Below are 48,008 nucleotides of genomic sequence, written 5' to 3'. Positions count from 1 at the left end.
TGATGGTCGAACGGCCCGGGCAGGCGACGGAGACGATCCGCGTGTTCGGCCGCGTCGACGAGGAGGCGTCCGTGCGACGTTTCACCGCACAGGCCGGCCGCGCCGCGTTCCGCGCGGCCAGCGGCGAGATGACCGAACTGCGCCGGGCCGACGCGCCGCCCGGCGCCGACGTGGCGCATGGCGTGATGGAGCGGCTGCACCTGGCAACCTATGGCGGCTGGCCCCTGCGCTGGATGTACTTCCTGTTCGGCCTGGCGGGCACGGTGATGATCGCCACCGGGGCGGTGTTGTATGCCGTGAAGCGGCGCGCCCGGCACGATGGCGCGTTCGGCGCGGCCACGCCGGTCTTCCAGCGCGTGGTCGAGTCGCTCAATGTCGCGGCCATCGCGGGCGGCGCGGTGGCCTGTATCGCCTATTTCCACGGCAACCGCCTGATCCCGGCGGATTGGCCCGCGCGCGGGCAGTGGGAGATCCGGGTGTTCTTCCTGGCCTGGCTGGCGACCTTGCTGCACGCGTTGCTCCGGCCGCCGTCGCGCGCGTGGCGCGAGCAGTTCGGCATGGCGGCGCTGTTGTGCCTGTCGCTGCCGCTCGTCAATGGCTTGACCACCGGGCAGTCGATTCATACCTATGTCAGGGCGGGCGACGTGATCGCCGCCTCGGTGGAGGGCGTCGTGCTGCTCGCCGGCTTGCTGTTCCTGTGGCTGGCCGGCAAGGCGGGGCGAGCACGCTGGTCGCCGCCGCTGGCGGGCCGCACGCCACCCGCGCCGCCCGGTTATCGCTGGCGCGTCCTGGCGCGTGTCGCGGTGGCCGTGGTGGGCGGCTATGCGCTGGCCACCCTGGCCGCGACCGCCATGGCGCAATGGCTGTCATCGGCGGGTGGGGTCGGCCGGCCGGTGGCCGTCGTGGCGGGCACCTTGTGCGCCTTCCTGTTCTATGGGGTGGCGGTGATGTGGGTGTTCGCCGTGCGGCGGGCGTGGCTGTATCTGCTGGGGACGGTGGGGGTGCTGGCGGCGTTGGTGTGGGCGGGAGGGGGATGACATTACTGGGATGGAATGCGGCCGCCGTCGATTCTGTCATCATGTCGAACACTCAAAAAAAGCGGAGACACGCATGACCGAATTGCGCCGAGCCCGAATGGTTCCGGAGTTGTTGGTGGCTGACCTGTCGCGAAGCCTGGCTTTCTGGATGGACCTGTGCGGTTTCCAGATTGCCTATCGACGCGAGGCGGAGGGCTTTGCATACCTGGACCTGGACGGCGCCCAGTTCATGCTGGAGGAAGTGCGTGGCGATGACAACTGGATCACGGGCGCGCTGGAGGCGCCGCGAGGACGCGGCATCAATTTCGAGATCAAGGTGGCTTGCATCGATCCTTTGCTGGAGCGGTTGGCGGCCGCCCGCTGGCCGTTGTACCGCGAACCCGAAGCGCGCTGGTATCGCAGCGATGCCATCGAAGTGGGGGTACGCCAGTTCCTGGTGCAGGACCCCGATGGCTATCTGCTGCGCTTTTCGGCCTGGGTCGGCGACCGACCGGCAGGAAATTGACGATGCGCGCCGTGTTCCTGGCGCTGGCCGTATTGTTTGCGACGACGGTCCATGCGGCGAACTACCCCTGTTCCGGCAAGAAAGGCGGCGTGGAACGTTGCGTCGGGGAGCGGTTTCTCTGCCGTGATGGTTCGATCAGCGCATCGAAACGTGTCTGCACGGCGCCGGACGGCGGCGCCCAATCCCTGGTGTCGCCGCCACCCGCGACCGGTTCGGCCGGTACGTGCCACTGCCGCGACGGCCAATACTGCACGGGGCCGCGAGGCGGCACCTTCTGCTATACCGATAGCGGAAAAAAGTCATATCCGAGGAAGTGACGGCCCGCCGTCACGCGGCTTATCGCTTCAGATGCTTCCAGACCTTCGCCAGGATGCCCTGCAAGGCCGTCCGGTCCGCTTCATCCAGGCAATCCACCAGCGACGCGCACATCGTCCAGAACGCCGGTAGCGCGCGGGCCAGCAGGTCGCGGCCGGCGTCGGTCAGGGTCAGCGAGATGCTGCGCCGGTCGTCGTGGTTGAGCGCCCGCGTCAGCAGCTCGCGTTTCTCCAGCCAGTCCAACAGGCCCGTGACCGTCGAACGCGTGACGCCGAAGTAGTCGGCGATGTATGACGGCGTCACCGCGCGGCCGTCGATCAGGCCGCGCTCGGCCAGGCCGAAGATCATCAGCACGTCCAGCTTGCTTTCCGATACGCCGAACGGCGCCAGCGCTGCGTTGGCGCGGTGCTCCACGTCGTCGGCCAGCCACAGCATCAACAGGCCCAGGCCGGCGGCGCCGGTGTCGGTGCCACGCGCGGCGGTCTGCGCCATCAAGGCCAGGTGGGGGCGGGCGGCGGCGGCCGCGCCGTCGCGCATGGCCTGGGCCTGGCGTGTCGTCGCGCTGTCGGGCGCGGCCTGCGGAGGGGGCGGGACGCCAGCCTTGGCCGAGGCGCGGGGCGCGGCGCCGGCGGGTTTTCGGGCGGGTTGGGGCTTGGCGGTCGGGGCGGCGGGCTTGCGGGCGGGCATGGGCAATCGGCGGGCGGTCGTGTTCGAGGGCGGCGTGGATGGCATGGATTATACGTTTCTCAAATAATACGATTTGCATATAGTACGTCTAACGTACTATATTCGCCGCATCGGCGTTCACGCCATTTCCGCGACCCCGGGGCCTTGCCCGGCAGGCCGCGTTGATCTTCAAGAGGAGACTGCCATGCCCGTCAAAGTGCTCGAACTTCACCACGTCGGATTCGGCGTGAATCATGCCCAGGCCGACGCCATGCTCGATTTCTATCGCGATGTCCTGAGCCTGCCGCAGGATCCGGCGCGCTGGAAGATCCCCGGCATCTACGGGTCGTGGATCAACCTGCCCAACGGCACGCAATTGCACATCCTCGGCAGTGAAGGTCCGTCGCGCTACGCCAAGGGGCCGGGCCAGGACCCGGTGTCGAACCACATCGCGCTGGCGGTCGAAGATGTACTGGCCGCCGAACAGGAACTGATCGCCCGCGGCATTGCCTACTTCACGCTCGACAACGTCGCCTCGCCCAGCCTCAAGCAACTGTTCCTGCACGATCCGGCCGGCAATCTGGTCGAGCTGCACCAGTCCAATGCCCGCCGGGCCGGCATCGACAAGCCGGAGCAGGATCCGGCGCGCGCGGGCAACGAATAAACCTTCTGGATCCGCCTACCCATGTACTTCGACATGCAAGCGCTCAGCGGCGAGCAGCGCAGCAAACTCATGCATTCCACCGTGCTGCCCCGGCCCATCGCCTGGGTCAGTTCGCGCGATGCGCGCGGCGCGCTCAATGTCGCGCCGTTTTCCTTTTTCAATGTGATGTCCGGCGATCCGCCGATCCTGTGCTTCTGCGTCGGCTCGCGCGACGGCCGCCTCAAGGACACCGCGCGCAATATCGCCGCGCGCGGCGAATTCGTGGTCAACCTGGTGTCGGCGGCGCAGGCGCGGCGCATGAACGTGACCGCCATCGACTTCGATGCCAGCATCGACGAGGCGATGGAGGCCGGGCTGCTGCTGGCGCCCGGCCGCAACGTGGAAGTGCCTCGGATCCAGGACAGTCCCGCCTCGATGGAGTGCCGCGTACGCCAGCTGGTCGACATCGATGCGCGCCGCACGCTGGTCATCGGCGACATTGTCGGCATGCACCTGATCGATGCGGCGGTGACCGATGCCGAGCGCATGTTCATCGACCCCTTGCCGATGCAGCTGATCGGCCGGCTGCACAATCCGGGCTGGTATTGCGAGGTGAGCCGCGCGTTCCAGATGGCCACGCCGTCGGTGGCGCAGTGGCGCCAGATGCAGCAGGAGGGCGTGGCGCAGCAGTACCTGGAGGAACCGCCGCCGCCGGTCGACGCGCGTTGACCAGGGTCCTGGCCGCGCCCGGCGTTCCTGCGTACACTGGCGCCATGCTACGCATCGACCATCTCACCAAACGCTACGGCGACCACTCCGTCTTCGAGGGCCTGACGCACACGTTCGCGCCCGGCTGCGTGGCGCTGTGCGAAGAGGAAAGCACCGGCAAATCCAGCCTGCTCGGCATCATCGCGGGCGTGCTCGCGCCGGATGGCGGCGAGGTCTGGATCGACGGCCATTCGCTGGCCCGGTCGCCGCAGCAGGCCAAGGGCCGGCTGGCCTATGTGCCCGACAACTGCCTGGCGCTGCCGGAGCAGACCGGGCGCGGGCTGCTCGAGCAGGTCGCGGCGGAAAAGCGGGTGGTGGTCGACGACGCGATCCTCGACCTGGCCGCCCGGTTGGGGCTGGAGCCGCACCTGGACAAGCGCTTCGAGCAGATGTCCACCGGCACGCGCCGCAAGGTCTACCTGACCGCGGCGGCCCTGGGCGACCCGGCGGTGGTCATCGCCGACGGTCCCAGCAATGGGCTCGACACGCCGGCGCGGCGTGCGTTGGCCGAGTTGTTCAAGGCCTGGGGCAGGGACCGGGTGGTGCTGTTCGCCAGCCACGATCCCGAGCTGGTGCAGGCCTGCGGGGCGGCGGTGGTGGACGTCGCCGCGTTGCGCTAGCGTCCCGCCCGCCGCGCGGGATCCCCGCCAGCGACCTACTTGCCGCCGGTGACGTCGACGAACGTCCCGGTGACGTACGAGGCCTCGGCGCCCGCCAGCCACAGGATGGCGCGCGCCACTTCCTCGGGCTGGCCGCCGCGGCCCATGGGCACGGTGTCCTTGATGCGGTCCACCCGTCCCGGTTCGCCGCCGCTGGCGTGCATCTCGGTGTAGATGTGGCCCGGGCGCACGCCGTTCACGCGGATGCCCTCGCGCGCCACTTCCTTGGAAAAGCCGATCGTGAAGCTCTCCAGCGCGCCCTTGGAGGCGGCGTAGTCCACGTATTCATTGGGACTGCCGAGCCGCGCCGCGCCCGATGACACGCTGATGATGGCGCCGCCCCGGCCGTTGTGGAGTCGGGACATGCGCCGGGCCGCCTGCTGGGCGCAGAGCATGGGGCCGATGGCGTTGACCGCGAAGATCCGCTGCATGCGCTCGAACGTCAGGTCCTCCACGCGCGATTGCCGCGCAATGATCGCGGCGTTGTTGACCAGCACGTCGAGGCGGCCGAATTCGCCGTCGATGGCAGCGAACAGCCGGACCACCTGGTTGGGATCCGCGCTGTCGGCGCATACGGCCAGGGCGCGGCGCCCCTGGGCCCGCACATCGGCCGCCACGGCCTGGGCCGCCGCCTCGTTCGAGACGTAGCTGATCGCCACGTCATAGCCCTGTGCCGCCGCCAGCCGCGCGGTCGCGGCGCCGACGCCGCGGCTGCCGCCGGTGATCAGGATGACGGGGGCCTGGGATTCGGTGGACATGGGGGGGCTCCTGCTGCGAAGTTCGTGATCGGGGAAGTCGGGCGCGCCTGCGCCGCGTGGCTCACTATACTGCGCGTGGGGCCGCTGCCACGCCGGCCGGCGCCGGAATTCCCGGACGCGCTGGCGGGTCAAGGCGACGCGGCGCTTGCGATGCCGATACACTGCCAACGCCTCTGCATGGCGCGTTATCGGCGGCGGTCGCGCGCGACGCGCGCCGCCCGCGCCCGGTCTTCTAGGAGTGGATTCATGGCACGCATCTTCATTACCGGTTCAGTCGACGGCCTGGGCCTGGCGGCCGCGCGCGCACTGTTGGCCGACGGCCACATGGTGGTCGTGCATGGCCGCAATCGCGAGCGCCTGGGCGCCGCGCGGGAATTGCTGTCGCAAGGGGCGTTGGCGGTGGTGGGCGATCTGGCCGACCTGGCGCAGACGCGGGACCTGGCGGACCAGCTCAACGCCCTGGGCCGGATGGACGCGGTCATCCACAATGCCGGGGTCTTCACCGGCCCCGCCATCCTGCCGGTCAATGTCATCGCGCCGTATGTGCTGACCGCGTTGATGCAGCGCCCGCGGCGCCTGGTCTACCTGAGCAGCGAAATGCATGACGACGGCCGGCCCGACCTGACGGGCATGGCGTGGGACGGCAGCCGCGAGAGCGGCTCGTATTCGGACAGCAAGCTGTTCGTGACGGCGCTGGCGGCGGCGGTGGCGCGGTTGTGGCCGGACGTGGCCAGCCACGCGGTGGACCCCGGCTGGGTGCCCACCAAGATGGGCGGGCCGGATGCGCCGGGCGATCTCAGCCTGGGACACGTCACGCAGGCCTGGCTGGCGACGGGCGACGATTCCGCCATCGGCCAGAGCGGCGGATACTGGCATCACCAGGCGCGCCTCGACCCCCATCCGGCGGTGCGCGATGAGGCCTTCCAGGCGCGGTTGCTCGCCGCATTGCGCCAGGCGACGGGGATTGCGCTGGCATAGCGCCGGTTACGCGTCGGTCGACGCCGCATCGAGCGCGGCGCTTTTCTGGTTGATCGCGGCCTCCAGGGCCCGCACCCAGTCCGTGCGGCCGGCGCCCTGTTCGAGCACGCGGTAGCCGATCATCGCCGCGAACAGCACCATGGCGTCGGTGTCGTCGCCCTGCGCGGCGGGCGCCTGGCCGATGAACTGTTCATACAGCCTGCCCGCGCCCGCGGCGTAGGCCTGCGCCACGGCGGCGGCCGCCTCGTCCCCGTCCGCATGCGGCGCGAAGGCCAGCAAGGGGCAGCGATGCGCCGCGCGCCGGTTGCCGAGATAGCGCGGCACCAGCGCGGCCACGGGGTTCTCGTTGCGCTTGCCGGCGGCCTCGAAGGCCTTGTCCCAAGCGGCCGACGCCTGCGCGAAGACGGCCGAGACGGCCTGCGCCGCCAGGTCTTCCTTGGACGTGAAATGCCGGTAGAAGCCGCCGACGGTCATGCCGCAGTCGCGCATGATGTCGGCGACCGACACGCCGTCAATGCCCTGCGCGCGGAACAGCCGCGCGGCGCTGGCCAGGATGCGCGCCCGGTTTTCGTCCGCCTGTTCCCGCGATACGCGTCCCATGGCGCTCAGCGGCGGCGGAAGCTGACCACCTTGCTGGTCAGCTTCTGCACTTCCTCGCCGTGCTGGTTGTAGGTGATGCTCTCGACCACGACGATGCCGCGGTCCGGCTTGCTGCGCGAAGGGGTGATGCCGAGGATCGTGCTTTTCACCTGCAGCGTGTCGCCCGGCCGCGTCGGGCGCGCCCAGGCCAGTTCGGCGCCCGCGCCGATGACGCCGTCGGCCAGCGGCATGCTGTCGACCAGCAGGCGCATCGTGATGGCGGCGGTGTGCCAGCCGCTCGCGGCCAGTCCCTGGAACAGCGAGTCGCGCGCCGCGGTCTCGTCCAGGTGGAAGGGCTGGGGGTCGAACTCGGTGGCGAAGCGGCGCACCTGGTCGAGGTCGAGCCGATGCGTGGCGCTGGTGTAGGTGTCGCCAACCGCGAGGTCGTCCAGATACAGTCGGTCGGGGGATGAGGCGGGCGCCATGGGCAATCTCCTGCGGGCAAAGGGACGGGGGTGCTGCAAAATAGATTATTGATGTAATCTAATTGGCGCGCAAGCCGCGCCCGGCCATTGCCGGACCCGACGCGGCTGCCGTCCCCGTCCCACGCCACGCAAGGAATGACGCCATGCCTTTGGTCCGCATCGATATCCGCAAGCACGCCGACCCCCTGTTCGCCAGGAAGATCGGCGAGGTGGTCTACCGCGCCATGCGGACCACCATCGGCGTGCCCGACAAGGACAATTTCCAGATCCTCAACGAACATGACGGCGGCCATTTCGTCTACGATCCTTCGTACCTGGACATCGCGCGCACCGACGGGCTGGTCTATCTCCAGATCACCCTCAACGAGGGGCGCACGCTGGACCAGAAGAAGGCGCTTTACCTGGCCATCGCCGACGGGCTGCACGCCGAGCTGGCGATCCGCCGCGAAGACGTCTTCATCAGCCTGGTCGAGGTCAAGAAGGAAAACTGGTCCTTCGGCAATGGCCTGGCCCAGTATGCCAACTGAGGGCGGCCGCCGGCCGGTCGCCGCTATTCCAGCCCCATGACATCAGACGACTGGATCCAGGTCAGGCGCGACCCCGCGACGGGCATCGAGGTGGTGCATGCGCATTTTCGCGGGCATGCCTACGACCCGCATGACCACGACGAGATGCTGGTCGGCGTCACGCTGCAAGGCGTGCAGCAGTTCCAGTGCGCGCGGCGCACCGTCACCAGCACGGTGGGTCACGCCATGCTGATCGAACCCGGCGCCGTGCATGACGGCCATGCCGGCACCGAGCAGGGGTTCACCTATTCGATGCTCTATCTGCCGCTGTCCTGGGTCGACGGCGCCCTGGCGCGGCGCGAGGGCAAGCCCGCGCGCCAGGCGTTCTCGATGTTCCGGACCTCGTTGTCGCGCGATCCGGCGCTGATCCACGCCATCGTCGGGACGCTGCACAGCTTCGCGCCGGGCGGCCTGCAATTGGCGCGCGACGAGGCGCTGGACCGGCTCATCGCGCAGCTGGCCGCCGACGGCGAGCGCCTGCTCATGCCGGCCCCGCGGCCCGCGCCGGTGAAGCTGCGGCGGGCGCAGGCGTTCATCGAGGCGCACATGGCCGCCGACATCAGCATGGACCAGGTCGCCCACGACTCGGGCATGGACCGCTATGCCCTGGCGCGCCAGTTCCGCCGCGAACTGGGCCTGGCGCCGCACGCCTACCTGGTGAGCCTGCGCCTGCGGCGCGCGCGCGAGCTGCTGGCGCGCGGCATCTCGCCGGCGGACGTGGCCGCGCAGGTCGGGTTCGCCGACCAGAGCCACCTGGGGCGCTGGTTCAAGCGCGCCTATCGCATCACCCCCGCGAAGTACCTGCGCAGCGCACAAACGTTCTAGATCCGCGCGCGCCGTCGGGCCAGGATGGGCGTTTTGTCCTGAATGGGAGTTTCGACGTGTTTGATACCAAAGTGGCGATCATCGTGCGCAATGATCTGGCGACCTGGCAGCGCCTGAATGTGGTCGCTTTCCTGTCCACCGGCCTGGCCAGCGCCGCGCCCGAGATGCTGGGGGAACCCTATGTCGACGCGGCGGGGCATCGCTATGCCGGCATGTCGGTGCAGCCGATTCTGGTGTTCGAGGGGGACCGGGCCGGCCTGCAGGCGGCGCACCGGATCGCGCGCGACCGCGAGCTGACGCTGGCGCCGTTCGTCCATGCCATGTTCGCCACCGGCCACGACGAGGCCAACCGCGCGGTGTTCCGCGCCGAGCCGGCCGACGATCTGGACCTGGTCGGCATCGCCCTGCGCGGTCCGAAGAAGGCGGTGGACAAGGCGGTCAAGGGGCTGTCGCTGCATCCTTGATGCTGTCGCTGTCGCCGCCCTTGTCGGGCGCGGGACGCGCCGGTGCGCCGTCCCGGTAGGCCACCGAGACCATGGCGCCCACGACGAACGTCATCACGATGAAGAGCGTCAGATAGGCCACGATCCAATACGGTCCGCCGTCCACGGCGTAGCCCAGGTACTCGTACAGCGCGCTGTGGGCCAGGCCGCCCGCGCTCACCAGGATGCCCAGGGCCAGCATCAGCGGCCAGCGCGGGTAGGGCATGGCGGCGCGCACGCCGCGCAAGCCGGTTGCGCCGGTCACGGCGGCGCGCGGCAGGGCGGGCGCCAGCAGCGCCAGCCCGTACAGGATCGGCAGCCAGAGCACCAGCACCACGGGCACCAGCACCGCGAAGAACAGGCCCGAGGCCGGGCCGTTCATCAGCGCGAACAACACGTAGGGCAGGTCGCCGGTGGCGCGCGCCAGCGCCGTCACGACCACCGCCAGCAGGCCCAGCATCACCAGGTGCCAGGCTTGCGCCGTACTGCCGCCGGCCTCGATCCGCGTATCGTCCGCGCGCGCGATGACCCGGTGCCAGGCGAACGTCATGCGCGAGAACGCAATCAGGTTGACCAGCGCGAACAGCAGGAACAGCCCGCCCTTGAGCCAGTACAGCGACGCGGCCAGGATGGCGAACGGCAGCGATAATAGGAACACCGCCAGCGACCACGGCGCGGCGGCCAGCATCGCGCGGCCATGGCGCCGGATGGCGCCCGCCGTCGCGTTGAAGAATGAAAGCGCTCCGCGTGCGTTCGACAAGTCGTTCCTCTGTGTGCAATCGACAGGGCCTTGTTTATACCGCAGCCGAGCCGCCCGGAGGTCATCGTTTGCAAGCCTTTACCAAAAGAGAGGAGACCCGATGGAAGTGACCTTGAGCGGCAGGATGGGGGGACCCGAGGCCGGCATCGCATGCCTGCCCGCCATCGTCGCGTATCGCCAGCGGCTGAAGGCCGCGCTGGCGCCGCTGGCCGTGGACGGCCTGGCCGTGCTGGACATCACGCTGCACGTGGGCGGCAGCATCACCGATTTCGCGGCGCAGGGTTTCACGGCGCAGGCGCGCTATCTGCGCAAGCCGGAAAAGCTGACCGTCGCCATTTACGTGTCGCGGCGCGATGCCGAGGCGGAGCGAGAACCCGATGTGGCGGCATGGCTGCTGCGCGGTCTCGAATCGATGCCGCGCTCGGCCAGCGTGGCGGCATTGGACCTGGATGCCGTGCTCGACGCCTTGCGCGCCGCGGGCTGAGCGGCTTGGCCGGGGCGGGCGGCGGTCGCCTTGCCGCCTCGGGTATAGTCAGCTCCACGCCCACTTTTGCAGGCCTTGCCCGATGTCCTCGACACCCGCCCGCCATCTCCGTTGCGCGCCGGCTGCGCTGATCCTCGCCATGCTGTCGCTGGCCGCGTTCAATGCCGGCGCCACCCCGCGCACCGTCTACCAGGGCACCCTGCAAGGGGCCGGTGAAGTGGTGCTGGAACTGGACGACGCGGCCGGCGCCAACGGGGTCGTGAGCGGGCGCTACTTCTATCCCAGGAGCGGCGTCGACATTCCCCTGCGCGGCACGGGCGACGTCCTGTACGAGCCCAAGCCGCACCCGGCGCGGCCGCCCGCCTCGGACAAGGCCACGATCGACGCGGCCGACCGCGCGGCCAGCTGGCAAGGCACGCGTGACGCCAAGGGTTATCACGGACAATGGACCGACACGCGCACCGGCAAGCAGCGCCGCTTCGATCTGCGGCCGGTTGCGCATTACGACACCGAGCAGCTCGAACGCGACCGCGCCCGCGCGCGGGCCGAGCAGGTCGACCTGGGCGATGTCGACCTGAAGGCCGGCATCGACGCCAAGCGCGCGCCCTACGAAACGCTGAAGCTGGCGGGCCACGCCAAGCCGGTGGGCAAGGAAATCGGCGCGGGCGCGGTGGCCTACCGCATGTGGGTGGACCCGCGCACCCAGTTCGCGTATCCGCGGTTGAGCCGCCATCCCGATCCGCAGGTCATGCGGCGCGTCAACGATCTGCTGGAACAACGCCACTGGCGCAAGAGCCTGGGCGCGCTGGAGTGCATGGCGTTTGCCTACACCAGCCAGAGCGAGGCCGGCGGCACGCTGGGCGGGTTCGACGACGAGAACATCAACGTCACCTGGCTGTCGCGCGCGCTGATGACCGTGACGGAGGCGGGCAGCCTGGATTGCGGCGGCGCCCATCCGGCCAATCATTTCGAGCCGTACACCTTCGACCTGTTGCGCGGCGAGTACCTGGACTGGAACCGGGTGTTCGACGCCTACGTGCCGGGCAAGCGCAGCGTCGGCCGCGAACCGAGCGCGGCATTGCTGGGGCTGGTGGACCAGGTGGTCAAGGCCGGCCCGCCCGAAAGCCAGGCCGACCAGCGCCCCAACCTGGAAGACTGCGCCGATCTGTGGCCGCAGTACCTGGCCCTGGGCGCCGTGACGCCGGGCGCGCTGAGCCTGTCGGTGTCCGGCGTGGGCCATGCCTCGGGCGCCTGCCTGGGCACCCACGGCAGCGTGCCGTTCAAGGCGCTGCAACCCTATTTGAAACCGGGTGGGCAGGCGTATCTGGTGACTGACTGATGCGCGAAGCGTGAAAAGGTCGCCCTGAGCATTCAACGGACCGTGGCATGAAGCAGGGCGGCGCCGTGCCAGGCGCCGGCCAGGCACACCAGCAGGGCGGCGCCGGCGGCGGCCATCAGGGCCAGGCGATCCGGCGAGCGGGTGCAATCATCCGGCGCGCAACGCAGCCGGGTGCGGATTCGGGCATATAGCCAGCCGGCCAGGACGATCACGAACAGGCCCGCGCCGATGCCGGCGGGCTCATCGTGCAGGGCGCCGCCGCGCATCAACAGGAAGCTGTTCATCACCAGGCCCAGGCAGGTGCGCCGCCAGGCTAGCAGGGTCCGCTCGGGCTGCAGGCCCGGATCGCGGGGATAACTCATCGGCTGGCGGCGCCAGGTCGGCAGGGCATGAGCATCAGACCCGTTCCAACATCAGCCAGCACACCCCGGCGCCGATGGCGAGCATGGCCAGGCACAGCAGCGCCAGCGCCGGGCTGTGTGGCAGGGCGCTGGCGTGGCGCATGGCGATTTCGTTGCCGCGCCAACGCAGATAGGCGCTGGCGCAGGCCAGCACCGCCAGCAGGCACAGGCCCAGCGCGAGCCCCGTGCGCACGATCGGGCTGCCCGCCATGCCGGGCTGGTCGAGCAGCAGGCCGGCCGCCAGCAACGCCAGCGCCGAGCGGATCCAGGCCAGGAAAGTGCGCTCGTTGGCCAGGGAATAACGGTAGTCGGGGTCGCTGCCGTGGTCACGCCAGTGGGGACGTTGCATGGGTTTCGAGGCTCGAAAAGAGGGGTGATCGGTCGGGCTAGGGTTAGTCCTAGTGAGTCCCGGGATTGAATTTAAGAACTATATAGGACTATAGTTTTGACACGGCGCGGCGTCAACGCGGCGGATCTCGAAAAACAAGGGGCGAGACATGGCAACAGCAGCACCAGCGCAGGTGAATGTACGAGGGTGGGTCGTGACAGTGCTTCTGGCCCTGTTCATGGTCATCAATTTCATGGACAAGGCGATTCTCGGCATCGTGGCCGTGCCGCTGATGCAGGAACTGAGCATCGAGCCGGCGCAGTTCGGCATGATCGCCAGCAGCTTCTTCCTGTTCTTTTCGGTGTCGGCGATCGGCTTCGGCTTCCTCGCCAACCGGGTGTCGTCCAAGATCGTGCTGGTGGTGCTGGCCGGCATCTGGGGCGTGTCGCAAATGCCGCTGGCCTTCTTCGCCTCGGTGCCGCTGCTGTACTTCTCGCGCATTCTGCTTGGCATCGGCGAGGGGCCGGCGTATCCGCTGGCGCTGCACTCCTGTTACTCCTGGTTCGCCGACGACCAGCGCAACGTGCCATCGTCGGTGATCTTCCAGGGCGTGACGGTCGGGCTGCTGATCTCCGGGCCTGTGCTCACCTACATCATGCTCAACCACAGCTGGCACGCGGCGTTCCTGCTGCTGGGCGTCCTGAGCATCGTCTGGATGGTGCTGTGGCTGCTGTTCGGCGGCGACGGGCAGGTCCGCAACGCCGGCGCCAGCGCCGATGCATCGCAGGCGCGCGTGCCGTACTGGGTGCTGCTGACGGACCGCACCTTCCTGGCCAACATGCTGCTGTACTGGACCACGTACTGGATCTTCTCGGTGATGTTCACCTGGATCCCGGCCTACATGAGCAAGGCGCTGGGCTACTCCACGCAGGAAACCGGCTGGATGTTCATGATCTTCACCGGCATCAACATTCCGCTGGTGCTGGTCGGGTCGTGGCTGTCGCAGCGCATGCTCAAGCGCGGCATCGCGTCGATCTACGCCCGCGGCTGGCTCAGCTGTGCGTTCGTGCTGCTGGGCGGTGCCTGCATCCTGCTGTCCCTGTATGTGGCCGAACACCCCACGCTGCGCGTGTTGCTGCTGGCGCTGGGCTGCAACTTGCCGCAACTGACCTTCGTGCTGAGTTCGGCGATCGTCGCCGAGATCTCCTTCGATTCGCAGCGCTCGGCCGCGATGTCGATCAGCAGCGCGCTGGCGACTACCGGCGGCCTGGTGGCGCCGGCCTTGATGGGCCGTTTCATCGGTAGCGGCAACACCGTCGCGGCCGGCTATGAACAGGGCTTCCTGGTGTCCGCGGTGCTGGCCATCGGCGTGAGCGTCATTGGCGTGCTGTTCATCAATCCGCAGGCCAGCCGACGGCGCATGCAGGCACGAATGATCGCCGCGCCCGGCGCCGTCGCCGGGGCCGTGCCGGGTGGCGCGCAGCGGCTGTCATGACGGATCTTCTTCCCTTTCCCAGAACCACGATGAGTCACGAGCCATGAAGCAAACGAAACACGAGCCCGCCGCGGCGACCGCGAGCCAGGACGCGGCGGCCTATCCCCCCGCGCTCGCCCTGTACGTGGGCGGACAGTGGCGCGGTGCGCAGGGGCGGGAAACGCTGGCGGTGCGCAATCCCGCCAACGGCGCCGAACTGGGCAGGTTGCCGGTGGCCACGGACGAGGACATCGACGACGCGCTGCGCCACGCCGACGGCGCGTTCGCCACCTGGTCGCGCACCAGCGCCTGGGAGCGGGCGGCGATCCTGATGCGCGCCGCGCAACTGATCGACGAGCGGCGCGGCGAGCTGGCGGTGGTCCTGACGCTGGAGAACGGCAAGCCGCTGGCCGATGCGGACGGCGAGCTGAGCCGGGTGATCGAGGGCATCGTCTACTGCGCGGAGGAATGCAAACGCGCTTACGGCCGGCAATTGCCGCCCCGCTCGGCGCTGCTGACGCAGACCACCGTCAAGCGTCCGATCGGGCCGGTGGCGGCCTTCGTGCCGTGGAATTTCCCGGCGTTCCTGGCCGCCCGCAAAGTGGCGGCGGCGCTGGCGGCGGGCTGCACCGTGGTGCTCAAGGCGCCCGAGGAAACCCCCGCCATCGGCATGCTGCTGGTGCGGGCCTTCCTGGACGCGGGCGTGCCGTCCGGCGCGATCGGCCTGCTGTATGGCAAGCCGGCGCAGATTTCCGAGCGCCTGATCGCCTCGCCCGTGATCCGCAAGGTCTCGTTCACCGGTTCGGTGCCGGTGGGGCGGTTGCTGGCCACGCTGGCCTCGCGCCATCTGAAGCCGTGCACCATGGAATTGGGCGGCCACGCGCCGGTGATCGTCTGCGACGACGTCGACGTGGCCCGCACCGCGCAGGCGTGCGTTGCCTTCAAGTACCGCAACAGCGGCCAGGTATGCCTGTCGCCCAGCCGCTTCTTCGTGCAGGACAGTCTCTACGAGGCCTTTGTCGCGCACTTCGTGGAGTACGCCAGCCAGCTCCCGGTGGGCGACGGCCTGGCGGACGGGGTGCGCATGGGGCCGTTGAACAACGAGCGGCGCCTGGCCGCGGCGACCGAACTGGTCGACGACGCGCGGCGGCGCGGCGCCCAGGTCAGGCTGGGTGGCGCGCGCGGGGCGGGCGCGGGCTATTTCTTCCCGCCGACGGTGCTGACCGACGTGCCCGCGAGCGCCCGCATCCTGCGCGAGGAACCGTTCTGTCCGGTGGCTCCGATCCTGTCCTTCGGCGACCTGGACGCGGCCATCGCGCGCGCCAATGCCGTCGAGTATGGGCTGGCGGCCTACCTGTTCACCAATGACCTGCAACGCGCCGCCACCTTCGCCGAGGACATCGACGCTGCGTGGATCGGCATCAACAACTTCACGCCCTCGCTGGCCGACGCGCCGGTTGGTGGCGTCAAGGACAGCGGGCTGGGCTACGAAGGTGGGCCGGAAGGCCTGGATGCGTATCAGCAGATCCGCTTCATCAGCCAATCGAATCTGCGTGTTTGACCCATTCCAATCATCAGGAGACAAGACATGACGCAAGCCACGAGTTCCGTGCCCGCGACCCGCAGCGAACATCCGTTGCGGTTCTCCGGCTACCAGCAACGCAACCGCCCCGGCCCGGACCTGGAACTGACCAGCAGCAACCCCGGCACGCCGATGGGCGAGTACATGCGCCGCCACTGGCAGCCGGTGTGCCTGTCGCAGGAGTTGACGGACGTGCCCAAGGCCATCCGCATCATGGGCGAGGACCTGGTGGCGTTCCGCGACAAGAGCGGCGACGTCGGCGTCATGCATCGCCAATGCGCCCACCGCGGCGCCTCGCTGGAGTTCGGCATCATCGCCGAGCACGGCATCCGTTGCTGTTATCACGGGTGGCACTACGGCGTGGACGGCACGCTGCTGGACGCGCCCTGCGAACCGGACGCCACGCGCCTGAAGGAAACCGTGTGCCAGGGCGCCTATCCCGCGTTCGAGCGTGATGGGCTGGTCTTCGCCTACATGGGCCCGGGCCAGGCGCCGCCGTTCCCGCAATTCGATACCTACAGCCTGCCCGCCGATACCCGGCTGGTGCCGTTCTCGAACATCTACCCGTGCAACTGGCTGCAGGTCTACGAGAACATCATGGACCACATGCATACCGCCGTGTTGCACAACCACATGGTGGTCGAAGGCGTGGACGCCGCGACCTCGGCGGGCGTGTCGCTGGAAGGCTTCGGCGACATGCCGGTCATGCAATGGGAAGCGACGCGCGACGGCAACGGCTGCGTGTTCATCGCCTCGCGCCGTCTGCCCGGCGACAAGATCTGGGTGCGCATCACCGAAATGGTGTTCCCCAACTACCTGCAGATCGGCTCGTTGCTGCCCACCGCCGCGCGCGAACGCCATGGCACCGCCGGCTGCACCCGCTGGAGCGTGCCGGTCGACGACGAGAACATGATCATCTTCGGCTATCGCCACTTCAACAGCACCGTCGACCCGGACGGTCTGGGCAACGAAGCGGACTGCGGCGTCGACAAGATCGACTTCCTGGAAGGGCAGACCGGCAACCGCAGCTACGACGAGGGGCAGCGCGCGCCGGGTGACTGGGAGGCCATCGTCAGCCAGGGCCGGATCGCCGCGCACGGCGCCGAGCATCCGGGCGTCTCGGACGTGGGCGTGTACATGTGCCGCAAGCTGCTGCGCAACGCCGTGCAGGACAAGACCGCGCCCTACGCGCTCTACCAGCAGTTGCAGGAGCAGGGCCGGACGCTGCCGATCTATGCCCAAGATTCGGTGCTGGACATTCCCGAACTGGCCGACAAGCAGGCGGACCGCAAGCAGTTGGCGGCCGCCGGCAAGCAGGTGCTGGAGATCATGCGGTCGGCCGACGCGCTGCCGGCGGACCAGCGCGATGCGCACGTGCGCGCCCGGCTCGACGGCATCGACCGCGCGGGCCAGGCGGCCACGGCCGGCTGAGGGATGCGGAGAGAACCATGCTGAAGTTGCGAGTCAGTGCGATCCGGTATGAGGCGCAAGGCATCTATGCCTTCGACCTGGTTGATCCGGGCGGCGCGCCGCTGCCCGCGTTCGAGGCCGGCGCGCACCTGGATATCCGTACCCCGGGCGGCGTCAACCGCCGCTATTCCCTGTGCAACGTGCCGGGCAGCACTGACCGCTATTGCATCGCCGTGCTGCGCGTGCCGGACAGCCGCGGCGGTTCGCGCGCCATGCACGAACAGGTGCGGCCCGGCGACCTGCTGGAGGTGGCTGGCGTGCACAACTACTTCCCGCTGCGCGAGGACGCCGGCCATTCGCTGCTGCTGGCCGGCGGCATCGGCATCACGCCGTTGCTGGCGATGGCCGAACGGCTGCACGCGCTGGGCCGGCCGTACACGCTGCACTACTGCACCCAGTCGCCCGAGCGCACCGCCTTCGCCGGCTATCTGGCCGGCGACAAGTGGCGCGGCCGTGTCTTCCTGCACCACGATGGCGGCAACCCCGCCAACGGCCTGGATCTCGGCCAACTGCTGGCGCAGTGGCCGGACGATGGCCAACTGTATTTCTGCGGCCCGCCCGGTTTCATGCGCGCGGTGCAGGCCGCCAGCGCCCATTGGCCGGCGGGAGCGGTGCATTCGGAGCATTTCGGCGCCGACCTGGCGCCGGCGCCGCCGCCCGCGGCGGACAGCGAGCCGGCCAGCCTGACGCTGCGCCACAGCGACCGGTCGGTGCCGGTGGCGCCGGGGCAGACCATCCTGCAGGCCCTGCGCGACGCCGGGGTGGCCTGCAATTCATCCTGCGAGGCCGGACTGTGCGGTGAATGCAGGCTGCACTACCTGTCGGGCCTGATCGAACACAACGACTACCTGTTGAGCGACGAAGAACGCGCCGACAGCGTACTGATCTGCTGCGCGCGTGTCCGCGAGGGCGCCGTGGTACTGGACATCTGAGGGGAAGGGAACGTGGAGACCAGGGAGTTTGACTACATCGTCGTGGGCGCGGGCTCGGCCGGGTGCGCCGTGGCCGCCAGGCTGGCGCAGGACCGCAAGACCACGGTGCTGCTGCTGGAGGCAGGTCCGCGGGACCGCAACATGTGGATCCACATCCCCATCGGCTACGGCAAGACCATGTTCAACCCGCAACTGAACTGGCAATTCGAATCCGAGCCCGAACCCAATCTCGACAACCGCAGGATCTACATCCCGCGCGGCCGCACCCTGGGCGGGTCCAGCTCGATCAACGGCCTGGTCTACATCCGTGGCCAGAAAGAGGATTTCGAGCGGTGGCGGGCGCAAGGCAACGTCGGCTGGGGCTGGGACGATATCTTGCCGTACTTCAAGCGCTCCGAGGCCAACGAGCGCGGCGCCGACGCCTGCCATGGCGGCGATGGTCCGCTGGCGGTGTCCGATATCCGCGGCCGCCACCCGCTGATCGAGGCCATCATCGGCGGCGCCAACGAACTGGGCGTGCCGCGCACCGACGATTTCAACGGCGCGCGGCAGGAAGGCGCCGGCTATTTCCAGCTGACCACCCGCAATGGCCTGCGCTGCTCGGCCGCCAAGGCCTACCTGCGCTCGGGCATCGCCGGCGACAATCTGTGCGTGCAATCCGATGCGCACGCCACCGGCCTGATCCTGGAGGGCCGCCGCGCCGCGGGGGTGTCGTACCTGCGCGCGGGCCAGGCCTGCCAGGCCCGCGCCCGGCGCGAGGTGGTGCTGAGCGCCGGCGCGATTCAGTCGCCGCAATTGCTGATGTTGTCAGGCATCGGCGACGCCGACGCGTTGCGGGCGCTGGGCATCGCGCCGGTGCACCATCTGCCCGAAGTCGGCCGCAACCTGCAGGATCACCTGCAGTCGCGGCTGATGTACCGCTGCACCCGGCCGATCACCACCAACGACGCCCTGCGCACCTGGTGGGGCACGGCCCGCATCGGCCTGCAATGGATCCTGCGCCGCGCCGGGCCGGTGGCGGCCGGCATCCAGCTGGGCGGCATGTTCGCGCGCACCAACGACGCCGAGCAGACCCCCAACGTGCAATTCCACTTCGGCACCATCAGCGCCGACATGACGGCCGGCCGGCCGCATGATTTCTCCGGTTTCACCCTGTCGGTCTGCCAGTTGCGGCCAACCAGCCGCGGCCGGCTCGACCTGGCCTCGCCCGATCCGCTGGCCGCGCCCCGGGCGCGCTTTAACTACCTGGACACCGAGTTCGACCGGCGCACCATGGTCGAAGGGGTGCGGATGGCGCGTCAACTGGTGCGGACCCGTTCGCTGTCACCGTACGTTGCCGATGAATACCGGCCCGGCTTCAACGTCGAGTCGGACGACGACGTCCTGCGTTTCATCCGTGGGTACGCCACCACCATCTTCCACCCCGTCGGCACCTGCCGCATGGGGGCCGACGCCGATGCCGTGGTCGATACCCGGCTGCGGGTCCGCGGGGTGGACCGGCTGCGCGTGGTCGACGCCTCGATCATGCCCCTGCTGCTTTCCGGCAATACCAACGCTGGTAGCATCGTGATCGGCGAGAAAGGCGCCGACATGATCATGCAAGACAGGGAGAAAATCTCATGAGTACCTTGGAACGTCGTCTGGAAATCTTCGAGACGCTGCATGCACCCGATCCGACCCGCCGGCCCAAGTACCAGCGGCTGGTCGAGGTGCTGGTCGACGCGGTTCGGCGCGGCATCTGGCAGCCGGGCGACCAGTTGCCGGCCGAGGAGGAACTGGCGCAGCTCACGCCGTTCAGCCTGGGCACCGTGCAGCGGGCGTTGCGCGACCTGGTGGAGCAGGGCCTGGTGGTGCGCATGCACGGCCTGGGCAGCTTCATCGCGGAGGCGCCTCGCCAGATCGAGGATCCCTGGCATTGCCGCTTCCTGGACGACGATGGCGCCGTGCTGCCGATCTTTTCGCAAGCGGTCCTGCGCACGCCCGTGACCGGCGCGGGGCCCTGGAACGAATACCTGGGAACCGAGGCCAATGTCATGCGGCTTGACCGCATCATCATCATCAACGACGAGTTCCGCATCTCCAGCCGGTTCTACGCCGACCGGCAATTGCTCAAGCGCCTGTGGGACATGCCCATGGACAAGCTCAACGGCGCCAATTTCAAGAAAGTCATCATCCAGCAATTCAAGTTGCCGATCACCAACATCACCCATCTGGTGAAGCTGGTCGATTTCGACACCGAGTCCTGCGAGCGCATCGGCGTGCCGCATCCCTACCGCGGCATCTACATGCAGGCCGTGGCGCGGTCTGGACGCGGGCAGTGCGTGTACTACCAGGAATTCTTCCTGGGCCCGACCTCGCGCGATCTCGCGTTTCCCGATTCGAATTTATCAAGCGGCTGACATCAGCCATTCAACCTAGTAGAGCCATGACCGTGAAACCGAAGAACCTGTTGATCATCATGTCCGACGAACACTCGCCCAAGGCCTTGGGCTGCTATGGCAGCGAGATCGTCAAGACACCCCATCTCGATGCCCTGGCCGCGCGCGGCACGCTGTTCCGCTCGGCCTATTGCGCCAGCCCGGTGTGCATTCCCGCCCGGGCTTCGTTCGCGGTGGGCAAGTACATTCATCAGATCGGCTATTGGGACAACGCCGACGCCTACGATGGCGCGGTGCCCAGCTGGCATCATCGGTTGCGCGAACGCGATCATGACGTGGTTTCGATTGGCAAGCTCCATTTCCGCCAGCCCGGCGAGGACCACGGGTTTTCGGAAGAGATCATCCCCATGCACATCATCGAGGGCAAGGGCGATCTGATGGGCCTGGTCCGCAGCGAACTGCCGGTGCGCAAGGGCGCCTACAAAATGGCCCACTTCGCGGGGCCCGGCGAGAGTTCCTACACCTTCTACGACCGTGAGATCACGGCCCGCGCCCAGGTCTGGCTGCGCGAGGCGGCGCGACGCGAATCGGACAAGCCGTGGGTGCTGTTCGTGTCGCTGGTGGCGCCGCACTTCCCGCTGACTGCGCCGCCTGAACACTATTACCGCTATTTCAACCAGAACCTGCCGCTGCCCAAGCTGTACGACCGGCGCGAGCGGCCGGACCACCCCTATCTGGTCGACTATCGCAACAGCTTCAACTACGACGACTATTTCGAGGGCGACGCGGTCAAGCGCGCCGTCGCCGGCTACTACGGTCTGTGCTCGTTCCTGGACGAGAACATCGGCAAGATCCTCAACGCGCTGGAGGACGCCGGCCTGGCCGATGACACCCGCGTGATGTACACCTCCGACCACGGCGACAACCTGGGCGCGCGCGGTCTGTGGGGCAAGTCGACCATGTTCGAGGAAACCGCGGGCGTGCCGCTGATCATGGCGGGCGACGACATTCCGCGCGGGCGGGTGGTCGACGTGCCGGTCACGCATATCGACGCCTATCCTACGGTGCTGGACGCCGTCGGCAACACCGAGCCGGCCTTGCGCGAAGGCTATCCCGGCCATTCGCTGTTCGACATCGTCCGCGGCGAGACGCCGCGGCGCAACGTGCTGGTGGAATATCACGGCATGGGTTCGACCACGGGCGCCTTCATGATCCGCCACGGCAAGTACAAGTACATCGAATACGCCGGCTATCCCGCGCAGTTGTTCGATCTGGAAGCCGACCCCGAGGAACTCCAGGACCTGGCCGCCGATCCGCGCCACGCCGATACCGTGCAGGCCTGCCGCCAGCAGCTGTATCTGATCTGTGACCCGCAGGCGGTCGATCGCCAGGCCAAGGCGCGCCAGCAGACGCTGCTGCGCGAGAACGGCGGCCGCGAAGCGGTGATCGCCCGCGGCGATCTCGGCTTCACGCCAGTGCCGGGTTCGGCCTTGGCGTTCGACTGACGCGGCACGGCAGTCGCGCCCGCGCGGGCATCGCGGCGGGCGCCCAGGGCCGGTGCGAGGCCCCTTTCAGTGTGGGCGGGCCCCGGCCTTCTCTTCCTTCGATTCCATTTGGGACGGCATATGCTCTTCGGGCCGATGTTGTGGTTCACCCTGGGCGGCGCGGCCGTCGCGGGCTTCGTGCAGGGGCTGTCGGGTTTCGCGTTCAGCATGGTGTCGATGGCTATCTGGGCCTGGGTGCTGGAGCCGAGCCTGGCCGCTGTGTTGACGGTGTTCGGCGCGCTCGTCGGCCAGGTGACCGGGGTTTTATCGGTGCGCCAGGCGTTTCCGTGGAAACTGTTGCTGCCGTTTCTGGCGGGCGGGGCGCTGGGCGTGCCGCTTGGCCTTGCCCTGCTGCCCCTGCTGGATCCCGCCGTCTTCAAACTGCTGCTGGGAATCGTGCTGGTCGCCTGGTGTTCGTTCATGTTGCTGTCGCGCCGCAAGATCGAACTGGACAGCGGTGGTCGCCTGGGAGAGGGCATCGCCGGCCTGTGCGGCGGGGTATTGGGCAGCCTGGCGGGCCTCACGGGACTCGCGCCCGCCTTGTGGTGCACCCTGCGCCACTATCCCCGCGAAATGCAGCGCAATCTGATCCAGGGATTCAACCTGCTGATCCTGTCGTTCACGATGACGTGCTACGTCGTCTCGTCGACCGTGTCGCTGGCCATACTGCCCTGGTTCGGGGCGTTGCTGCCCGTCGTCATGGTGTCGACCTGGCTGGGCGCGCGCCTGTACGCCCGCCTGTGCGACGAAACGTTCCGCCGCGTCGTCCTGATGTTGTTGACGCTATCCGGCGCGGCCTTGCTGGTCTCGTCAGCCCGCGCCTTCCTGTGACGCAGGCCGGTGACGGTCTGACTTGGAGATATCATGCTTCGAACTGCCATTCTCGTTTCCTGTTTTGCGCTCTTCGGCGCGGGCGCCCAGGCCAATCCCTGGCCGCAACGCCCCGTCACGTTGATCGTGCCGTATCCCGCCGGCGGAGGGGTCGATACCGCCGCCCGCATCTACAGTGCCGCCATTTCCAGGATCCTGGGACGGCAGGTCGTCGTGGAAAACCGCGCGGGCGCTTCGGGCGCGATCGGCGCCCAGGCCGTTGTGCGTGCCGCGCCAGACGGCTACACGTTTCTGCTGTCGTCGCCGGCGGAAGTCCTGGTTACACCCATCGCCGGAAAGCCCTTGCCCTATGATCCGGAAAAGGACTTGACGCCAATCGCGTTCGTGGGCGACACGCCTTTGGGAATCGTGGCGCATCCCGAGCGCGGTCCGAAGTCGCTAGGTGAATTGGTTGCCAGTTCACAAAAGCAAGGTGTCAAATTCAACTATGGCACGCCGGGCAGTGGCAGTACGATGCATTTCGCCGGCGCCGCGATGCAAGCGATTGCCGGCGTGAATTGGCAACACGTGCCGTACAAGGGCGCCGCGCCAGCGGTCAACGACGTTCTCGGAGGCCAGATCGACTTCGTCATTACGGGCTTGCCCCCGCTGGTAGCGCACATCAAGACCGGCAAACTGACCCTGCTGGCGGTTACATCCGCGAATCGTTCGCCGCTGTTCGCTGACGTGCCCGCCATCTCGGAGCTGCCGTCGATGGCTGGTTACCAATTCACCAACTGGCTCGGGCTCTTCGGCCCCGCTCAATTGCCTCCCGGGATCGGAAGAAAAATGAGCGCCGCATTCGAAAGCGCGGTCCAGGACGAAGCGGTCCGTCAACGATTGCAGGAAGCCGGCTGGCGTGCCGTCGTGCTGGAGCAGGACGCATTTGTTCAGTTCCTGGCGCAAGAGCGCTCTCGCTACCAAACGGTGCGCGACAAGGCCGGGATGATCATTGAATGACCGCGCGTGCCGCTTGCGTCGTCACCGATGGCGCGATGGCCATGATTTCCCGTTCCCACAGTTTCTTTCCAAGGACCTGCATGAATCCTGATAACCAGCGCCTGCTCGACGAATTGCGCGGCATCGTCGGCACGGCCCATGTCCTGACCGACCCGCAGCATACCCAACGGTTCCGTACAGGATTCCGCTTCGGCTTCGGATCGGCGATCGCGGTTGCGCGGCCGGGCAGCCTTCTGGAGCAATGGCGATTGGTCCAGGCATGCGTGGCGCACGGCAAGATCGTGATCATGCAGGCGGCCAATACCGGCTTGACCGGAGGGTCGACGCCGGACGGCGATGACTACGATCGGGAGATCGTGATCATCAGCACGTTGCGCATGAAGAAAATACAGCTGATCCGTGACGGGCATCAGGTGATCTGCTTTCCCGGCGCCACCTTGGACCAGCTGGAGAAAGCGCTCAAACCGCTGGGACGTGAACCGCACTCCGTCATCGGGTCTTCATGCATTGGCGCTTCGGTATTCGGAGGGATCTGCAATAACTCCGGTGGATCATTGGTGCAGCGCGGCCCCGCCTTTACCGAGATGGCCGTGTTTGCGCAGTTGGGGCAGGACGGCAAACTATCCCTGGTCAACCACCTGGGCATCTCATTGGGAGAATCCCCCGAGGAGATCCTGCGGCGTCTGGATGACGGCACCTACCGTCCTGACGACATCGGCGATGGCGGACGCGGGTCGGATCAGGATTATGCGCGGCACGTCCGCGACGTCGACGCGGACTCGCCCGCGCGGTTCAACGCGGACCCGAAACGGCTGTACGAGGCTTCCGGGAGCGCCGGCAAGCTGATTCTCTTCGCCGTGCGCCTGGACACGTTTCCGGCGGAAACGCAGACCGACGTTTTCTACATCGGGACGAATGATCCGGCGGAACTGACGGATATTCGACGATACCTTCTGACGGCCTTGCCGGAGCTGCCCATCGCGGGGGAGTACATGCACAGGGATGCGTTCGATATCGCCGACGTCTACGGCAAGGACACTTTCCTGGCTATCCGCAGACTGGGCACCGCAAGGCTTCCCGCCTTTTTCGCGTTGAAAGCGCGCGTGGACAATTTCTGCGCGAGATTCCCGTTCTTCCCCAGGAACATGAGCGACCGGCTGTTGCAGTTCTTCAGCGAACGCTGTGGCGATCATCTGCCCGCTCGCCTGCGCGACTTTCGCGCCCGGTATGAACACTATCTGATGATCAAGGTGTCGAGAAAGCTGAAGGAGCCGCTTCAGGCTTTCCTGGATTCCTATTTCAACCAGGCCACGGGCGCCTGCTTCCTGTGCTCCCCGGAAGAAGGCGCATCCGCCTTCCTGCTGCGATTCGCGGCGGCCGGCGCCGCCGTGCGCTACCGCGCCATGCATCCGGATGCGGTGGAGGATATCGTCGCGCTGGATATCGCCCTGAAGCGCAATGACCGGGACTGGCTGGAGGTTCTGCCCGAGGACATGGAGACCGCCATGGTGGCCAAGCTCTATTACGGACACTTTCTTTGCCATGTCTTCCATCAGGACTACATCGTGAGAAAGGGCGTGGATTGCCTGGCGCTGGAGCACCGCATGTGGAAGCTGCTGGACGCCCGTGGCGCGCAGTATCCGGCCGAACACAACGTTGGACATCTGTATCGCGCCGGCCCCGAGCTTCGGAATTTCTACCGCGCCCTGGATCCTTGCAATCAGTTCAACCCAGGGGTCGGGCAGCTATCAAAGCGCAAGAACTGGATGTGAGGCGGCGAAGTCCCTCGTCGGATCGCTGCCGCGTTCTGCCACGACCCGTGGCGCGTCAATCCTCCTTCAACAACGCCAACACGTTCTGCGCCAACTGATTGGCTTGCGTCAAGGCGACCTTGCTGGCTTGCTGCAGGATCTGCTGGCGCGTCAGGTTGGAGGTTTCGACGGCGTAGTCCGCGTCCTCGATGCGGCTGCGGGCCTGGCCGAGGATATCGGCGGTGTGGTTGAGGTTGGTGATGACCGAGCCCAGGCGGTGCTGCATCGCGCCCAGCTCGCCGCGCAGGCTGTCGACCTGGCCCAGGGCGTGGGTCACCCGCTTCATGGGCACGACCTTGAGGTTCACGGTGGGCGGCGCGTGTTTCGGCTTGAAGGACACCTCGCCGGTGGACGAAATGCTGATGTCGTAGAAATTGCCATCGCTGCCGCTGATGACGTATTCGCCGTTGGCGTTGCCGGTGGCGTCGGTCAGGTAGTGCACCTTGCTGTGCTGGTCGAACAGGGGCCGGCCATCGTCGGCGGCGGGCACCGGCGCGAGGCTCTGGAGAAAATCGAACAGTCGGATGGGCGTGTCTTTCTTGACGGCGTCGGCGGCAGGCGGGGGGCCGGGGGGAGGCGCGACCACGGGCGGCGTGGGCGTGGGGGCCGGCACGGCAGGGGGGGCGACCGGAACCGGAAAGGTGCGGCCGACCAGCGTGGGCACGCCGCTGCGGGTGATCGCCGCCGCTTCCGCGGCGCTCAGGGTGGTTCTGTCCAGGCGCGGCAGGACGCTGATGTCGATGTCAACGACGCCTCCCACGGGCGCGGGCAAGGTGGGAATGCGGTACTCGTTGCGGGCGAGACCGCCGTGGACCTCCTGGACGAGGTATTGCGTCGTGCCGTTGAACTGGTAACTCAGGAGATAGGCGTCGAATATCGTGAGGACGGTGGCGCCATTCCTGATGCTCAGGACGGCGGTGGTGGTGGGGGGCGCTATCGCGGGCGGCGGCGCGACCGCCGGTGGCGGGGCGATCGGCGCGGGCTCGGACTGGGTGTCGATCACCGTCCTGTCGACGGCGCTGCCCAGACGCGGATCATGCACCACGTCGATCTGGTCCAGGTTCAGGGTTTTCGTGTTGACGAGCCGGGTGTTGAGTGTGAGCGTGTCGCCATCGTGGGCGCCGACCTGGATGGACAGATCGGCGTCCTGGGCCAGCACGTCGAGGCTGTTGAAGCGGGTCTGGTGCGAAATCCGCTCGATTTCGCCGAGATGCTGGTCGATCTCGGCCTGGATGGATTCCAGGTCGCCGATCGAGTTGGTGGAATTCTGCGCCTGCACGGCGAGTTCGCGGATGCGTTGCAGGCTGTGGCCCATCTCGCCCAGCGCGCCCTCGATGGTCTGCGCCAGCGAGATGCCGTCATTGGCGTTGCGCGCCGCCTGGTGCTGCCCGCGGATCTGGGCGGTGAAATGGCTGGCGATGGATTCACCGGCGGCATCGTCCGCGGCGTGGTTGATGCGCAGGCCGGACGACAGCCGCTCCGTGGCCACGGCCAGCGCGGATTCCGACTTGCCCAGGTTGGTGCGCGCCCGTAACGACAGGGACTGGTTTCTGATCGAGGGCATGAGGTTCTCCAATGCGAGGTTGCCAGCCGGCCAGTGCCGCGGCTGTCAGCGGGATGCGGGCTGTCGTGCTGCGGGAATGGCGCGGGTTGTTTCGAGCCGTCGTGGACGGCGTGGCGCGTGACGAATCAGCGCGCCGAACGATGCGGGGGCGATGATGGCACGCGGCCCACACTGGGTGGGCCGGTTTGCGCCGAGTGGGCACGGCTTTGTTTATCCGAAGAGGGATAGATCATTCTAAAAATGCTAAGCCGATCCCCCGCCGGCCGTCTCGCCGCGCGCTCGAATCCCGGATTCATCCGACGCGGCGAGCGTCTGGTCGGCGCGTCGCCGTGGCGTCGATCCGGGCATAGAGGCCGAACCGGCCGCCCGATAAGCCGCTTTGGGGACTCAAGACCGCTCCCAAAGCCGATAAACGGTGTGTCTCTGTTGACGACGTTACCGCCCATGCCGAGCATGGGGTCCTGCAATGGAGATCATGATGCATAACCCTCCGCATCCGGGCGAAGTCCTTCGGGAAGATGTCATCGCCGCCTTGGGGCTGTCCGTGACGGAAGCCGCCGATCGGCTGGCGATGTCACGGGTGGCCCTGTCCCGGGTGCTCAATGGCAAGGCGGGCATCAGCCCGGACCTCGCTGTCCGGCTGGAGCAAGCCGGGGCGGGTACCGCGCAGGCATGGGTGGCGATGCAGGCGAATTACGATCTGTGGCAGGCCTTGCAACATGCGCAGCCGCCAGTCAGGCCCCTGGCGTCCGCGGCGCCTGGACGATGACGGGTCCATGCCCTATCCGACCCGCGCGGCATCGGGCTGCGCCTGCGCCTTCAACCAGCGCTTGAAATCGTCCACGACTTCCCTGGCATCGGTGCGCGCATAGAGGCTGAACCGGCCGCCCGTGTCCTGGAAGCCGAGGGGGGCGGCCAGCCGGCCGGCCCGGATATCGGCCTGCGCCAGTTCGCGGGGCGCGATGCCGATGCCCAGGCCCGCCACGGCGGCTTCGAGCATGTGGCCGAGCTGGTCGAACTGGCGCCTGGGCTGCTGCGCGCCGAGCGTCACGCCGCTGGCCTGCGCCCAGTGTTCCCAGGCGGCGGGGCGCGCCGCGGCATGCAGCAATGGCGAGCCGAGCACGTCGGCCGGCCGCCGGATCCGCCCGGCCAGCGCCGGCGCGCAGACCGGCCCGATGCTTTCCTGGAACAGCGGCACCGCCTCGATGTCCGGCGAACGGTGCTCGTCGGCCACGATCAGCACATCGACCACGCGCCGCTCCAGCAACGCGATGTCGGCCGCCGTCTGCAGGCGCACCTGGACGCCGGGATGGGCGCGCTCGAAGTGCTCGAGCCGCGGAATGATCCAGTTGGACAACAGGCTGGCCGGCGCGCCGATCACCACCTCGGTCGATGCCGAGCGGCCGAGCAGTTCGGCCAGGCGCTGTTCGAGCATGTCGAACGCCGGCAGGCAGACGCGGTGCAGATCCTGGCCCGCCGCGGTCAGCCGCACGCCCTCCGAATGCCGCTCGAACAGCTTGCCGCCGAGCCAGGTCTCGAGCTGCCGGACCTGCTGGCTGACCGCGCTGTGCGACACGCCCAGCTCTTGCGCCGCGAGCGACAGGTTCAGGTGGCGGGCGGCGCTGTCGAAGACGCGCAGCGAGTTCATGGGAGGCAGGTTTCTCATGCCGTTGATATTAGAAAATCTGATACCGATGGGCAAGAAATCTATGATTTATCTGGATGTTTTGTCTGGATACCATGGTTGCCATGTTCCCGAAGGCCTGAAACCATGTCTTTTATCCCCCATCCTGAATACCCCGATGCCGCCGGGCAGTTCGGCCGTTATGGCGGCCGCTACATGCCCGAGACGCTGGCGCCCGCGCTCGATGCGCTGGAACACACCTTCCGCGCGGTGCGCGAGGACCCCGCCTTCTGGGCCGAGTACCGCGCCATGCTGGCCGACTACGTGGGACGCCCGAGCCCGCTGCTGCATGCCCAGGCGCTCAGCGAGGAACTGGGCGGCGCGCGCATCTTCCTCAAGCGCGAGGACCTGAATCACACCGGCGCCCACAAGATCAACAATTGCCTGGGCCAGGCGTTGCTGGCGCGGCGCATGGGCAAGCGCCGCATCATCGCCGAGACCGGCGCCGGGCAGCACGGGGTGGCCACCGCCACGGTGTGCGCCTTGTTCGGCCTGGAATGCGTCGTCTACATGGGCGCCGTCGACGTGGCGCGGCAGTCCTCCAACGTGGCGCGCATGGAGATGCTGGGCGCCCAGGTCCGGCCGGTGCCGGACGGCAGCGCCACGCTGAAGGACGCGATGAACGCCGCCATCCGCGACTGGATCGCGCATCCGGACGACACCTATTACCTGCTGGGCACCGGAGCCGGGCCGCATCCCTATCCCTGGCTGGTGCGCGAACTGCAGAAAGTCATCGGCGAGGAAACGCGCGCGCAGATCCTCGCGAAGACCGGACGGCTGCCGGACGCGATGGTCGCCTGCGTGGGCGGCGGCTCCAACGCCATCGGCTTCTTCTATCCGTTCCTGAACGACGCCGGCGTGCGGCTGTTCGGCATCGAGGCGGCCGGGCGCGGCACGCAGACCGCCGAGCACGCGGCCAGCATCGGCGAGGGATCCCCCGGCGTTCTGCATGGCTGCCGCAGCTACTTCCTGCAGGACGCGGACGGCCAGATCCAGAACGCGCATTCGATCTCGGCCGGTCTCGACTACCCGGGCGTCGGCCCGGAACACGCGCTGCTGCACGATACCGGGCGGGTCGTCTACGAATCGGTCACCGATGCCGAGGCGGTCGACGCCTTTCTGTGGCTGACGCGCCGGCAGGGCATCATCCCCGCGCTGGAAAGCGCCCATGCCCTGGCCTACGCCAGGCAACTCGCGCCGCGCATGGACCGCGAGCAGGCGCTGGTGGTATGCCTGAGCGGGCGCGGCGACAAGGACTTGAATTCGGTCCTGCAATTCACCGGAGACGCCGCATGAGCCGTATCGAACAGACTTTGGCGGCGTTGCGCGCCGCCGGCCGGCCGGGCCTGGCCGCCTATTTCACGGCGGGCGACCCGTCCTACGATGACTGCCTGGCCTTGCTGAAAGGCCTGCCCGCCGCCGGGGCCGACGTGATCGAACTGGGCATGCCGTTCAGCGACCCGATCGCCGACGGGCCCGTGCTGCAACAGGCCAATGCGCGCGCACTGAAGGCGGGGCAGACCTTGCGTCGCACGCTCGACCTGGTCGCCGCTTTCCGCGAGGAGGACGAGCGCACGCCGGTCGTGCTGATGGGCTATCTGAACCCGCTGCTGCGCTATGAAGCGGCCAGCTTCATGGCCGACGCGGCCTGGGCCGGCGTCGACGGGCTGATCGTGGTGGATCTGTCGCCCGAGCATGCCGCCGGCATTGAACGGCTGGCGCGGCGCCACGGCATCGCCATCATCAAGATGACCGCGCCGACGACCACGGAAGCGCGCCTGGAGAGGGTGCTGGAAGGCGCCAGCGGGTTCGTGTACCACGTGATGCTGGCGGGGACGACGGGCGCGGCGCTGCCTTCGGACGCCGTGATCTCCGGTGCGCTGGAACGGATCCGCGCGAAGACCTCCCTGCCGATTGCCGCGGGCTTCGGCGTGCGGACCGCCGAACAATTGAAGGCGGTCGGGCGCCATGCGGATCTGGTGGCGGTGGGGACCCGGCTGGTCGAGGTGCTGGCGGCAGGCGGGGTGGGGGCGGCGCTGGCGGAAGTGCGGGGTTTGGGGGCGGCGGCCAGAGGGGAGTGATGGCTAGGATGGGACACCGACGGTTTCCCGAGGTGGGCAAATCCCTTCACACACCGACCGCCTGAGCGCCTGTCGCCCTACGCTGATCCGTTTCTCGGGAGACGGATATCAAGGGGCGCATATTCTGCCTGGCCATCGTGGCGGGCGCGGGGGCGGTGCAGACACTCGCGGCGCTGCCGGGGGCGGGGTTCTATCTGTCGGCCGGGGCGGCCTGCGTTGTGTTGCCGTTGGCTCTACGGCGTTGGCGCGGCCGGCTGGCGGGGATGCTGGCCTGCCTGGTCGCGGGGCTGCTGGCGGGCGCCGTCAACGCCGCGATACAGGCGCAATGGCGGCTGGACGACGCATTGGCCGACCTGCACCAGAACGCCGTCGCGCGGCTGGCGTTGCGCGTGGCCGAGCTGCCCGACGATGACGCGGGCGGCGTGCGTTTCGTGGGCGAGCAGGTCGGGCCGGCGCGTTCCGGCATTCCGCGGCGCATCCTGGTGTCGTGGTTGGCGCCGCCCGGCGCGCAGCCGGGGCTGCCGGCGGTGGCGCCGGGCCAGGTGTGGCGCATGGCGCTGGTGCTGCGCCGGCCGCATGCGCCGCTCAATCCCGACGCGCCGGATGGCGAGGCGCGCCTGTTCGCGCGTGGCCTGCGCGCCACGGGCACGGTGCGAGGCCAGCCGCGCTTGCTGGAAGACCAGCCCTGGGCGTCAGCCGGTGTCGCCATCGAGCGGGCCCGGTATCGGGTGCGCGCAGGCATGCGGCGCGCCCTGGGCGCGCATCGCTACGCGCCGGTGCTGATCGCGTTGGCGATCGGCGACCAGGCTGGCGTGGCGCGCGACGACTGGCGCCTGTTCAATCGCAGCGGCATCACCCATCTGGTGTCCATCAGCGGCATGCATGTGACGTCGATCGCGGGCCTGGCGGGCTGGCTGCTGGCGGCGGCGTGGCGGCGCGCGCGCTGGCGCGGTGGCAGCCTGGCCGAGCGGGTGCCGGCGCGCATTGCCGGCGGCGCCGCGGCGATGGTCGTGGGGCTGGCGTATTGCCTGTTGGCGGGTTGGGGCGTGCCGTCGCGGCGCACGTTCTTCATGTTGCTGGTGGTGTTGGCGGCGGGCTGGTCGCGCCTGCGCATATCGGCGGGGCGGGTGCTGGCGTTTGCCGCCGCGGCGGTGGTGATGCTGGATCCGTGGGCGCCGATGGCGGCGGGCTTCTGGCTCTCGTTCGGCGCGGTGGCGATCCTGCTGCGCGTGGCGCAGGCGCCGCGCGACGCGGATGCCGGATGGCGGCAGCGCTGGCGCGCGACCCTGTCGCAGGCCGCGCGCTTGCAGCTGACGGTGACGCTGGGCTTGACGCCGTTGCTGGCGTTCCTGGTGCACCAGGTGTCGCTTGGGTCGCCGCTGGCCAACGCGGTGGCGATTCCGGCGGTGACGTTCCTGGTCACGCCGCTGGCGCTGCTGTGCGCCATGTTCTCCGCGGCGCCGGCCACGGCCGGCGTGGCCGCGGTGGCGGGGCAGGCGGGCGCGTGGGTGTTCGACCTGGCGATGACGGTGGTGGCCTGGGTGGGCAATGCGGACTGGGCCAGCTTCACGGTGGCGGCGGCGCCGTGGCCATGGCTGCTGTGGGCGCTGGCGGGCATGGTGTGGGCCTTGCAGGCACAGGGCTGGCCGGCGCGGCGCCTGGGCTGGCTGTGCATGTTGCCGCTCCTGTGCTGGCGGCCGGCGCGGCCCGAGCCGGGCGACTGGCGCATGAGCGCGATGGATATCGGGCAGGGCAGCGCGATCCTGGTGGAGACCGCGAGCCAGGCCTTGCTGTTCGACGCCGGTCCGCGCCATTTCGGTGGCGGCGACGCGGGCGAGCGGGTGATCGCGCCGCAGCTGCAGGCGCGCGGCATCGGTCAGCTGGATGTGCTGGTGCTGTCGCACGCGGACCTGGACCACGTGGGCGGCACGCGCTCGGTGCTGGCGGCGGTGCCGGTGGCGCGCAGCTATGCGTCGTTCGATGTGGCGGCATGGCTGCGGCGCGATGCCAGGTTGTGGCCCGAGCCGCGCGCGGAGGCCGGGACCGGCGCTGGGCGGCCCGCGAGCGGGGGGGCGGACGTGCCGGCGGATCGTCCGCCGGATTACGTTCCGCCTGCGCGGATGCTGCGCTGCGAGCGCGGCGACAGCTGGCGCGTCGACGGCGTGACCTTCACCTTTCTGCATCCCGCGCCGGGCGCCGAGGTGCGCGGGGGCGACCGCAATGCCAACAGCTGCGTGCTGCGCATCGAGGGCCGCGCCCATTCGCTGCTGCTGACGGGCGACATCGGCGTGGCGCAGGAGCGCGAGCTGGCCGCACTGGGCCTGCCGCCGACCGATATCGTGCTGGCGCCGCATCACGGGTCGGCGTGGTCATCCGGACGGGAACTGGCGGCGGCCTCGCAGGCCGGCCACGCGATTGCGCAGTGCGGCTATCTGAACCGCTTCGGACATCCGGCGCCGGCGGTGGAGCGGCGCTGGCTTCGCGCCGGCGCGGTCTTCTGGCGCAGCGACCGCGATGGGGCGGTGCTGGCCGAGTCGCGCGCCGGCGGCCTGTCGGTGTGGGCGCAGCGCGCGCGGCAGCGGCGCTACTGGCAGGGGCGTTGAACCGGCCGGCCCCTGACTCAGCCGGCCTTGGCCTGCGTTGCGCTGATGCCGCACCATTGGGCAATGAAAAGCGCGATGGTCTTGGTGATCAGCCGCAGCGATTCGAGATGGACGCGTTCGTCAAAGCCATGGATGTCGAGCGACTTCGGACCATAGACCAGCGTCGGCATGTCGCCATAGATCACGAAGACGCGGGCGTCGAGATAGCCCGGAGTCGTGAAGCTTTCGAGGTCGCTCTTGAAGGCCTGCTGGTGGCATTCGCGCAGCGTGTTTTCGGCATCGCTGCCTTCTTCGAGCACGTAGCCCTCGGCATAGAAGCCGGTGTAGGTGACCTGGGGCGGCGTGCCGCCAAGCCGCGGGTCGGCGACGGCGTCGCGCAGGCAGGCGTCGATCTGGGCGCGGGCCTCATCCGCGGTGGTGCCCGGATAGATCGCCGCGCGCACGTCGAATTCACACCAGGGCGGTACCGTCGACGGCCAGTCGCCGCCCTCGATCTTGCCGATATTGAAGTTGATCGGATGGTCGAGGTGTTCGAAATGACGGTGGCAGTGGTGTTCCGCGTTCCATTTCGCCTCGATCCCGCGCAGCGCTTCGATGGCGGCGTAGGCGGCGTCGATGGCGTTGAAGCCGTTGGCCATCTCGCGGGTATGCGTGGGATGACCCTGCACGCGGACCTTGAACCACAGGACGCCGACGTTGGCTCGGACCAGCATGTTTTCTTCCGGCTCCGGAACGATCACGGCGTCGGCCTGGTAGCCGCGCAGCAAGGCGGCCAGGGCGCCGTTGCCGGTGCATTCCTCTTCGACCACCGACTGGAAGTAGATCGGGGCGGCGGGTTCATAGCCGGCGGCGCGCACGGCGTCGTAGGCATACAGGTTGGCGGCCAGGCCCGCCTTCATGTCGGCCGCGCCGCGGCCATACATCCAGCCGTCGATGATCGCCGGATCCCACGGCGAGCGGGTCCACATGTCCACGGGGCCGGTGGGCACCACGTCGATATGCCCGTTCAGGATGAGCGAACGGCCCTGCTGCTGCGCGGGACGATAGGTGCCGACGACATTGAAGGCGTTTTCGTACGAGACGGTCACCGGGCCGAAGCCGGGGTGGGACTCGATGTCCTTGACGTCGATCTTCCAGCGGTCCATCGCGAAGCCGCGCGCGCGCATCGCCTCGTAGAGGAAGTCCTGCGCGGTATGTTCCTGTTCCCGCAGCGAAGGAAAGCGCACGAGATCCTGGGTGAAGGCCAGCTGGGCGTCGAAATGCGCGTCGACGGCCTGCAGGATCCGGCGGGTCTGCTCCTCGGAGAGGGCGGGCGGGGTGGTGGTCTGTGTCATGGGGGTTCCTGAAAGAAGGGAAGAGCGGCGAGTCAGGCGGCAGGGGCGGGGGTGATGCCCGGCGCGTCCAGCGCGAGGCGGCGCTTGTGGCCGGCCAGCGCCCAGATCGACACCAGCGTGATCGCTGAAAGCATCGAGTAGAAGAACGCGAGCGGCAGCCACTGTCCGGGGTAGTGATAGGTCAACCAGGTGCCGACCAGCGGCGTCATGCCGCCGGCGACCGCGCCGCACAGCTGGTACGACAGCGAGATGCCGGAGTAGCGCACGTGGGTGGGGAACGCCGAGCTGATGTAGCCGGCCATCGCGGAATAGATCGCGGCCATGAAGACCAGCACGATGGCGATGCCGCCGATGATGCTGTACGGCGTGCCCTGCGACACGAGCATGAACATGGGATAGGGCGCCAGCACCGAGCAGAAGGCGGCCGTGATGAGCACCCGGGTGGGACCGAGGGCGTCGGCCAGCCAGGCCGCCAGCGGCTGCACGAAGAACTGGATGATGGCGACCACGAACAGGCAGTCGAGGATCAACGTGCGGCTCAGGCCCATCGTCTGGGTGGTGTACGACAGCATGAAGGTGTTGGTGAAGTAGATGCCGCCGATCGCCACGGTGCACACGCCCATGCACAGCAGCACGGTGCGCCAGGCGGTGCGCAGCACTTCCTTGGCCGGGATCTCGGCGCGCTCCTGGCGTTCGAGCACCTTGGCGAAGTCGGGCGATTCATTGACGCCGACCCGGATGAAGTAGCCGACCAGCAACAGCACCGCGCTGATCAGGAAGGGCACGCGCCAGCCCCAGCTGACGAAATCGGCTTCGTCCAGGGCCGTCAGCAATCGGAAGGCGAGCAGGGAGAGGATCAGGCCGGCCGGGCTGCCCAATTGGGCGAACGAGGCGGCGAAGGTGCGGCGGCGTTGCGAGGCATGTTCGCCGGCCATCAACACGGCGCCGCCCCATTCGCCGCCGACGGCCAGGCCCTGCGCCAGGCGCAGCAGCAGCAACAGCGCGGGCGCCCACAAGCCGGCGCTGGCGTAGCTCGGCAGCAGGCCGATGCCGACCGTGGCCAGGCCCATGATGACCAGGGTCGCCATCAGCGCGTTCTTGCGGCCGACGCGGTCGCCGAGATGGCCGAAGATGACGCCGCCGAGCGGCCGCGCCAGGAAGCCGGCGGCGAAGGTGCCGAATGACGCCATGGTGCTGACGAATGGATCGGCCGTGGGGAAGAAGACTTTGCCGAAAACCAGCGCGGCGGCGGTGGCATAGATATAAAAGTCGTACCACTCGATGGTGGTGCCGACGAATGCGGCGGTTGCGGCCCGGACGGGCTGGCGCGCCGCCGGCGCATGGGCGGGAGCGGTCATGGTTTTCCTCTTGGGAGTTTGTCGTTGTTCGAAGGCGTGTTTATCGCTCTCGCGCCGATATAACGTCAATTTATGATTTTTAATTTTTTACTTAAGTAAAATTGATGTCTTCCGATTTCCCGCAAGGACCCCCGATGACGCGCGCTCACCCCGCCGACCCCCGCAGCGGCGATCGCCTCGACTGGAACCTGCTGCGCACCTTCCTGGTCATCGTGCAGGAGCGCAGCATCAGCGGCGCGGCCGCCAAGCTGCACCTGACGCAATCGGCGGTCAGCCAGGCGCTCAAGCGGCTGGAGGAACAGCTGGACCGGCGCCTGATCGAACGGCACAACCAGGCGTTCACCGTTACCAACGCCGGTGAAGAGGTATGCCGCGCGGCCGAGGCGATCTACGGCAACGTGTCGCAGCTGCTGGCCGATGTCTCGCAGACGGAGGTCGAGGCGACCGGCCGCATCCATCTGCTGGTCGCCAGCCGCATCCATTCGCAGGTCTACGACGATTTCTGGGCGGCGTTCCACAAGGCCTGGCCGCGTATCGACGTGCAGATGGATGTGCTGCCCAGCAGCGAGATCGTCACGCTGATGCAGCAGCGCGTGGGCACGGCGGGTATCGCGTTGTGCCGGCAGATGCCCAAGCGGCTCGAGAACAAGGTTTTCCTGCATCAGCGCTACGCGCTGTTCTGTGGACGCAACCATGCGCTGTTCGGGCGGCAGGATCTGCGCATCGAAGACCTGATGGGCGAGAACTTCGTCTCTTTCGCCAGCGATGCCCTGGGCGACAGCCTGTCGCCGTTGACGATCTTTCGCGACCAGCGCGGCTTTTCAGGGCGGGTGGTGGCGACATCCACGCAGCATGACGAGGTCAAGCGGCTGCTCATCGCCGGTTTCGGCATCGGCTGCCTGCCCGAGCACAGCGTGCGGCGCGACCTGGCCGAGGGCCGGTTGTGGCGGCTGCCGCCTGGCGAAGGCGTGTGCTCGGTCGATCTGCACCTGTTGTGGCATCGGGATGTGCAACGCAGTCCGGCCGAGGCCGCCTTCCTCAAGCACTTTCGCGACTATATCGACGGCTTCACCATGGCCGAACGGCTGGTGCCCTCGTAGTCAGCGCGATCTGGTGGGGATGCTCGTGTGTCTGCCTGAATATTCCGGGGGCGTGCGTCGAACGTTGCGGCGTATTGGCTAGCGTCCTGATTCAGGCCTTGTGACTTGCACCCTGCAATCGAGACTGGCAATGGGAGGAGATGGGTCCTGGGCGTTCAGCAGTACGAATACATCGACATAGCGGTCCGCCTCCAATTTGTCCACGGTGACCTCCGTGCCGATAGAGCGGGCACCACCGATCGATACTACGCCTTCCACGCCGCGCAATTGGACTATCTCGTTCATGACATGAGTGACTACCCACTCGGCGCGCGCCATCGCGAGTGCCTGATTGGAGCCGTACATGCGCCGAGGTTCCGGTTTGAGATCGCGCTTGTCCACGCGTCCGACGATTTGCCAGCCGCCGATCACGCCGCCGGGGCCATAGGCTTTCAATGCGGTGGTCATGCACCGTAGTGCCGAATCGGCGTCGCCAACGTGATCCCCATCAGGGAACGGGCCAATGGAAGCGACGCGGTGAAGCATAGTGTGAAAAGGCCTGGCCGGCGGGGAAGGTTCTACCGACCGTGACTGCTTTATAAGACTGATCTCTATTTTCAATGAATCAACAAGGCGGTCCAACCGGAAAAGGGCTGCGTCGATATTGCCTATCGAGAGACCGATGCTGCCAGTAACAACGCCGAGTGTTGCGAGGGTTGCTCCGAGCAGATGCTGCTTTGTCCGAATAAGCAACATGATTCCCGCTAAGAAGAGCGAGACGCCTATAGCGAACAAGGCACCACGCAGCCACGAAAGGAGAGCGGGATGGTGTTGAGGCGGAGCCTCGAGGTCACGTGCCGTTTGCGGTGCAGGGGGGGAAACGACAACCACACATTGTGCCGCGCAAGGCCTGATGTCTTGAGTTGCCGAGGAAAGTTGGAGGATATGAAGTCGCCCCATTATCACTATGATGGCTATGGCGCATAGCGCGAAAGCCATGTAGCAATAGATTCGTATGAGTTGGGCCCGTCGGCGTTCGATCTTTTCGTTGTGTCTTAATTCTTCGTACTCGATCCTGGACAACGCACCTTGCACGATCTTGTCCAGCTCGTCGGCTAAGTGAGTGAGTAACTTAGACGCATATTTTGCCCAGTCAGGAAAATAGAGTCCCTGATGGGGCAGGAATTCAAGTTGATTCAAATGCGCCCGAAGCACCGGATCCACGGTTTGCAAGAGCGTGGACGAGTCGTCAAGTTCGCTCTGGACCTCCGTTCTCCACCGTAATGCTTCTTGATACAGGATTCGTTGTACGGTTTCATGACTGCGAGGGTCAGGTTCCTCATTCCAGGCAATATTCGGCCCTTGAGCGCGGATATGACGGATGCGATGCGCATCAAGCAGGAATACGGATAATCGTATATCTCGCGTGATCGCGTTGATCAAGTCAATCTCGTGAGTCCGGCCAATTGTCACTTGTCGCTCGCACAGTTCTATGTTACTCAAGTTAACTAATGTAACATTTTTAAGGCCTGTGCTATTTGTTCATCGCCTCGTCTGTACGACTCAAGGTCGAAATATAAAACCCGTGTGTAGGGCTGTGCGATTCGATCCACCAAGATAGGGATACCCGCAATCATTCAATAATCATAATCAGGAGTTACCCGAAAACGAGATCGAGGTTGTGATGTCAGAGTTGGGCTGACCTTCGTCTATTCACCACATTAGCGCGGCCTGGCGGCGATGCCGTCGCGCACCTGGCGGAACATCGTCATCGCGGCCGGCATGGCGTCGCGCAGGGTGGCGCAGGCCATGTGGACGCTGCCCTGTGGCAGAACGACGTCGGCGTAGTAGTACAGCGTGTCCGCGCGGCCGGGGCCCGGCGCCGCGATGTAGTCCAGGCCTTGCACACCGCCGAGGGTGAACCGGTCGTATAGCTCGATGGATCCGCGCAGGTTGCGTTGCCGGCGTTCGGCCGCGGCGACCTGGGCGCGCAGCGTGGGCGCGGCCGACGGCTTGGCGCCCGCGGGCGTGGCCAGGAAACCGATGCGGCACAGGTACTTGGCGTCCGGCGCCGGGGGCGGAAAGCCGTCGGGGCTGGACACCTCGATCAAGGCATCGTATCGGCCGCGGGCGGAGGCGGGGCCGACCCGCATTGGCGAGGGCACGGTGACGCCGAAGCCGGTGGCGGCATCGACGTAGCGGCGCGGCGGAATGTCGGTGGGCGGGGCCCGGTCGGTGGCGGGCGCCGTGTCGTCTTCCTGCTGGAAGCGCAGCGGCAGCATCAGCTCGGTCTTTTCCTGGGTCATGGCGTCCGGAAAGGCCGGCAGCGGACCGGCGCGCCGCACCATGGCGACGGCGGCCTGGTCGACCGCGGCGTCGCCGGAGGACCGGCTCACCACGACGTCGTAGATGGCGCCGTTGCGCAGCGCCGTGATCTTCAGGGACAGGCTGATCGGGCCGCTGAGGCGGTGCGCCTCTTTCGGATAATCCAGGCGGCTGATCAGGCGGCGTTGCACGGCCCGGGTCCATTCGGCTTCGTTGCCGGGGGCGGCGGCCATGACGGGAACGGCGGCGCAGGCCAGGGCAAGGGCCAGGCCGATAGCGAGCAAGCGTGAGCGCATGGGGGAGTCTCTCCTGGTCAGCCGAAGGCGGCGCGCACCGCGTCGAAGGCGGCCGCGATCATGGGTTCCTCGCGCCGCGAGGCCAGCGTGATGAAGGCCAGTTCCGCCTCGATCGACAGCCCCGGCGCCAGCGCCAGCCCGTGCGCCTGCGATTCGCGCAGGGCGATGGAGTCGCGCGCCAGGGTCAGGCCGACGCCGGAGCGCACCAGGTCCAGCATCGAGGCCTCCTGGTCGACCTCGGCGACCGCGTTGGGGGCGACGCCCAGTTCGCTGAATTTCGCCGCGAGCAGGCGGTGATGGACCGAGTCGGGCGGCGTCCAGATCCAGGGCAGGGCGGCGATTTCGTGCCAGCCGCGGCCGGCCAGTTGCGGCCCCCAGCCCTTGGGCGCCACCACGTAGTACGAGAACGCCGCCAGCGGCAGGGCATGCAGCGCCGGCTGACCGTGCCCCGGGCCGCGCGGACCGAGCGAGAAGCCGACGTCCAGCTCGCCGTTGCGCACCAGGCGGGCGACCGAGCCGGACATGCCGTGGCGCAGGGTGGGGCGGATCTTGGGGTAGTGCTGCACCAGGTATTGCAGGGTGGCGCCCAGCCGCAGGAATTCGGGGTCGAGGATGGTGCCCAGGCGCAGTTCCCCCTGCACCGTGACGCGCAGGGCGCCGATGGCGCGCTCGAAGTCTTCCAGCGCGTCCAGCACGCGCTGGGCCGAGGGCAGCAGGGCGCGGCCGTCGGCATTGGGCGCCAGGCCCTGGGCGGTGCGGGTGAACAGCGGCAGGTCCAGGGCCTCCTGGAAGCTCTTGAGCTGCAGGCTGAGCGCCGGCTGCGTCAGGTGCAGGTGCTCGGCCGCGCGCGTCAGGTTGCCGACGCGCGCCACGGCGGCAAAGGTGCGGATGTGCTTGAGGTCCATGGCTCGTTTCCCGCGTAAAGGGCGATACCCATTATTAAAGAGACTTATAAAGCGCTTTTCAACAATTCATTGGACAGGGCCGGCCGGCTGCGCGACAGTGGCACGGCCACTTGAGACTTAAAAGAAGAAGCGCAAATGGAGACATACGACTACATCATCGTGGGCGCGGGGTCGGCGGGCTGTGTGCTGGCCAACCGCCTGAGCCGCGATCCCGCGGTGCGCGTGCTGCTGCTGGAGGCGGGCGGGCGCGACAACTACCACTGGATCCACATCCCGGTCGGCTACCTGTATTGCATCGGCAATCCCCGCACCGACTGGATGTACCGCACCGGCGCCGAGCCGGGCCTGGGCGGACGCTCGCTGATCTATCCGCGCGGTCGCGTGCTGGGCGGCTGCTCATCGATCAACGGCATGATCTACATGCGCGGCCAGCGCCAGGACTATGACGAATGGGCCGGGATCGCCGGCGATCCGGCGTGGAGCTGGGACCAGGTGCTGCCGGTGTTCAAGCGCAGCGAGGACCATTACCGCGGGGGCGACGAATTCCACGGCGCCGGCGGCGAATGGCGGGTCGAGGCGCAGCGGCTGCGCTGGGACATCCTCGACGCCTTCGCCGATGCGGCCGCGCAGGAAGGCATTCCGCGGGTGCAGGATTTCAACCGGGGCGACAACTTCGGGGTCGGCTATTTCGACGTGAACCAGCGCCGCGGCTGGCGCTGGAATACCGCCAAGGCGTTCCTGCGGCCGGTGCGCGAGCGCAGCAACCTGCACGTGATGACGGGCTCGCACGCCGAGCGCCTGCTGTTCGAGGGCACGCGCTGCGTCGGCGTGCAGGTGCGGCGCGAGGGCCAGTCCGTCGGCGTCCGCGCGGCGCGCGAGGTGGTGCTGGCGGCGGGCGCCGTCAACACGCCGCAATTGCTGGAACTGTCGGGGATCGGCGAGCCGGCGCGCCTGCGCGAAAGCGGCATTGCGCTGCGCCATGCCTTGCCCGGCGTGGGCGAGAACCTGCAGGACCACCTGCAACTGCGCGTCATTCTGAAGGTGCGCGGCGTGAAGACGCTGAACCGCATCGCTTCGACCTGGTGGGGCAAGGCCGGCATCGGGCTGGAATACCTGCTCAACCGCAGCGGGCCGATGAGCATGGCGCCGTCGCAACTGGGCGCCTTCGCCAAGTCCGATCCGGGCCAGGCGCGCGCCAACCTGGAATTCCATGTGCAGCCCTTGTCGCTGGGCGCGTTCGGCGAGCCGCTGCATGGCTTTGACGCGTTCACCGCCAGCGTCTGCAACCTGCGGCCGGCATCGCGCGGCAGCGTGCACGCGCAAGGCGTGGACGGCTCGTTGCCGCCGGTCATCACGCCGAACTATCTGCGCGAGGAACAGGACCTGAAGGTGGCGGCGGACGCGATCCGGCTGGTGCGGCGCATCAGCGCGGCGCCGGCGCTGCAGCGCTACCAGCCCGAGGAATGGCTGCCGGGTCCGGCGTACCAGAGCGAGGCCGAGCTGCGCGAGGCGGCCGGCAAGATCGGCACCACCATCTTCCACCCGGTCGGCACCTGCGCCATGGGCCGCCGCGCCGATGACGGCGCGGTGGTGGATGCGCGGCTGCGCGTGCATGGCCTGCAAGGCCTGCGCGTGGCCGATGCGTCGATCATGCCGACGATCACGTCGGGCAACACCAATTCACCGACCATCATGATCGCGGAACGGGCGGCGCAGATGATCCTGGAGGACGCGGCGCGGGTCGGCGCCGAGGCGCGGGCGGCCGAGCTGGTGGCGTGATGGGAGCGTGATGGGGGCGCCCGCGATGAGGCGGGCAAGACTGCGCGTGACTCACTCACCCTGCTGACCCGCTATCGGCCGCTGCTCCAGTTGGAGGCGCAGCGGCCGATATCCTCGTCAACGCAGCGAGCGGTACATCTCCTGGCGCTGCGGATGCGTCAGGATCACCTGCCACAGCTGCCCTTCGCGCGAGCGGAAGAAGCCGGCGCAACACATCAGGTAGTACTGCCACATGCGGTAGAAGCGCGTGCCGTAGCGTTCCTGCAGCCGTGGCCAGGCGCGCTGGAAGTTGTCCCACCAGGCCATCAGCGTGCGGTCGTAGTCGGCGCCGAAGTTGTGCCAGTCCTCGATGATGAAGCGGCCTTCGACCGCGGTGCTGATCTCGCGCGCCGAGGGCAGCTTGCCGTTGGGGAAGACGTAGCGGTCGATCCAGGGATCGGTGCTCTGGCTGGTCGAGGCGATGCCGATGGTGTGCAGCAGGAAGATGCCGCCAGGCGCCATCAGGCGCTGCACGTTGGTGAAGTAAGTGTCGTAGTTCTTGGGGCCGACGTGTTCGAACATGCCGACCGACACCACCTTGTCGAAGCTGCCCTGCAGGTCGCGGTAGTCCTGCAGCAGCAGTTCCACCGGCAGGCCGCGCACGCGTTCCTGGGCCAGCGCCAGCTGTTCCTTGGAGACGGTGACGCCGGTGACCCTGGCGCCGTAGCGTTCGGCGGCGAACTTGGCCAGTCCGCCCCAGCCGCAGCCGATGTCCAGCAGGGTCTCGCCGGGCTTGAGCTGCAGCTTGCGGCAGATCATGTCGAGCTTGGCTTCCTGCGCGGCTTCCAGCGTGTCGGCCTGTTCCCAGAAGGCGCAGGAGTAGATCATGCGGCTGTCGAGCATGGCCTCGAACACGTCGTTGCCGGCGTCGTAGTGCTGTTCGCCGACCTCGAAGGCGCGGCTGCGCGATTGCAGGTTGAACAGCTTGTGGCGCAGGTGTTCGGCGATCAGCTTGACGCGCGCCAGGCCCAGGGCGGCCGAACCCATGTCGGCGCGCAGCAGGCGGGTGAAGAGTTCGTCGAGCTGCTCGCAATCCCATTCGCCGTCCATGTAGGACTCGCCCAGCCCCAGCGACCAGCTGGCGAAGACGCGCTCGTACATGTGCTTGTCATGAACCTGGATATCCCAGGGGCGCGAGCCGTTGATCTGGACGTCGGCGCGCGCCAGCACGTCCTGCAGGACCTTGGGCGGTTCGGGCGGCGGGGCGGCCTCCGGGCGGGAGGGGGTTAGCTGAGTAGTCGGACTGCTTTGGTGCATAGTGGCTCCATATCAATTCTGGACTGACTGATCTGGCAATGCTCGAAGCGCATAACTCTCGCCCGGACCGGCGGATGGAATCCAATTTAATGATTGAATCGGGCCGATAGGCAATCTAATTTCAGCGGGCCGTCAGCGCCGGGATACCTCGGCCACTGAACCGGGACCCGCCAATCTTAACCAACGTATGCTGCTGCGCAAGGCCCAGGTGCATCCTGCCACCAACAGGCCCGTGGCGACGATAAAGACCATGGAAGTAATGGTGTCGTTGATATCGAACGAATAATCGTAACGATGACCTGACCAATAACCCAGGAGGCTGTACAGCAGCACCGCGGCCAGCAGCAGTAGCCAGGGTGTGCGCGGCAGCCGTTCCAGCCCCGGCCGCTGGCCGGTGAAGGCGCGGATGCTGCGCCGCAGCCACCATAGCGCGGCGAGCGCCGGCAGGGCCAGCGCGTAGCGGGAAATCAGGACCACTCCGAAGATGTCGCCGCTGGCGGTCAGCGTCAGCAGCCAGGGCGGCACCAGCAGCAGCGCCAGCAGCCAGGCCAGCACCAGTTGCGGGCGGCTGCCGCGGCCGGCCCGCGCGCCGACGGCCAGGCCGATGATCAGCACGCCGAACAGGGCGGCGATGAAGAGCAGGGCGGCGGCGACGTAGCCGCCATTGAGCATGTATCCACCGGGCATGGCGCGTGGGGTTCCCGAAGCCGTGAGGCGACGCGCCATTCTAGGCCAGTCAGTCGCCATCGAAAGGCGTTGCGGGCGCGTCGCGGGCGGCGGGAACGCCGCTACACTGGTTGCCTGTTGTCGGCGGGCCGCGGTCCGCCGTGTCGCGTCCGTTTCAAGGGGAGTCCCATGGCCACGCGCATTCATCTTTTCGGCGCATCCGGCTGCGGCGCCACCACGCTGGGCGCGGTCCTGGGCGAGCGCCTGGACGTGCCCCACCTGGAAGCGGACGACTACTACTGGGTGCCGACCGATCCTCCCTTCACCGACAAGCATCCCAAGGAGGAACGCTGGCGCCGCATCCGCGAACGGCTGCGGGGGCATGACGACTGGGTGCTCAGCGGCGGCTCGGTCTATAACTGGGGCGAAGGGCTGGTGCCCGAATTCACGCTGGTGGTGTTCCTGCGGCTGCCGGCGGCCGAGCGCATGGCCCGGCTGCGGCGGCGCGAGGCCGAACGCTACGGCGCGGCGCTCGACACCGACCTTGCGGCCCGGGAGAAGAGCCGGCGGTTCCTGGAATGGGCGGCCGGCTACGACAGCGGCGCCGAAGGCACCCGCACGCCCGAGCGGCACCGGCAATGGATCCGAGAATTGCACTGTCCGGTGCTGACGCTGGACACCCGCGCCAGCGTGGCGGACCTGGCGGACCAGGTGCTGGCCGCGCTGCCCGCGGACGCGCCGGCAGCGCGGCGGCATCCCTAGCGGCGCCGCCTGCCGGCGGCGCAGGCCAGTGACTGCGTCCTGGCTCGGCGCACGCTTGCGTCCCGGCGTCGCGGCGCGCTTGCGTCCTGGCGCCGGCGCGCGCTTCCGATAAGATACCGGCCATGCACGGCGCCGCCATCGCGGCCGCGCGCCGGTTTTTCGGAGCACAACGATGTTGGATGCGAGTCTGGAACCCCGTTTGGAATTCGTCACCTGCGCCAGCCCGGCGGGCCTGCACCGCATGGCTTACTGGGAATGGGGCGATCCGGCCAATGACCGGGTGCTGGTCTGCGTCCACGGCCTGACCCGCAGCGGGCGCGATTTCGATACGCTGGCCCGGCGCCTGGCGGGGCAGTTCCGGGTGGTGTGCCCCGACGTGGTCGGCCGCGGCCGCTCGGACTGGCTGGTCAACCCGGCGTTCTATACCGTGCCGCAGTACGTGTCCGACATGGCCACCCTGGTGGCGCGGCTGCGGCCCGCCACGCTGGCGTGGGTCGGCACCTCGATGGGCGGGTTGATCGGCCTGGGGCTGGCCGGCGCCGCCGCGTTCGCGCGGGCCATGCTGCCGCTGCGCCCGCATGCCGGCATGTTGCCGCCGCAGGACGGCATCCGGCTGTCGAAGCTGGTGCTCAACGACGTCGGCCCGCGCCTGGAGACCGGCGCGCTGGGCCGCATCGGGCAGTATGTGGGCGAGCCGGGCGCGTTCGGTTCGTTCGCCGAGGCGGTGGCGGCCATGCGCGCCAATTCCGAGACCTTCGGGCCGCATACCGACGCGCAGTGGGAGCACCTGGCGCGCTTCGTCTATCCCGAGCAGGGCGGGCAATGGGTCAAGCACTACGACCTGGCGCTGGCGCAGCCGATGGCGCTGCAGACCGGCGACGAGCTGGCCGCCGGCGAGCAGATCCTGTGGCGCTCGTATGACGCGGTGGACTGCCCGATCCTGATCGTGCGCGGCGAGCAGTCGGATCTGCTGACGCGCGCGACCGTCGATGAAATGCGCCAGCGCAATCCGCGCGCCCAGGCGGTCGAGGTGGCCGGCGTCGGCCATGCGCCGACGCTGATGGCCGATGACCAGGTCAAGGCGGTGGCGGACTTCCTGCTGGCTTGACGGCCGCAAGCGGCGCGCGGGGCGCCGTGCGTGGTTCCTGTCGGGCGTCCGCTCGCGGCGGCCAGCTCGCCTCCGCGTCCGCCATATTGGGGACGCCGCCGGCCGGCGCCGCTACCCAGGGGGACGGGGCTTCTCTACAATAGGCTGCATGAAACCTTCCGCGCTCAACATCGATCTGCATTGCCATTCCACGGTCTCGGACGGCGCCCTGGCGCCGCGCGACGTGGCGCAGCGCGCGCACGCCAACGGCGTCGATGTCTGGGCCCTGACCGACCACGATGAAGTCGGCGGTCTGGCCGAGGCCGCGGCCATGGCCGATGAACTGGGCATGCGCTTTGCCACCGGCGTCGAGATCTCGGTGACCTGGGCCGGCCTGACGGTGCACATCGTCGGCCTGCGTTTCGACCCGTCCAACACCGCGCTGGTCGAAGGCCTGCGCAAGACGCGCTCGGGCCGTGCCGACCGCGCCCGCCGCATCGGCGAACGCCTGGCCGAGATGGGCATGCCCGGCGCCTATGAGGGCGCGCTGCCGTTCGCCGGCAATCCGGAATTGATCAGCCGCACGCACTTCGCGCGTTATCTGGTCGAGGCCGGCTACTGCCCCGACGTGCAGACGGTCTTCACCAAGCACCTGGGCGACGACCGGCCCGGCCACGTGCCGATGCAATGGGCCACGCTGGCCGAGGCGGTGGGCTGGATCCGCGGCGCGGGCGGCATCGCCGTCATCGCGCACCCGGGGCGCTACAAATACACGCCGTTGCAGTTCGCCGCGCTGTTCGACGAATTCCTGCAGCTGGGGGGCGTGGGCATCGAGGTCAACACTGGCAGCCACACCGTGGAAGAGGCGCGGCAATATGCCGACGTGGCGCGGCGCTATGGCTTTCTGGCCTCGCGCGGTTCCGACTTCCACAGCCCCAAGGAAAGCCGGATGGACCTGGGCCGCCTGCCGCCCCTGCCGTCCGATCTGAAGCCGGTCTGGCACGACTGGTTCTAGGCGCCGCGCCGCCTGGCCCCGGCGCGGCGTGTCCGCGCCGCCCTTGAACCGACTTGAACTGATTGCGCGCCCGAGGCGCCGCCGCCATGAACAAAGCATTTGTCAAAGAATCCGACAACGAGGACGACGACGACCTGCCGCAGGCCCAGGCCCTGCCGGCCGGCACCAAGAACTACATGACGCCGGAAGGCTACGAGCGCCTGCGCGGCGAGCTGACGCACCTGATGAACGTGGAGCGGCCGTCGGTGGTGCAGGTGGTGTCGTGGGCGGCGTCCAACGGCGACCGTTCCGAGAACGGCGATTATCTCTATGGCAAGAAGCGCCTGCGCGAGATCGACCGCCGCATGCGCTTTCTGACCAAGCGGCTGGACATCGCCGAAGTGGTCGATCCGGCCGCCCAGCCCAACCGCGACCAGGTCTTCTTCGGCGCCACGGTGCTGTATTCCGACAAGGCGGGCGAGGACCACACCGTCACCATCGTCGGCGTGGATGAGGCCGAGCCGCTGGCCGGCAAGATCAGCTGGATCTCGCCGGTGGCGCGGGCGCTGATCAAGGCGCGCGAAGGCGACACGGTG

48 protein-coding genes are annotated in these 48,008 nt (G+C 68.0%); 32 read left to right on the top strand and 16 right to left on the bottom strand.

Translation table 11 applies throughout. The features are described 5' to 3' along the window. From AOZ53_RS05305 to AOZ53_RS33270, 3 genes are all read left to right on the top strand, one after another. A partial coding sequence (locus tag AOZ53_RS05305) for a PepSY-associated TM helix domain-containing protein (RefSeq protein ID WP_197286446.1) occupies nt 1-1,037 on the top strand: 1,037 nt, incomplete at its 5' end. A 73-nt stretch (nt 1,038-1,110) separates the two neighbouring features. Then, nucleotides 1,111-1,542 (top strand): bleomycin resistance protein, encoded by a 432-nt coding sequence (locus tag AOZ53_RS05300; protein WP_054429883.1) that lies wholly within the window; start codon nt 1,111-1,113, stop codon nt 1,540-1,542. A gap of 2 nt (nt 1,543-1,544) precedes the next feature. Continuing rightward, nucleotides 1,545-1,859 (top strand): YdcA family protein, encoded by a 315-nt coding sequence (locus tag AOZ53_RS33270; RefSeq protein WP_082380592.1) that lies wholly within the window; start codon nt 1,545-1,547, stop codon nt 1,857-1,859. A gap of 19 nt (nt 1,860-1,878) precedes the next feature. Here AOZ53_RS33270 and AOZ53_RS05295 read toward each other — a convergent pair whose 3' ends face one another. Further along, nucleotides 1,879-2,394, bottom strand: coding sequence for a MarR family winged helix-turn-helix transcriptional regulator (locus AOZ53_RS05295; protein ID WP_054429881.1), 516 nt, complete (start codon nt 2,392-2,394; stop codon nt 1,879-1,881). Between the two features lie 334 nt (nt 2,395-2,728). On the opposite strand from AOZ53_RS05295, the gene AOZ53_RS05290 reads away from it, so the two are divergent. Genes AOZ53_RS05290 through AOZ53_RS05280 form a run of 3 tightly spaced genes read left to right on the top strand, consistent with a single transcriptional unit; the run spans nt 2,729 to nt 4,554 of the window. Beyond that, on the top strand, nt 2,729-3,187 hold the full coding sequence (locus AOZ53_RS05290; protein WP_054429877.1) for a VOC family protein: 459 nt from the start codon (nt 2,729-2,731) through the stop codon (nt 3,185-3,187). Nucleotides 3,188-3,208: 21 nt separating this feature from the next. Continuing rightward, a complete protein-coding gene (locus AOZ53_RS05285) occupies nt 3,209-3,895 on the top strand; it encodes a flavin reductase family protein (protein ID WP_054487129.1) in 687 nt (228 codons plus the stop codon). 44 nt (nt 3,896-3,939) lie between these two features. After that, nucleotides 3,940-4,554 (top strand): ABC transporter ATP-binding protein, encoded by a 615-nt coding sequence (locus AOZ53_RS05280; protein WP_054430327.1) that lies wholly within the window; start codon nt 3,940-3,942, stop codon nt 4,552-4,554. A gap of 35 nt (nt 4,555-4,589) precedes the next feature. On the opposite strand, the gene AOZ53_RS05275 is transcribed toward AOZ53_RS05280, so the two are convergent. Further along, entirely contained in the window at nt 4,590-5,351 is a 762-nt protein-coding gene (locus tag AOZ53_RS05275) for an SDR family oxidoreductase (protein ID WP_054487128.1), read from the bottom strand. Nucleotides 5,352-5,597: 246 nt separating this feature from the next. On the opposite strand from AOZ53_RS05275, the gene AOZ53_RS05270 reads away from it, so the two are divergent. Continuing rightward, a complete protein-coding gene (locus AOZ53_RS05270; RefSeq protein ID WP_054487126.1) occupies nt 5,598-6,329 on the top strand; it encodes an SDR family NAD(P)-dependent oxidoreductase in 732 nt (243 codons plus the stop codon). A gap of 6 nt (nt 6,330-6,335) precedes the next feature. On the opposite strand, the gene AOZ53_RS05265 is transcribed toward AOZ53_RS05270, so the two are convergent. Next, nucleotides 6,336-6,929 (bottom strand): TetR/AcrR family transcriptional regulator, encoded by a 594-nt coding sequence (locus AOZ53_RS05265; protein WP_054429869.1) that lies wholly within the window; start codon nt 6,927-6,929, stop codon nt 6,336-6,338. Nucleotides 6,930-6,934: 5 nt separating this feature from the next. Then, nucleotides 6,935-7,393, bottom strand: coding sequence for a MaoC family dehydratase (locus AOZ53_RS05260; RefSeq protein WP_054429868.1), 459 nt, complete (start codon nt 7,391-7,393; stop codon nt 6,935-6,937). 143 nt (nt 7,394-7,536) lie between these two features. Here AOZ53_RS05260 and AOZ53_RS05255 point away from each other — a divergent pair, with 143 nt between their 5' ends. The 3 genes from AOZ53_RS05255 to AOZ53_RS05245 are packed head-to-tail and all read left to right on the top strand — an operon-like array spanning nt 7,537 to nt 9,248. Continuing rightward, on the top strand, nt 7,537-7,920 hold the full coding sequence (locus AOZ53_RS05255; RefSeq protein WP_054429866.1) for a tautomerase family protein: 384 nt from the start codon (nt 7,537-7,539) through the stop codon (nt 7,918-7,920). 36 nt (nt 7,921-7,956) lie between these two features. Further along, nucleotides 7,957-8,784, top strand: coding sequence for an AraC family transcriptional regulator (locus tag AOZ53_RS05250; RefSeq protein ID WP_054429864.1), 828 nt, complete (start codon nt 7,957-7,959; stop codon nt 8,782-8,784). Between the two features lie 56 nt (nt 8,785-8,840). Next, complete coding sequence (locus tag AOZ53_RS05245) at nt 8,841-9,248, top strand: DUF2000 domain-containing protein (RefSeq protein WP_054429862.1); 408 nt, start codon at nt 8,841-8,843, stop codon at nt 9,246-9,248. Here AOZ53_RS05245 and AOZ53_RS05240 read toward each other — a convergent pair. Further along, complete coding sequence (locus AOZ53_RS05240; RefSeq protein ID WP_197286445.1) at nt 9,223-10,026, bottom strand: hypothetical protein; 804 nt, start codon at nt 10,024-10,026, stop codon at nt 9,223-9,225. The two genes, AOZ53_RS05245 and AOZ53_RS05240, sit on opposite strands and share 26 nt — an antisense overlap. A gap of 100 nt (nt 10,027-10,126) precedes the next feature. On the opposite strand from AOZ53_RS05240, the gene AOZ53_RS05235 reads away from it, so the two are divergent. Both AOZ53_RS05235 and AOZ53_RS05230 read left to right on the top strand, forming a co-directional pair. After that, nucleotides 10,127-10,510, top strand: a complete 384-nt coding sequence (locus tag AOZ53_RS05235) for a hypothetical protein (protein ID WP_054487124.1) — start codon at nt 10,127-10,129, stop codon at nt 10,508-10,510. 82 nt (nt 10,511-10,592) lie between these two features. Next, nucleotides 10,593-11,849, top strand: coding sequence for a hypothetical protein (locus tag AOZ53_RS05230; RefSeq protein ID WP_054487122.1), 1,257 nt, complete (start codon nt 10,593-10,595; stop codon nt 11,847-11,849). Nucleotides 11,850-11,881: 32 nt separating this feature from the next. Here AOZ53_RS05230 and AOZ53_RS05225 read toward each other — a convergent pair whose 3' ends face one another. Together AOZ53_RS05225 and AOZ53_RS05220 are read right to left on the bottom strand one after the other, a co-directional pair. Beyond that, the gene (locus AOZ53_RS05225) at nt 11,882-12,211 is read right to left on the bottom strand and encodes a DUF202 domain-containing protein (protein ID WP_054429857.1); all 330 of its coding nucleotides are present in this window, start codon (nt 12,209-12,211) and stop codon (nt 11,882-11,884) included. A gap of 34 nt (nt 12,212-12,245) precedes the next feature. Next, entirely contained in the window at nt 12,246-12,599 is a 354-nt protein-coding gene (locus AOZ53_RS05220) for a DUF202 domain-containing protein (RefSeq protein ID WP_054487119.1), read from the bottom strand. A gap of 193 nt (nt 12,600-12,792) precedes the next feature. Between AOZ53_RS05220 and AOZ53_RS05215 the strand changes: the two genes are divergently transcribed. The 10 genes from AOZ53_RS05215 (at nt 12,793) to dld (ending at nt 25,560) form a co-directional block, all read left to right on the top strand. Then, nucleotides 12,793-14,073, top strand: a complete 1,281-nt coding sequence (locus AOZ53_RS05215) for an MFS transporter (RefSeq protein WP_231689755.1) — start codon at nt 12,793-12,795, stop codon at nt 14,071-14,073. A 43-nt stretch (nt 14,074-14,116) separates the two neighbouring features. After that, nucleotides 14,117-15,613, top strand: a complete 1,497-nt coding sequence (locus tag AOZ53_RS05210; RefSeq protein ID WP_082385522.1) for an NAD-dependent succinate-semialdehyde dehydrogenase — start codon at nt 14,117-14,119, stop codon at nt 15,611-15,613. 27 nt (nt 15,614-15,640) lie between these two features. Further along, nucleotides 15,641-17,065, top strand: coding sequence for a Rieske 2Fe-2S domain-containing protein (locus AOZ53_RS05205; protein WP_054487116.1), 1,425 nt, complete (start codon nt 15,641-15,643; stop codon nt 17,063-17,065). A 17-nt stretch (nt 17,066-17,082) separates the two neighbouring features. Next, nucleotides 17,083-18,036, top strand: coding sequence for a PDR/VanB family oxidoreductase (locus AOZ53_RS05200; RefSeq protein ID WP_054487114.1), 954 nt, complete (start codon nt 17,083-17,085; stop codon nt 18,034-18,036). Nucleotides 18,037-18,048: 12 nt separating this feature from the next. After that, nucleotides 18,049-19,659: a GMC family oxidoreductase gene (locus tag AOZ53_RS05195; protein ID WP_054487113.1), complete on the top strand. Its 1,611-nt coding sequence runs from the start codon at nt 18,049-18,051 to the stop codon at nt 19,657-19,659. Further along, the gene (locus AOZ53_RS05190; protein ID WP_054429846.1) at nt 19,656-20,435 is read left to right on the top strand and encodes a GntR family transcriptional regulator; all 780 of its coding nucleotides are present in this window, start codon (nt 19,656-19,658) and stop codon (nt 20,433-20,435) included. The genes AOZ53_RS05195 and AOZ53_RS05190 overlap by 4 nt, the downstream gene beginning before the upstream one ends. A gap of 26 nt (nt 20,436-20,461) precedes the next feature. Continuing rightward, nucleotides 20,462-21,919, top strand: a complete 1,458-nt coding sequence (locus AOZ53_RS05185) for a sulfatase-like hydrolase/transferase (protein WP_054487111.1) — start codon at nt 20,462-20,464, stop codon at nt 21,917-21,919. Nucleotides 21,920-22,039: 120 nt separating this feature from the next. Then, the gene (locus tag AOZ53_RS05180) at nt 22,040-22,789 is read left to right on the top strand and encodes a sulfite exporter TauE/SafE family protein (protein ID WP_054429843.1); all 750 of its coding nucleotides are present in this window, start codon (nt 22,040-22,042) and stop codon (nt 22,787-22,789) included. A gap of 33 nt (nt 22,790-22,822) precedes the next feature. Further along, on the top strand, nt 22,823-23,788 hold the full coding sequence (locus AOZ53_RS05175; RefSeq protein WP_054429841.1) for a Bug family tripartite tricarboxylate transporter substrate binding protein: 966 nt from the start codon (nt 22,823-22,825) through the stop codon (nt 23,786-23,788). Between the two features lie 80 nt (nt 23,789-23,868). After that, a complete protein-coding gene (dld, locus tag AOZ53_RS05170) occupies nt 23,869-25,560 on the top strand; it encodes a D-lactate dehydrogenase (protein WP_156333276.1) in 1,692 nt (563 codons plus the stop codon). Between the two features lie 55 nt (nt 25,561-25,615). Here dld and AOZ53_RS05165 read toward each other — a convergent pair whose 3' ends face one another. Then, nucleotides 25,616-27,163: a flagellin N-terminal helical domain-containing protein gene (locus tag AOZ53_RS05165; RefSeq protein WP_054487110.1), complete on the bottom strand. Its 1,548-nt coding sequence runs from the start codon at nt 27,161-27,163 to the stop codon at nt 25,616-25,618. Between the two features lie 475 nt (nt 27,164-27,638). Here AOZ53_RS05165 and AOZ53_RS05160 point away from each other — a divergent pair, with 475 nt between their 5' ends. Continuing rightward, nucleotides 27,639-27,932: a HigA family addiction module antitoxin gene (locus AOZ53_RS05160; RefSeq protein ID WP_054430324.1), complete on the top strand. Its 294-nt coding sequence runs from the start codon at nt 27,639-27,641 to the stop codon at nt 27,930-27,932. Between the two features lie 12 nt (nt 27,933-27,944). Here the strand turns inward: AOZ53_RS05160 and AOZ53_RS05155 are convergent, their stop codons facing one another. Further along, nucleotides 27,945-28,811 (bottom strand): LysR substrate-binding domain-containing protein, encoded by an 867-nt coding sequence (locus AOZ53_RS05155; RefSeq protein WP_054478685.1) that lies wholly within the window; start codon nt 28,809-28,811, stop codon nt 27,945-27,947. Nucleotides 28,812-28,934: 123 nt separating this feature from the next. On the opposite strand from AOZ53_RS05155, the gene trpB reads away from it, so the two are divergent. The 3 genes from trpB to AOZ53_RS05140 all read left to right on the top strand — a co-directional run bounded on the left by trpB (nt 28,935) and on the right by AOZ53_RS05140 (nt 33,531). Beyond that, nucleotides 28,935-30,143, top strand: a complete 1,209-nt coding sequence (trpB, locus tag AOZ53_RS05150; RefSeq protein ID WP_054487108.1) for a tryptophan synthase subunit beta — start codon at nt 28,935-28,937, stop codon at nt 30,141-30,143. After that, on the top strand, nt 30,140-30,928 hold the full coding sequence (trpA, locus tag AOZ53_RS05145; RefSeq protein ID WP_054487106.1) for a tryptophan synthase subunit alpha: 789 nt from the start codon (nt 30,140-30,142) through the stop codon (nt 30,926-30,928). The genes trpB and trpA overlap by 4 nt, the downstream gene beginning before the upstream one ends. Nucleotides 30,929-31,083: 155 nt before the next feature. Next, the gene (locus tag AOZ53_RS05140; protein WP_231690568.1) at nt 31,084-33,531 is read left to right on the top strand and encodes a DNA internalization-related competence protein ComEC/Rec2; all 2,448 of its coding nucleotides are present in this window, start codon (nt 31,084-31,086) and stop codon (nt 33,529-33,531) included. Between the two features lie 17 nt (nt 33,532-33,548). Here AOZ53_RS05140 and AOZ53_RS05135 read toward each other — a convergent pair whose 3' ends face one another. Beyond that, nucleotides 33,549-34,865: an ArgE/DapE family deacylase gene (locus AOZ53_RS05135; RefSeq protein WP_054487103.1), complete on the bottom strand. Its 1,317-nt coding sequence runs from the start codon at nt 34,863-34,865 to the stop codon at nt 33,549-33,551. Between the two features lie 32 nt (nt 34,866-34,897). Beyond that, complete coding sequence (locus tag AOZ53_RS05130) at nt 34,898-36,223, bottom strand: MFS transporter (protein ID WP_054429830.1); 1,326 nt, start codon at nt 36,221-36,223, stop codon at nt 34,898-34,900. Nucleotides 36,224-36,357: 134 nt separating this feature from the next. On the opposite strand from AOZ53_RS05130, the gene AOZ53_RS05125 reads away from it, so the two are divergent. Next, nucleotides 36,358-37,323: a LysR family transcriptional regulator gene (locus tag AOZ53_RS05125; RefSeq protein WP_054487101.1), complete on the top strand. Its 966-nt coding sequence runs from the start codon at nt 36,358-36,360 to the stop codon at nt 37,321-37,323. 78 nt (nt 37,324-37,401) lie between these two features. Here AOZ53_RS05125 and AOZ53_RS34090 read toward each other — a convergent pair whose 3' ends face one another. The 3 genes from AOZ53_RS34090 to AOZ53_RS05110 all read right to left on the bottom strand — a co-directional run bounded on the left by AOZ53_RS34090 (nt 37,402) and on the right by AOZ53_RS05110 (nt 40,828). Continuing rightward, nucleotides 37,402-38,745: a hypothetical protein gene (locus AOZ53_RS34090; RefSeq protein ID WP_156333262.1), complete on the bottom strand. Its 1,344-nt coding sequence runs from the start codon at nt 38,743-38,745 to the stop codon at nt 37,402-37,404. A 278-nt stretch (nt 38,746-39,023) separates the two neighbouring features. Then, on the bottom strand, nt 39,024-39,923 hold the full coding sequence (locus AOZ53_RS05115) for a TonB family protein (protein WP_082385520.1): 900 nt from the start codon (nt 39,921-39,923) through the stop codon (nt 39,024-39,026). Nucleotides 39,924-39,940: 17 nt separating this feature from the next. Further along, nucleotides 39,941-40,828 carry a LysR family transcriptional regulator gene (locus tag AOZ53_RS05110; RefSeq protein WP_054487097.1) on the bottom strand — a complete coding sequence of 296 codons (888 nt, stop codon included), beginning with the start codon at nt 40,826-40,828 and terminating at the stop codon, nt 39,941-39,943. 135 nt (nt 40,829-40,963) lie between these two features. Between AOZ53_RS05110 and AOZ53_RS05105 the strand changes: the two genes are divergently transcribed. Continuing rightward, entirely contained in the window at nt 40,964-42,607 is a 1,644-nt protein-coding gene (locus AOZ53_RS05105) for a GMC family oxidoreductase (RefSeq protein ID WP_054487095.1), read from the top strand. 117 nt (nt 42,608-42,724) lie between these two features. Here AOZ53_RS05105 and cfa read toward each other — a convergent pair whose 3' ends face one another. Both cfa and AOZ53_RS05095 read right to left on the bottom strand, forming a co-directional pair. Next, nucleotides 42,725-43,903: a cyclopropane fatty acyl phospholipid synthase gene (gene cfa / locus AOZ53_RS05100; RefSeq protein ID WP_054429825.1), complete on the bottom strand. Its 1,179-nt coding sequence runs from the start codon at nt 43,901-43,903 to the stop codon at nt 42,725-42,727. Between the two features lie 132 nt (nt 43,904-44,035). Next, nucleotides 44,036-44,575 carry a hypothetical protein gene (locus AOZ53_RS05095; protein ID WP_054429824.1) on the bottom strand — a complete coding sequence of 180 codons (540 nt, stop codon included), beginning with the start codon at nt 44,573-44,575 and terminating at the stop codon, nt 44,036-44,038. Nucleotides 44,576-44,758: 183 nt separating this feature from the next. Here AOZ53_RS05095 and AOZ53_RS05090 point away from each other — a divergent pair, with 183 nt between their 5' ends. The 4 genes from AOZ53_RS05090 to greB form a co-directional block, all read left to right on the top strand. Further along, nucleotides 44,759-45,331 (top strand): AAA family ATPase, encoded by a 573-nt coding sequence (locus AOZ53_RS05090; protein WP_054429823.1) that lies wholly within the window; start codon nt 44,759-44,761, stop codon nt 45,329-45,331. 172 nt (nt 45,332-45,503) lie between these two features. Further along, on the top strand, nt 45,504-46,439 hold the full coding sequence (locus tag AOZ53_RS05085) for an alpha/beta fold hydrolase (protein WP_054429822.1): 936 nt from the start codon (nt 45,504-45,506) through the stop codon (nt 46,437-46,439). Between the two features lie 148 nt (nt 46,440-46,587). Further along, on the top strand, nt 46,588-47,433 hold the full coding sequence (locus AOZ53_RS05080; protein ID WP_006395761.1) for a 3',5'-nucleoside bisphosphate phosphatase: 846 nt from the start codon (nt 46,588-46,590) through the stop codon (nt 47,431-47,433). A gap of 86 nt (nt 47,434-47,519) precedes the next feature. Beyond that, on the top strand, nt 47,520-48,008 hold a 489-nt coding region (gene greB / locus AOZ53_RS05075), incomplete at its 3' end, for a transcription elongation factor GreB (RefSeq protein WP_054487094.1).

The organism is Achromobacter sp. 2789STDY5608621 (assembly GCF_001299375.1).
Taxonomy (GTDB): Bacteria; Pseudomonadota; Gammaproteobacteria; order Burkholderiales; family Burkholderiaceae_B; genus Achromobacter; species Achromobacter insuavis.
This window is presented reverse-complemented; position numbering and strand designations above follow the sequence as displayed.

What these genes read in the sequence shown, in the direction of transcription:
- AOZ53_RS05300 (WP_054429883.1), top strand. Translation starts at nt 1,111, where the DNA reads ATGACCGAATTGCGCCGAGCCCGAATGGTTCCGGAGTTGTTGGTGGCT.
- AOZ53_RS33270 (WP_082380592.1), top strand. Translation starts at nt 1,545, where the DNA reads ATGCGCGCCGTGTTCCTGGCGCTGGCCGTATTGTTTGCGACGACGGTC.
- AOZ53_RS05295 (WP_054429881.1), bottom strand. Translation starts at nt 2,394, where the DNA reads ATGCGCGACGGCGCGGCCGCCGCCGCCCGCCCCCACCTGGCCTTGATG.
- AOZ53_RS05290 (WP_054429877.1), top strand. Translation starts at nt 2,729, where the DNA reads ATGCCCGTCAAAGTGCTCGAACTTCACCACGTCGGATTCGGCGTGAAT.
- AOZ53_RS05285 (WP_054487129.1), top strand. Translation starts at nt 3,209, where the DNA reads ATGTACTTCGACATGCAAGCGCTCAGCGGCGAGCAGCGCAGCAAACTC.
- AOZ53_RS05280 (WP_054430327.1), top strand. Translation starts at nt 3,940, where the DNA reads ATGCTACGCATCGACCATCTCACCAAACGCTACGGCGACCACTCCGTC.
- AOZ53_RS05275 (WP_054487128.1), bottom strand. Translation starts at nt 5,351, where the DNA reads ATGTCCACCGAATCCCAGGCCCCCGTCATCCTGATCACCGGCGGCAGC.
- AOZ53_RS05270 (WP_054487126.1), top strand. Translation starts at nt 5,598, where the DNA reads ATGGCACGCATCTTCATTACCGGTTCAGTCGACGGCCTGGGCCTGGCG.
- AOZ53_RS05265 (WP_054429869.1), bottom strand. Translation starts at nt 6,929, where the DNA reads ATGGGACGCGTATCGCGGGAACAGGCGGACGAAAACCGGGCGCGCATC.
- AOZ53_RS05260 (WP_054429868.1), bottom strand. Translation starts at nt 7,393, where the DNA reads ATGGCGCCCGCCTCATCCCCCGACCGACTGTATCTGGACGACCTCGCG.
- AOZ53_RS05255 (WP_054429866.1), top strand. Translation starts at nt 7,537, where the DNA reads ATGCCTTTGGTCCGCATCGATATCCGCAAGCACGCCGACCCCCTGTTC.
- AOZ53_RS05250 (WP_054429864.1), top strand. Translation starts at nt 7,957, where the DNA reads ATGACATCAGACGACTGGATCCAGGTCAGGCGCGACCCCGCGACGGGC.
- AOZ53_RS05235 (WP_054487124.1), top strand. Translation starts at nt 10,127, where the DNA reads ATGGAAGTGACCTTGAGCGGCAGGATGGGGGGACCCGAGGCCGGCATC.
- AOZ53_RS05230 (WP_054487122.1), top strand. Translation starts at nt 10,593, where the DNA reads ATGTCCTCGACACCCGCCCGCCATCTCCGTTGCGCGCCGGCTGCGCTG.
- AOZ53_RS05225 (WP_054429857.1), bottom strand. Translation starts at nt 12,211, where the DNA reads ATGAGTTATCCCCGCGATCCGGGCCTGCAGCCCGAGCGGACCCTGCTA.
- AOZ53_RS05220 (WP_054487119.1), bottom strand. Translation starts at nt 12,599, where the DNA reads ATGCAACGTCCCCACTGGCGTGACCACGGCAGCGACCCCGACTACCGT.
- AOZ53_RS05210 (WP_082385522.1), top strand. Translation starts at nt 14,117, where the DNA reads ATGAAGCAAACGAAACACGAGCCCGCCGCGGCGACCGCGAGCCAGGAC.
- AOZ53_RS05205 (WP_054487116.1), top strand. Translation starts at nt 15,641, where the DNA reads ATGACGCAAGCCACGAGTTCCGTGCCCGCGACCCGCAGCGAACATCCG.
- AOZ53_RS05200 (WP_054487114.1), top strand. Translation starts at nt 17,083, where the DNA reads ATGCTGAAGTTGCGAGTCAGTGCGATCCGGTATGAGGCGCAAGGCATC.
- AOZ53_RS05190 (WP_054429846.1), top strand. Translation starts at nt 19,656, where the DNA reads ATGAGTACCTTGGAACGTCGTCTGGAAATCTTCGAGACGCTGCATGCA.
- AOZ53_RS05185 (WP_054487111.1), top strand. Translation starts at nt 20,462, where the DNA reads ATGACCGTGAAACCGAAGAACCTGTTGATCATCATGTCCGACGAACAC.
- AOZ53_RS05180 (WP_054429843.1), top strand. Translation starts at nt 22,040, where the DNA reads ATGCTCTTCGGGCCGATGTTGTGGTTCACCCTGGGCGGCGCGGCCGTC.
- AOZ53_RS05175 (WP_054429841.1), top strand. Translation starts at nt 22,823, where the DNA reads ATGCTTCGAACTGCCATTCTCGTTTCCTGTTTTGCGCTCTTCGGCGCG.
- dld (WP_156333276.1), top strand. Translation starts at nt 23,869, where the DNA reads ATGAATCCTGATAACCAGCGCCTGCTCGACGAATTGCGCGGCATCGTC.
- AOZ53_RS05165 (WP_054487110.1), bottom strand. Translation starts at nt 27,163, where the DNA reads ATGCCCTCGATCAGAAACCAGTCCCTGTCGTTACGGGCGCGCACCAAC.
- AOZ53_RS05160 (WP_054430324.1), top strand. Translation starts at nt 27,639, where the DNA reads ATGATGCATAACCCTCCGCATCCGGGCGAAGTCCTTCGGGAAGATGTC.
- AOZ53_RS05155 (WP_054478685.1), bottom strand. Translation starts at nt 28,811, where the DNA reads ATGAACTCGCTGCGCGTCTTCGACAGCGCCGCCCGCCACCTGAACCTG.
- trpB (WP_054487108.1), top strand. Translation starts at nt 28,935, where the DNA reads ATGTCTTTTATCCCCCATCCTGAATACCCCGATGCCGCCGGGCAGTTC.
- trpA (WP_054487106.1), top strand. Translation starts at nt 30,140, where the DNA reads ATGAGCCGTATCGAACAGACTTTGGCGGCGTTGCGCGCCGCCGGCCGG.
- AOZ53_RS05135 (WP_054487103.1), bottom strand. Translation starts at nt 34,865, where the DNA reads ATGACACAGACCACCACCCCGCCCGCCCTCTCCGAGGAGCAGACCCGC.
- AOZ53_RS05130 (WP_054429830.1), bottom strand. Translation starts at nt 36,223, where the DNA reads ATGACCGCTCCCGCCCATGCGCCGGCGGCGCGCCAGCCCGTCCGGGCC.
- AOZ53_RS05125 (WP_054487101.1), top strand. Translation starts at nt 36,358, where the DNA reads ATGACGCGCGCTCACCCCGCCGACCCCCGCAGCGGCGATCGCCTCGAC.
- AOZ53_RS05115 (WP_082385520.1), bottom strand. Translation starts at nt 39,923, where the DNA reads ATGCGCTCACGCTTGCTCGCTATCGGCCTGGCCCTTGCCCTGGCCTGC.
- AOZ53_RS05110 (WP_054487097.1), bottom strand. Translation starts at nt 40,828, where the DNA reads ATGGACCTCAAGCACATCCGCACCTTTGCCGCCGTGGCGCGCGTCGGC.
- AOZ53_RS05105 (WP_054487095.1), top strand. Translation starts at nt 40,964, where the DNA reads ATGGAGACATACGACTACATCATCGTGGGCGCGGGGTCGGCGGGCTGT.
- cfa (WP_054429825.1), bottom strand. Translation starts at nt 43,903, where the DNA reads ATGCACCAAAGCAGTCCGACTACTCAGCTAACCCCCTCCCGCCCGGAG.
- AOZ53_RS05095 (WP_054429824.1), bottom strand. Translation starts at nt 44,575, where the DNA reads ATGCTCAATGGCGGCTACGTCGCCGCCGCCCTGCTCTTCATCGCCGCC.
- AOZ53_RS05090 (WP_054429823.1), top strand. Translation starts at nt 44,759, where the DNA reads ATGGCCACGCGCATTCATCTTTTCGGCGCATCCGGCTGCGGCGCCACC.
- AOZ53_RS05085 (WP_054429822.1), top strand. Translation starts at nt 45,504, where the DNA reads ATGTTGGATGCGAGTCTGGAACCCCGTTTGGAATTCGTCACCTGCGCC.
- AOZ53_RS05080 (WP_006395761.1), top strand. Translation starts at nt 46,588, where the DNA reads ATGAAACCTTCCGCGCTCAACATCGATCTGCATTGCCATTCCACGGTC.